Raw genomic sequence first — 56,695 nt, forward strand, 5'->3', positions numbered from 1 at the left:
TGGTCGTCCGTCGCATTCGTCATCATCCTCGTCGCCTTCTGGAAGGTCTTCCTTCCCAAGATGCAGGCGATGCTCGATGCGCGTGCGGAGGCCATCGAGGGCAACATCGCGAAGGCCGACGAGGCCCAGGCGAAGGCCGAGGCGGCGCTGCAGGAGTACACCGCGCAGCTCGCCAGCGCCCGTCAGGAGGCCGGAGAGATCCGTGAGGCGGCTCGCGCAGACGCCGCCAAGATCGTCGCCAAGGCCAAGGAGGACGCGGTGGTCGAGGCCGGCCGCGTCACCCACGCCGCCCAGCAGCAGATCGAGGCCGAGCGCCAGAGCGCCGTCGTCTCGCTCCGCAAGGACGTCGGATCGCTCGCCATCGACCTCGCCTCGAGCGTGGTCGGCGAGAGCCTCAGCGAGGACCAGAAGGCGTCGGCACTCGTCGACCGCTTCCTCGCCGAGCTCGAAGCATCTGAGAAGGCGGCCAAGTAATGGGAAGCGCGTCACGCGAAGCCCTCATCCAGGCGCGCTCCGCGCTGCGGGAGGGGCTCGACCGGGCCGTCGGCGGCGAACTGCTGCGGGCGGCGGGCCAGCTGGCGGCGAGCCCCGCGCTCGCCGCTGCCCTCGGCGACGCCTCCGCGCCGGCCGAGTCGAAGACCCAGGTGGTCGAGCGGCTGTTCGGCGGGTTCTCCGCTGACGCGCGCTCCGTGCTCGCCGTCGCCGTGCAGGCGCGGTGGTCGAACACGTCCGAGTTCGTCGCGGGCGTCGAGGAGCTCGGGCTGCGCGCCGAGGGCCTCGTCAATCCCGCGCTCGCGGACGAGCTGCTCGCCGTCGCCGATCTCGTCGATCGCAGCCACGAGCTGCAGCTCAGCCTCGGCAGCAAGCTCGCCGAGCCCGCCGGCAAGGTGGCGCTCGTGGAGCGACTGCTGAGCGGCAAGACCTCCGCGTCGGCGGTATCGGTGGTGAGCCACCTCGCGGCGAACCCCCGCGGCCGCCGCATCGACGCCGCGCTGCGCGCAGCGGCCCGCACCGTCGCCGACCAGGCGGGCAACGAGCTCGCGACCGTCACGGTCGCGGCGCCGCTCAGCGCTGCGCAGCAGGATCGTCTGGCCCGCGCGCTCGAGCAGTCCGCCGGTCGTCCCGTCAAGATCACGACCGTCGTCGATCCCGAGGTCATCGGGGGAGTGCACATCCAGCTCGCCGACGACGTGATCGACGGCAGCGTGCGCGCACGCCTCGAGGATCTCCGACAGCAGCTCGCCGCTTAAGGCTCAACTTTTCACCACCGGGGGCGGCGCTTCCGGACCAGACAGAGGAAACGAAATGGCAGAACTCTCAATCAGCCCGGACGAGATCCGCGACGCGCTGAAAGACTTCGCAGCGTCGTACGAGCCGACCCAGGCGGAGAAGACCGAGGTCGGATCGGTGATCGACGCCGCCGACGGCATCGCCCACGTCGCGGGCCTCCCCGGCGTGATGGCGAACGAGCTCGTGCGCTTCGAGGACGGCACGCTCGGCCTCGCGCAGAACCTCGAGGAAGACGAGATCGGCGTCGTCGTCCTCGGCGAGTTCACCCACATCGCAGAGGGCCAGCCGGTTACCCGCACCGGCGAGGTGCTGTCGGTGCCCGTGGGCGAGGGCTACCTCGGCCGCGTCATCGACCCGCTCGGCAACCCGATCGACGGCCTCGGCGAGATCACCGGCATCGAGGGCCGTCGCGCCCTCGAGCTCCAGGCGCCCGGCGTGATGCAGCGCAAGTCGGTGCACGAGCCGCTGCAGACCGGCATCAAGGCGATCGACGCGATGATCCCCGTCGGCCGCGGCCAGCGTCAGCTCATCATCGGCGACCGTCAGACCGGCAAGACCGCGATCGCGATCGACACGATCATCAACCAGAAGGCCAACTGGGAGTCGGGCGACAAGACCAAGCAGGTCCGCTGCATCTACGTGGCGATCGGCCAGAAGGGCTCGACCATCGCCTCGGTGAAGGGCGCGCTCGAGGACGCCGGCGCGATGGAGTACACCACCATCGTCGCCTCGCCGGCCTCCGACCCGGCGGGCTTCAAGTACCTGGCGCCCTACACGGGCTCGGCCATCGGCCAGCACTGGATGTACGACGGCAAGCACGTCCTCATCATCTTCGACGACCTGTCGAAGCAGGCCGAGGCCTACCGCGCCGTGTCGCTGCTCCTCCGCCGCCCGCCGGGGCGCGAGGCCTACCCCGGCGACGTGTTCTACCTGCACTCCCGCCTGCTGGAGCGCTGCGCGAAGCTCTCCGACGATCTCGGCGCGGGCTCGATGACGGGCCTCCCGATCATCGAGACCAAGGCGAACGACGTGTCGGCGTACATCCCGACCAACGTGATCTCGATCACCGACGGCCAGATCTTCCTGCAGTCCGACCTCTTCAACGCGAACCAGCGTCCCGCCGTGGACGTCGGCATCTCGGTGTCGCGAGTCGGCGGCGACGCGCAGGTGAAGTCCATCAAGAAGGTGTCGGGCACGCTGAAGCTCGAGCTCGCCCAGTACCGCGCGCTCGAGGCCTTCGCGATGTTCGCCTCGGACCTCGACGCGGCCAGCCGCAAGCAGCTGGAGCGCGGCGCGCGTCTCACCGAGCTCCTCAAGCAGCCGCAGTACACGCCGTACCCGGTCGAGGAGCAGACCGTCTCCATCTGGGCGGGCACCAACGGCTTCCTCGACGAGGTGCCCGTTGAGGACATCCTGCGCTTCGAGCGCGAGTTCCTCGACTACCTCGGCCGCAACTCGGAGGCGCTGAACACGCTCCGCTCGACCAACGTGCTCGACGACGACACCGTCGCCGAGATCACCGCGCAGATCGAGAAGTTCAAGAGCGAGTTCCGCACCTCCGCCGGCAAGGCGCTGAACGAGCAGTTCGAGGCGCTCGACGAGGCAGAGATCAAGCAGGAGCAGCTGGTCGTCAAGAAGTAGCGACGGATCCGGCGGGGGCGCGAGCCCCCGCCGATCCCGCACCTCAGACCAGCCAGCCCCGACCAGTACAGGAGAGACATGGGAGCGCAACTTCGGGTCTACCGGCAGAAGATTCGTTCTGCCCAGACGACCAAGAAGATCACCCGTGCGATGGAGCTGATCGCAGCCTCTCGCATTCAGAAGGCGAAGGCCCGCGTCGAGGCGTCGACGCCCTACGCCACCGCGATCACCCGCGCGGTCTCGGCCGTCGCGACGCACTCGAACACCGACCACCCGCTGCTCACCGAGGCCGAGAAGGTCGAGCGGGCGGCAGTGGTGATCTTCACCTCCGACCGCGGACTCGCGGGCGCCTTCAACTCGCAGGTGCTGCGGGAAGCCGAGGAGCTCACCGAGCTGCTGGAGGAGGAGGGCAAGGAGGTCGTCTACTACCTGATCGGCCGCAAGGCGCAGGGGTACTTCTCCTTCCGTCGTCGTGCCTCCGAGCGCGTCTGGACGGGTGACACGGAGAACCCCGGCTTCGAGACGGCGAAGGAGATCGCCGACGCGGTGCTGGAGATCTTCGCCCGCCCGGCCGCAGAGGGCGGCGCGCAGGAGATCCACCTCGTCTACAACCGCCTCATCAGCATGGTGAGCCAGGTCCCCGAGGTGCACCGGCTGCTCCCGCTGCAGGTGGTCGAGGGCGTCGCCGAGGCCGAGGACGGCCCGGAGGCGCTGTACGAGTTCGAGCCCGACGCCGACACCGTGCTCGACGAGCTGCTGCCGGCGTACATCGAGTCGCGCATCTTCAACGCGATGCTCGAGTCGGCGGCCGCGAAGCACGCGGCGACGCAGAAGGCGATGAAGTCGGCCAGCGACAACGCCGACGCGCTGATCCGCGACTACACGCGCCTCGCGAACAACGCTCGCCAGGCCGAGATTACCCAGCAGATTTCCGAGATCGTAGGCGGCGCCGACGCGCTGTCGAGCTAGAAAGCACGAAGAGAGAGAAACATGACCGAAACCGCCGCAGTGGCGACTGAGGCCGCAACGAAGGTTGTCGGGCGGATCGCTCGAGTGACCGGCCCCGTCGTCGACATCGAGTTCCCGCACGACGCGATCCCCGCCGTCTACAACGCTCTCGAGACCACCGTCGACTTCGGTGACGGCTCGGAGCCCGGCAAGCTCGTGCTCGAAGTCGCCCAGCACCTCGGCGACAACCTCGTGCGCGCCATCGCCCTGAAGCCCACCGACGGCCTCGTCCGCGGCCAGGAGGTCACCGACACCGGCGACTCCATCACGGTTCCCGTCGGCGACGTCACCAAGGGCAAGGTCTTCAACGTGACCGGCGATGTGCTCAACCTCCCCGAGGGCGAGACGATCGAGGTCAGCGAGCGCTGGAGCATCCACCGCGAGCCCCCGGCCTTCGACCAGCTCGAGTCGAAGACGCAGCTCTTCGAGACCGGCATCAAGGTCATCGACCTCCTCACCCCCTACGTGCAGGGCGGCAAGATCGGCCTCTTCGGCGGCGCGGGCGTGGGCAAGACGGTCCTCATCCAGGAGATGATCCAGCGCGTGGCCCAGGATCACGGCGGCGTGTCGGTGTTCGCCGGCGTCGGCGAGCGCACCCGTGAGGGCAACGACCTCATCCACGAGATGGACGAGGCCGGCGTGTTCGACAAGACCGCGCTCGTGTTCGGCCAGATGGACGAGCCCCCGGGGACGCGCCTCCGCGTCGCCCTCTCGGCGCTGACCATGGCGGAGTACTTCCGCGATGTGCAGAAGCAGGACGTGCTGCTCTTCATCGACAACATCTTCCGCTTCACGCAGGCCGGCTCCGAGGTGTCGACGCTGCTCGGCCGCATGCCGTCCGCGGTGGGCTACCAGCCGAACCTCGCCGACGAGATGGGCCTCCTGCAGGAGCGCATCACCTCGACGCGCGGCCACTCGATCACCTCGCTGCAGGCGATCTACGTGCCCGCCGACGACTACACCGACCCGGCTCCCGCGACGACCTTCGCGCACCTCGACGCGACCACCGAGCTCTCGCGTGAGATCGCCTCGAAGGGCCTCTACCCGGCCGTCGATCCGCTGACCTCCACCTCGCGCATCCTCGATCCCCGCTACCTGGGCGAGGATCACTACCGCGTGGCGACCACGGTCAAGCAGATCCTCCAGAAGAACAAGGAGCTGCAGGAGATCATCGCGATCCTCGGCGTGGACGAGCTCTCCGAAGAGGACAAGATCACCGTGGCGCGCGCGCGCCGCATCCAGCAGTTCCTCTCGCAGAACACCTACATGGCGAAGAAGTTCACCGGCGTGGAGGGCTCCACGGTCCCGCTGAAGGACACCATCGAGTCCTTCGACGCGATCTGCAAGGGCGAGTTCGACCACGTCGCCGAGCAGGCCTTCTTCAACGTCGGCGCCATCTCTGACGTCGAGGAGAACTGGGCGAAGATGCAGAAGGACCTGGCCTGAGCATGGCGCTCAACGTCAGCGTCGTCTCGGCCGACCGCGAGGTCTGGAGCGGCACCGCCGCCCAGGTCGTCGCGAGGACGGTCGAGGGTGAGATCGGCATCCTCAGCGGCCACCAGCCGCTGCTCGCCACGCTCGCCCACGGCGAGGTCCGCGTGACCACCGCCGGTGGCGAGAAGGTCGCGGTCGACGCCGAGGGGGGTTTCCTCTCGGTCGACCACGACACGGTGACCATCGTCGCGGGGCGCGCGTCGATCGCGTAGCCCCCGTGCTCGGCGAGGCCGGCCGGGTGCCCGTCACGGGTTCCCGGCCGGCCTCTGCCGTATCCGGGTCCGGGGCCTGCGGGCGGGCCCCCCGGTCCCAGCCCGCTTCCATCCCGGCACCTGGCCGGAGCCCCTGTTCCCGATCGTCGTCCGCCCGCGCCACCCGGAAGGAAGCCCGCCCATGCTCGTGCTGCTGCCGCCCTCGGAGACGAAACGCGCCGGAGGGGACGGCGCGCTCGACCCCACCGTGCTCCACGCCGACGCGGAGCTCGGCGAGACGCGTGCCCGGGTGCGCGAGGCGCTCGTGCAGCTGAGCAGCGATGCGGACACGGCGGCGAAGGCCCTCAAGCTGGGCACCAAGAACCGCGGGGAGCTCGAGCACAATCTGCGGCTCGGCACGAGCGGGGTGCTCCCCGCGATCGATCGCTACACGGGCGTGCTGTACGACGCGCTCGACGCGGAATCGCTGCGCGGGGCGGAGCGCGACTGGATCGAGGCGCGGGTTCTCGTGCAGTCTGCGCTCTTCGGCCTCGTTCGCGCGGGCGACAGGATCCCCGCGTACCGGCTGTCGGCCTCATCCCGGCTCCCCGCGCTCGGCTCCCCGCTGAAGCGCGTCTGGGGAGCGGCGCACGCCGGCCTCGAGTGGCCAGCGGGCGAGCTGATCCTCGATCTGCGCTCGCAGGACTACCGGGCGCTCGCCCCGGTGCCGGAGGCGCTGTTCCTCCACGTGGTGCAGCGCGGCGCGGATGGTCAGGTGCGCGCCCTGAACCACTTCAACAAGGCCGCCAAAGGCGAGCTGGTGCGGCGCCTCGCGCGATCCGGTGCGCTGCTCCGGAGTCCTGAGCAACTGGTGAGCTGGGCACGTGACGAGGGCCTGGAGCTGCACGCCGACGGTGCCGCGGGGGAGGCCACGCTCGTCACCGAGCTCGGCGCACCCGCCGCGTCTTCGCGGGCAGCGTGAGACCGATAGGATGATGAGGATGTCTCAGGAGCGAAAGCAGTGACGGTGCGCGGCGAGAACGCGTCACACCGCCGACTGCGCCTCCGCTCGCGCGGGGATCTCGAGATCGAGCTCTCCTGGTTCGCGATCAGCGAGACCGGGAATCGCCGCGAGACCAATCAGGACAGCTACGTCGTCATGCCGCCGATCTTCGCCGTCGCCGACGGCATGGGCGGGCACTCCGCCGGTGAGATCGCGTCCGCCGCGGTGGTGCGCCGTCTCGCCGAGCTCGGCGGCAACGCCGGGGTGGGGGAGGCGGACATCGACGAGGTGCTCGGTGACGCCGTCGACGACATCGAGCTCGACGCGGGCGAGACCGAGCTGGGGGCCGGCACCACCGTGACGGGCGTCTGCCTGAGCGACGAGGACCAGCCCACCTGGAAGGTCTTCAACATCGGCGACTCCCGGGTCTACCAGTACTTCAAGGGTGCACTGAGCCAGATCACCGTCGATCACTCCGTCGTCCAGCACCTCATCGACACCGGCGCCATCACCGAGGAGGAAGCGGAGATCCACCCCCACGCCAACGTCATCACCCGCGCGGTGGGCTTCAACGAGGCGCCGATCCCCGACTACACCGCGCTCGCCCTCATCCCGGGCCAGCGGCTGCTGATCTGCTCCGACGGGCTCACCAAGGAGCTCACCGACATCGGGATCCAGCACTTCCTCGCCACCCAGGCCACCGCGGAGGGCGCCGCACGCACCCTGGTGCAGCAGGCACTCGACAACGCGGGGCGCGACAACGTCACCGTGATCGTCATCGACGTCCACGCGGTCGGCGACGACCGCACCGAAGAGATCACCATGTGACGACGCCCTCCCCGTCGCTCCCGGCTGCGCGGGAGGGGGAGGGCGACGGCCGATCCGGCATCCGGCGGCGGACGCTAGGCCGCCGCCGGACCCGCTCAGGCGTGCGCGGTGAGCGCCTCGTCCAGCACCGAGAGCACGTCCGCGATCAGCTCGTCGGTCATCTTCAGCGAGGGCAGGAAGCGGATCGCCTGGTTCGAGACACCGCTGCTGAGCAGGATCACCCCGCGCTCGGCGGCATAGGCGATGACCTGAGACACCAGCTCCGCGTTCGGCTCGACGGTGCCGGGCTGCACCAGCTCGATCGCGAGCATCGCGCCCTTGCCGCGCACCTCGCCGATGGCCGGGTGCTTGCCCTGCAGCTCGCGCAGGCCACCGCCGAACACCGTCTCGATGCGCTTCGCCTCTGCCAGCAGGCCTTCGCTGTCGATCCGCTCGAACACCGCGACGGCGGCGGCGCAGGACACGGGGTTGCCGCCGAAGGTGCCGCCCAGGCCGCCGGGCTGCGACTTGTCCATGATCTCGGCGCGGCCGGTGATGCCCGCGAGGGGGAGGCCGCCCGCGATGCCCTTCGCCGAGAGCACGATGTCGGGCTCGACGCCGAACTGCTCGATGGAGAACACGGTCCCGGTGCGGGCCATGCCGGCCTGCACCTCGTCGGCGATGAACACGATGCCGTTCTCGCGGCACCAGTCCGCGAGCGCGGGCAGGTAGCCGTCGGCCGGCACGATGAAGCCGCCCTCGCCCTGGATCGGCTCGACCACCAGGCAGGCGAGATCCTCGGCGCCCGCGACCTTCTCAAGGTAGGCGATGGTGCGTGCGGCCGCCTCTGCGCCGCTGAGGCCGTCGTGCAGGGGGTAGGAGTTGGGAGCCTTGTAGATGTTGCCCGCCCGGGGGCCGTAGCCGAGCGCGTAGGGCGCCGCCTTGTGGTTCATGCTGCTGGTGAGCATGGTGCGGCCGTGGTAGGCGTGCTCGAGGACGGCCACGCCGGGCCGTCCGGTGTGCTTGCGGGCGATCTTGACGCCGTTCTCGACGGCCTCGGCACCCGAGTTCATGAGCAGGGTCTTGTAGGGCTGCTCCGGGGTGGAGCCGGGCACGTGCTGCGCGAGGTACTCGGCCACGCGCACATAGGGCTCGTAGGGGGTCATCGTGAAGAGCGTGTGGGTCACCTTGCCGAGCTGCTCGGCCGCGGCGGCGACCACCGCCTCGTCGGTGTGGCCGATGGTGGTCACGCCGATGCCGCCGCAGACGTCGATGAGGTGGTTGCCGTCGACGTCGACGACGATGGAGTCGTGGGCGCGCTCGACGTAGACGGGGAGCACGCTGTGCACCCCCGGCGGAACGACCGCGCGTCGCCGCTCGTGGATCTCGCGGGAGCGGGGACCGGGGATCTCGGTCACGACGAGGCGCTGCTGCGGGATGCTGGTTTCGGTGAGGGTCGCTTCACTCATGCACTCGATCCTACTCCCGCCTCGCCGGGCCCCGAGTGGGAGCGCCCCGGCGCGGCTCCGGCCGCGGCCGCCGTCGTCCGGCGGGGAAAGCGATGCGCGGGGGCGTACCGCACCACTAGGCTGACCGCATGAGCGGCGTGCACGAGTACCGGGTCGGGATCGAGTGGGCGGGGAACCGGGGCACCGGGACCAGCGGCTACCGCGAGTACGGGCGGCAGCTCGTGGTGCGCGCTCCCGGCAAGCTCCACGAGCTCGCGGCCTCCGCCGATCGCACCTTCCACGGCGACGCGGAGCGGTGGAACCCCGAGGAACTGCTCGTGGCCGCGCTCGCGCAGTGCCACATGCTGTCCTACCTGCACATGGCGGTGCGCGCCGGGGTGGTGGTGACCGCCTACACCGATGAGGCGAGCGGCACGATGCGGCAGGACGGGCTCGGCGGTGCCTTCACCGAGGTGGTGCTGCGGCCGAGGGTGACGGTCGCGGAGGCCTCGATGGCGGAGGCCGCGCGCGCCGCGCACGCGGAGGCCCGCGAGGCCTGCTTCATCGCCAACTCCGTCAACTTCCCCGTGCGCCACGAACCCGAGATCCTGCTCGCCTGATCCCGGCGCCTCGGGGGACCGCCCGCCTCCGCAGGCCGTGCCGCTTCCCCTGTGCCGTGGCCGGGGCCGGGCCCAGCCATGGCGGGCGCGGATTCCGGGGCGGCGGGAGCGAATAGAATGGCAGCCATGCCCGAACCCCAGTCGTTCTTCCTCACCACGCCCATCTTCTACGTGAACGATGCGCCCCACATCGGGCACGCCTACACCGAGGTCGCGGCGGACGTGCTGGCCCGCTGGCACCGGCAGGCGGGCGACGATACGTGGTTCCTGACGGGAACGGACGAGCACGGCCAGAAGATCCTGCGCACCGCGACCGCGAACGGCGTCGCGCCGAAGGAGTGGGCCGACCGCCTCGTCGAGAGCGCCTGGAAGCCGCTGCTCGACACGATCGACATCTCGAACGACGACTTCATCCGCACGACCGACGCGCGCCACGAGGAGGGCGTCGCGAAGTTCCTGCAGAAGCTCTACGACGACGGGCACGTCTACGCCGGTGAGTTCGAGGCGCTCTACTGCGTGGGCTGCGAGGAGTTCAAGCCGAAGAGCGAGATCGTCGACGGCGAGGGCGCCTTCGAGGGGCAGAAGGTCTGCGCGATCCACTCCAAGCCGCTGGAGCTGCTGCAGGAGAAGAACTACTTCTTCAAGATGAGCGCCTTCCAGGATCGCCTCCTCGCCCTCTACGAGGAGCGTCCCGACTTCGTGCAGCCCGCGAGCGCCCGCAACGAGGTGATCGCCTTCGTGCAGCAGGGGCTCGAAGACCTCTCGATCTCGCGCACCTCCTTCGACTGGGGCATCCCGATCCCGTGGGACGACACCCACGTCACCTATGTCTGGTTCGACGCGCTGCTCAACTACGTCACCGCGACCGGCTACGGCCGCGACGAGGCGGAGTTCTCGCGGCGCTGGCCCGCGAACCACCTCGTCGGCAAGGACATCCTGCGCTTCCACGCCGTCATCTGGCCGGCGATGCTCATGGCGGCCGGGATCGAGGTGCCGCGGCACGTCTTCGCCCACGGCTGGCTGCTGGTCGGCGGCGAGAAGATGTCGAAGTCGAAGCTCACGGGCATCGCCCCGAACGAGATCACCGACACCTTCGGCTCGGACGCGTTCCGCTACTACTTCATGCGCGCCATCAGCTTCGGGCACGACGGCTCCTTCAGCTGGGAGGACCTGCACGCGCGGTATCACGCCGAGCTGGCGAACGGCTTCGGCAACCTCGCCAGCCGGGTGCTCGCGATGAATGCGAAGTACTTCGACGGGACGGTGCCCGCTGCCGCGGAGGGCGAGCTGGCCGAGGCGGATCGCGCGATCCGCGAGCTCGCGGCCACCGCGACCGCTGCCGCCGACGCGCACATCGAGCGCTTCGCGATCCACGAGGCGATCGCGGCGATCTGGGAGCTGGTCGACGCGCTGAACGGCTACGTGCAGGAGCAGCAGCCGTGGGCGCTCGCGAAGGACGAGGCGCAGCGCGACCGCCTCGCCACCGTGCTCAACACCGCCACCGAGGGCCTGCGGGTCCTCGCCGAGCTGCTGCACCCCGTGATTCCGCGCGCCGCGCGCAAGCTGTGGGCGGCACTCGGCGCCGAGGAGACGCTGGGCGCGCTCGAAGCGCAGCCGATCCGCGCGGCCGGACAGTGGGGGCGGCTCCCCGCGGGCACGGCGCAGCACGCGCTCGACGTCCTCTTCCCCCGCATCGAGAGCGACGGGGGCAAGTGATGGCCACCCCCGAGGCGGGGCCGGAGGGAGCCGCTCCGCGGGGGCCGCTCGCCGCAGCGGGCCCGGGCACGCCCGCGCCGCCCGCGCCGCCCGCGGGCGGACTGCGCAAGCGGTCCAGCAGCGGACGCGAGCGCGACCTCGCCCGGCCCCCGCTGCCGGAGCCGCTGCCGGTCCCGCTCTACGACAATCACGCGCACCTCGAGTTCGAGGACGGCATCGAACAGCTCGATCCGCTCGACTCGCTCGACCGCGCGCAGGCCGCGGGCGTGCGCGGTATCGTGCAGGTCGGCACCGACCTGGAGACGAGCCGCTGGAGCGCGCAGCTCGCCGAGAGCGATCCGCGCGTGCTGGCCGCGGTCGCCCTCCACCCGAACGAAGCGCCCAAGCTCTTCGCGCAGGGCTGCCTCAGCGCGCAGCTCTCCGAGATCTCGCGGCTCGCCGCGCTGCCGCGCGTGCGGGCCGTCGGCGAGACCGGACTCGACTTCTTCCGCACGGGGGAGGACGGCCGGGAGGCGCAGATCGAGTCCTTCGAGACGCACATCGAGATCGCGAAGGCGAACGGGATCGCGCTGCAGATCCACGACCGCGACGCCCACGACGAGGTCGTCGCGACGCTGCTGCGCGTCGGCGCCCCCGAGCGGACCGTCTTCCACTGCTTCTCGGGCGATGTGCGCCTCGCCCGCATCTGCAACGAGCACGGCTGGTACATGTCGTTCGCGGGCACCACGACCTTCAAGAACGCCCCGCGCCTGCGCGAGGCCCTCGTGGTCGCGAAACCGGAGCTGGTCCTCGCGGAGACCGACGCCCCGTTCCTCACACCCGAGCCATACCGGGGCCGCCCCAACGCCCCCTACCTCCTCCCGCACACCGTGCGCCGCATGGCGGAGACGCTGGAGGAGCCGCTCGAAGAGGTCTGCGCCCGGATCGCCGCGAACACCGAGCGCGTCTACGGGACGTGGGAAGCCGATCCGGGTGCCGCCGGCGATGCCGCCGCTCACGCGTCCGCGGAGGCCGCGTGAGCGAGCGCCCGGAGGGACCGGGAGCGGAGGCGGTCCCCGGCGGGGCCGACGCCCGGCCGTCCGTTCCGGCGCCCGCCCGCGCCGCGCTCCTGGGCCCCGCCGAGGTGCGGGAGCTCGCGGAGCGGCTCGGCGTCTCGCCGACGAAGAAGCTCGGGCAGAACTTCGTCATCGATCCGAACACGGTCCGCAAGATCGTGCGGCTCGCGCGCGTGGAGAGCGGGGACCGCGTGATCGAGGTGGGCCCCGGCCTGGGCTCCCTCACCCTCGGCATCACGGAGGCCGGCGCCCAGGTGACGGCCGTGGAGATCGACCACCGACTCGCCGCCGAGCTGCCGCACACCGTCCGCGCCCTGCAGCCCGAGGTGTTCGCGGAGGAGGGGAGCCCCCGCCTGCGGGTGATCCGCTGCGACGCCCTCGAACTGGGCCGGGAGGAGCTGGACGGCCTGCCCGCACCGCCCGAGGTGCTCGTCGCGAACCTCCCCTACAACGTGTCGGTGCCGATCCTCATGCACCTCCTGGAACTCATCCCGCAGCTGCGACGCGGTCTCGTCATGGTCCAGGCCGAGGTGGGGCACCGCATCGCCGCCGCACCGGGCAGCCGAGAGTACGGCGCGCCCAGCGCGAAGGCGGCGTGGTACGGGGAGTGGGGGATCGCCGGCACCGTGAGCCGCCGGATCTTCTGGCCCGTGCCCGGCGTGGACTCCGTGCTCGTGGGCTATGAGCGTCGCGCCGAGCCCCGCGGCGACGAGGCCGAGCGACGACGCACCTTCGCGCTCGTGAGCGCCGCCTTCGCCCAGCGCCGCAAGATGCTGCGGCAGGCGCTGCAGCCGGTGCTGGGGCCACTGGGTGAGACGACGGCCGCGATCGAGGCCGCGGGCATCGATCCGACGGCCCGGGCCGAGCAGCTCGCCATCGACGACTACCTGGCGATCGCGCGCAGTTCGCCGGATGGCCGCACGTCCCTGTCCGAGAGCGACGCGCCGGTGCGCTACCGTTGAGACCATGAGCGTGCGGGGGATGCGATCGGTCACGGTGAGGGCGCCGGGAAAGATCAACGTGTTCTTCCGCGTGGGTGCGATCCAGGATGACGGATACCACGATGTCGCCTCCCTCTACCAGGCCGTCTCGCTCTTCGAGGAGGTGACCGCGGAGCCCGCGGACGACTTCTCGATCCGCTTCAGCGGCCCCATCGACGCGAGCGGCCTGCCCACCGACGACCGCAATCTGGCGCTCGCCGCCGCGCGCCTGCTCGCGCGGCGCACCGGCTACCGCGGCGGCGTCGCCCTCACCGTGTTCAAGCGCGTGCCCATCGCCGGGGGCATGGGCGGGGGCTCGGCCGACGCCGCCGCGACGCTCGTCGCCTGCGACGAACTGTGGGGAACCGGCGTGGGGCGCGCGGCCCTGCACCGGCTCGCCGCGGAGCTCGGCGCCGATGTGCCCTTCGCCCTGGAGGGCGGCACGGCCGTGGGGACGGGGCGCGGCGACGAGCTGAGCCCGGCGCTCGCGAAGGGCGGCTTCCACTGGGTGCTCGCGCTCTCGGAGGCCGGCCTCAGCACGCCGGTGGTGTATCGCACCCTCGACCAGCATCGCGACGAGCACATCGTGGACCTGGGCCCGCAGCCCGAGCTCGTGAAGGTCGACACCGCGGTGCTGCAGGCGGTGCGGGTGGGTGACCCGAGCTCCCTCGCGGAATCGATGCACAACGACCTGCAGGTGGCCGCCCTGCGGCTCGCCCCGGAGCTCTCCGAGCTGCTGGAGCTGGGGGAGTCGCGGGGCGCGCTCGCCGGCATCGTCTCCGGATCGGGCCCCACCGTGGCGTTCCTCGCCGACAGCGCCCAGTCGGCGGCCGAGCTGCGGGGCGTCCTCACCCGTGCTGGCGTGCGCGCCCTGACGGCGACCGGCCCGGTGCCCGGCGCGCGCGTGATCGACGGCTGAGGAATAGTCGCGGCCGCCGCGGCGCTGTACCCGGCATGAGCGAGAAGATCCGCGTCGACATCTGGTCCGACATCGCCTGCCCGTGGTGCTACATCGGCAAGCACCGTTTCGAGGCGGGCGTCGCGGCCCTCCGCGAACGGCACCCCGATGTGGAGGTGGAGGTGGAGAGCCACAGCTTCGAGCTCGCCCCCGACACCCCGCTCGACTTCACCGGCAGCGAGGTCGACTTCCTCGTCGCCCACAAGGGCATGCCCGCGGCGCAGGTCGAGCAGATGCTCGGCCAGATGACCGAGCTCGGGGCGGCGGAGGGGCTCGGCTTCGCCTTCGACCGGGTGCGGCACACGAACACGCACCGTGCGCACCGCATTCTCCATCTCGCGAAGGACGAGGGCGTGCAGGCGGCCGTGCAGGAGCGGCTGTTCCGTGCCTATTTCGCGGAGGGCGAGAATCTTGCGGACCCCACGGTGCTGGCGCGCGTCGGCGCGGAGGCTGGGCTCGACCCGGAGGCGGTGCTCGCCGCCCTCGACAGCGAGGAGTACGGCGCGGCGGTCGAGCGCGACATCACCCGTGCGCGGATGATGGGGGTCTCCGGCGTGCCGTTCTTCCTGATCGATCAGAAGTACGGCGTGTCCGGCGCCCAGTCGGCCGAGGCCTTCGCCGGGGCGTTCGAGCAGGTGCTCGGCCTGCGCGCCGAGGCCGGATCCGCGCCTTCCGGATCCGCGCCTGCGGAGAACGCGGATTCGAGCGAGGCCGGCGAGGCCACTGAAACCATCGAGACCGAGGAGGCGCGCGCATGAGCGAGCAGACGAAGACCACCACCGCGAGCGCGGAGGGCGCCGCGCCTGCCGCGCCGAGTGCGCCCGAGGCCGCCGGCTTCGACCTCGACGCGGGCATCGCCGCGGCCGCCTCGGCCGAGAGCGCCGAGATCCTGAACCTCCTCGGCGACGGCGGCGGCGCCGGGTCGTGCTGCGGCGGCTCCTGCTGCAGCGCCTGAGCGTCCGAGGCCGCTCGCAGTCCCGGGCACCGGGGCGAGCTGCGCTGCCGGGGCGCGCGCCGGAGCCCGCCCCGTAGACTGAGAGGGTTATGGCGCATCTTCTGGGGGCCGAGGCCCTGCACCTCGAGGTTCCGACCAAGACCGTCTTCGACTCGGTGACCCTCGGGGTCGCGGAGGGGGACCGGATCGGCATCGTCGGACGCAATGGCGACGGCAAGTCCTCGCTGCTGATGATGCTGGCGGGCCGACGCGAGCCCGACGGCGGTCAGGTGACGGTGCGCGGCGGCACCACCGTCGGGGTGCTCGACCAGGCCGACGTCTTCGCGGACGGCGAGACGGTGGGAAGCGCGATCGTGGGCGACCTCCCCGAGCACGAGTGGGCGGGGGACCCGCGCATCCGCGAGGTCATCGCCGGCCTCGTGGGCGACCTCGACTGGGATGCCCCGCTCGACGGCCTCTCGGGGGGTCAGCGGCGGCGGGTCGCGCTCGCGCGCCTGCTCGTCGGCGACTACGACGTGCTCTTCCTCGACGAGCCGACCAACCACCTCGATGTCGAGGGCATCTCCTGGCTGGCCGCTCACCTGAAGCGTCGCTGGCCGAAGGGACAGGGCGCGCTGCTCGTCGTCACCCACGACCGGTGGTTCCTCGACGAGGTCTGCGAGACCACGTGGGAGGTGCACGACCGGATCGTCGAGCCCTTCGAGGGCGGCTACGCCGCCTACATCCTGCAGCGCGTGGAGCGCGACCGGCAGGCCGCCGCGATCGAGCAGAAGCGCCAGAACCTCGCCCGCAAGGAGCTCGCCTGGCTGCGGCGCGGGGCGCCCGCGCGCACCTCGAAGCCGAAGTTCCGCATCGACGCCGCCAACGAGCTGATCGCCGATGTGCCCGAGATCCGCGACCGGGTGTCCTTGCAGTCGATGGCGGTGCAGCGCCTCGGCAAGGAGGTCGTCAATCTGCTCGACGCGGGCGTCGCCTACGACGGCCGCACGATCCTCGAAGACGTGGAGTGGCGGCTCGCCCCCGGGGAGCGCACCGGCATCCTCGGCGTCAACGGGGCGGGCAAGTCGACCCTGCTGGGGCTCATCTCGGGCGAGGTGCAGCCGACGAGCGGCAGCGTGAAGCGTGGCAAGACCGTGCAGGTGGCCACCCTGACGCAGCGCCTCGACGAGCTGGAAGAACATCTGAACGAGCCGGTGCGGGTGGTCATCGGGCGCCTGCGCACGAGCTTCACCGTCGGCTCGGGATCGAAGGCGCAGGAGCTGACCCCCGGGCAGATGCTGGAGCGCATGGGATTCACGAGCGCGCAGCTCTCCACCCCGGTGAAGGACCTCTCCGGCGGGCAGAAGCGCCGTCTGCAGCTGCTGCTGATCCTGCTGGAGCAGCCGAACGTGCTCATCCTCGACGAGCCGACGAACGACCTCGACACCGACATGCTCGCGGCCATGGAGGACCTGCTCGACTCGTGGCCGGGCACGCTCATCGTCGTGTCGCACGACCGGTACTTCCTGGAGCGCGTCACCGACCAGCAGTATGCGATCCTGGATCGCCGCCTGCGGCACCTGCCCGGCGGGGTCGACGAGTATCTGAGGCTGCGGGCGGCGGAGGATCGCGCCCGCGAGCAGGCCGGTGCGGCCGGGGGCGCGGCGGGGGCCGGCGGCTCCGCCGCGCGGGAAGCCGGGTCTGCCGGTGCCGCCGGGCCCGCCGCGGCGCCGGGCCTCTCGGGTGCGGAGCGCCGTGCCGCGGAGAAGGAGCTGTCGGCGGTGGAGCGCAAGATGGAGCGCCTGCAGTCGGACGCCGCGAAGGCCCGCGACGGTCTCGCCGCCCTCGACCAGAGCGACTACGCCCTGCTCAACGCCGAGATGGTGAAGATCACGGCCCTCGAAGACGAGGTCGCCGCCCTCGAAGACCGCTGGCTGGAGCTCTCCGAGCAGCTCGGCTGAGGGATCCGCGAGGCGGTCAGCGGACGATCAGCGACTCAGTGGCGTGCTGCCAGCCGTGACGCTGATAGTCGCGCGGGGACATGCCGTGGGCCCGGGTGAAGACCGTCGTGAACGCTGAGGGGTGCGCGTAGCCGAGCCTCCTGGCCGTCTGCGCGACGCCCATCCCCGATTCGAGGCAGTGGCGCGCCTCGGTCATGCGGACTCCCGATCTCCAGGCCGGAAAGCGCTGTCCGGTGACCGAGAGGAAGTCGCGGCTCAGGGCGTTCGTCTCCAGGTCGAGCTCCCGAGCCCAGTGCGCGAGCGTCCGCCCCTCGGCCGGGTTGCTGCGCACGGCGCGGATGAGCTGGTGCACCGGGGCGGCCTCCTCCGAGACGGTGCCCGTCTCGGCGTGGCGTTGCGAGATCCGGTCGAGGAACAGGCGGGTGATGCGGTTCGGGTCGTGGACCTCCGGGCGCAGGAGGCTGTAGTTCGCGAGCAGCGTGTGCAGCAGGTAGTCTTCGGCCTCCTCGGGAAAGGCATGGACGAGGTCGTCGGGGAGCCGGATCGGCGGGGTGCCGCGGCGCGATCCGAGCGGGAGCAGCAGCGAACCGGGCGAGAGCGCGATCCGGTTGCGGAGACCGGCGGGGAGCCAGATGACGTCGCCGCGCCGTAACCGCCGTGTGCGCCCGCCCGCGGTCACCCGCGCGGAACCGCGGTACACCCAGACCAGGACGTGAAAATCGTTGATCCGCGACCAGCTCTGCGTCGCCGGGATCGGCGGTGGCGGCGCGTGTCGTTCGCCGGCCTGCCGCAGCTGCGGTTCGATCCGCTCCCCGAAGTCCGCCGCGCGGGCGTCCCCCGGGTGGCTTTGGGCGGACCGCCTCCGCTGGTACTCGCTCGGCGTCATCCCGGTTCTCGCCCGGAACGCCCTGGTGAAGCCGGCCGGGGTCGAGAAACCGAGCTGCCGGCCCGCCCAGCCGATGTCGTGGCCCGCATCCATGAGCTCGGCCGCGGCGGCGACGCGGACGGCGGTGCGCCACCGGATGAGAGGAAGCCCCGTCTCGTCGACGAAGCGCTGCTGCACGGTGCGCGGGCTGAGACCGACGGACCGGGCGTGCTCCGCGGTGTCTGCCGGATTGCACGGGTTCTGGAGCAGTGCGCGTGCAATCGCGGCAGCCTCGGGCGAGCTCGGCATCGGGGGGAGTCCCACCGGGTGGCCCAGGGTGAGGGAGCGTGGGAGGGCGGGATGCGGGCCGGCGATGAGGTCGAGCAGGCTCGTGTCCGAGCTCGCCCCGCGCAGGTAGCCGACGCTGCGCGCGAACTGATAGATCAGCCAGTCCGACCACTCGGCGGGGAGGTCGAGGCGCTGGGGGCGGGTGAGACTCGGGGTGCGGCTCCCCAGCGCCGGGAAGATCGGGAAGACGAGTGATGCGGCGTCGCTGTGCACGGCGAAGGAAACGCCCGCAGGCATCCAGATGCTCTGCCCCGCACTGAGCGGGTAGTCCTGCGCCGCGACCCGGACGCGGGCGCTGCCCGTGCGTACCCAGAGGAGCGCGGGCTCTGTGGCGTTGCGTGCCGAGACCAGGCGCGATGGGGGGATCGGCGGGATCGCGTCCGCGCTGAACAGCTCTGACATCGTCGTCCCCTCGTGCGGGCACCGCGACAGTGTGTGAAGTCTGCGCGTGCGGATAAATCATCGGATGGTGATAAGGATAGCCTTACTTGGTGTCCCCGCGCCGTGTGCGCCGGGGGCCGTGTCCCGCCGCCGGCGGGTCGCTTGCCGATTTGTGAGGAGAGTGCCTGTTGAGTGCCCTGCGCGAGCTCCGCCTGATCCCGGTGGTCCTGCGGAAGCTCACCGTCGATCGCGTCGTGGACGTCACCCCGGGCATGAAGCGGATCACCCTGGCCGGAAGCCAGCTGGCCGCGTTCGTCTCTGAGGACGGCGCAGCGCACCCCGCCTTCGCCTCGCCCGGCTTCGACGACGACATCCGGCTGCTGTTCCCGTATCCGGGTGAGTCCGAAGCCGTGCTCCCGCTGATCGAGAACGGGCGCGTGTCCTTCGCGGCGGGCCGGCGTCCGCTCGCGCGCGCCTACTCCGTGCGTCGCTACGACCCCGAGGCCCGCGAGCTGGACATCGACTTCGTGCTGCACGGGCACGGCGTGGCGAGCGACTGGGCCAGGCGCGCCGCGCCGGGAGATCCGATGCACATCGCCGGCCCCGGCAAGACATCGAGCCGGCCTCCCGGCAAGCGCTGGCTCCTCGCCGCCGGGGACGACACCGCGATCCCGGCCATCGCCCGGCTCCTCGAGGAGCTGCCCTGGCACGCTCGCGGCCGGGTGCTCATCGCCGTCGCGCGGGACGAGCATCGCCAGGAGCTGCCGGCGCCGCCCGGAGTGCAGCTGAGCTGGCTTCCGCGCGAGCCCGAGGCGGAGCAGCCGCTCCTCGACGCCGTTCGCAGCCTGAGCTGGCCGGACGAGACACCCTTCGTCTGGCTCGCGGGGGAGCAGTCGGAGGTGCAGCGGATCCGCCGCCACCTGACAAGCGAACGCGGGGTTCCGGCGTCCGCGATCGACTTCACCGGGTACTGGAAACGGGGCTCGGAGGGGCTTTCAGGCGACTAGCCCCGGGCGCCCCGGCTCGCGCGCCCGGCCACGGGTCCTCCCGTCGCCGGGTCGCGTCCCCCTGCCCGGTTCGCATCATCACATCGACCCATCTCAGACGACAGAGAAGGACACACATGAACATCACCAGAGGCTCCCGTGCCGTCCCCGGTATCGGAGCGGTTCTCGCAGCGCTCCTGCTCCTCGCCGGGTGCTCCGGGCCGGGCGGCTCCGGCGCGGGATCCGGCGAAGGATCCGGCGATGCCGGCGCGAGCCGCCAGAGCCTGCTGCCCGCTGCCGAGGGCAAGACGCAGTACCCGCTCACGCTGGAATCCGAGTACGGCGAGACGGTGCTGGAGAAGCGACCCGAGCGCATCGCCGCCATCGTCCCGAACGGGATCGACACCGAGCTGCTCCTCTCCCTCGGCGTCACCCCTGTGCTGAGTTCGAGCATGATCGACGAGGGCGGCTACCTCGCAGCGCACGGCGCGGCCGAGCTCGACACCTACGAGTTCGTTCGCGGCGAGGACGTTCCGATGGAGGCGGTCGCCGCCGCCGATCCCGATCTCATCGTCACCGTCGGCTGGACCCCCGGTTTCGGTGAGGTGAAGGACATCTACGACCGGCTCGCCAGGATCGCGCCCGTGGTCACGAGCCCCGCCTCCGATCAGCGGATGATCCCGTGGCAGGACTCGATCCGCATCCTGGGCGAGACCCTCGACCTCGGCGACGCAGCCGAAGCCGTGATCGCCGAACACGATGAACTGTTTGCCGGCATCCGATCCGAGCATCCGGAGTTCGGCGGGCAGACCGCCACCTGGGCGATCTACTACGGGCCGTCGAACGGTCTCCAGTACTTCTCGCAGCACGATTCGGCACCGGAGCTCTTCCTCTCCGACCTGGGCTTCGCCCCCAATCCGAACGCCGCCGAGTTCGCGCGCGACACCACGGTCAGCGATGAGCTCCTCTCGAAGATCGACGCCGACGTCCTGCTCCTGGGCCGGAGCGAGGCGACGAGCGCGGAGGAGATGGAACGGCAGGTCACCGGCACCGAGCTCTTCCGGAACCTCGAAGCCGTGCGCGCGGGGAAGTACATCCAGCTCCCGCCGAAGACGGACGACGGCGGAGACCTGCTGTGGGCGATCACGAGCGGCGGTCCCATCGGGAATGCGTGGGCGGCAGAGCGGCTCGTCCCGGTCATCGCCGAAGCGCTCTGACGCACACCCTCCAAGGGGGCGCGGCCGGCACCTGCGGCGCCCCCTCCTCACCGCGAGATCAGGAGCGAGATGGCCTCTCTCACCGCACCGCTGCAGCGCAGCGACTCCGCCGTGGCGGGGGCGCTCACAGCTCGTCGCAGACTGTTCGGGCTGCTCGTGCTCGTCTCCGCGCTCGCCGTCGTCCTCGTCCTCAGCATCGTCTCCGGTGCGAACCCGCTGCCGCTCGGCGAGGTGTGGCGAGTGCTCGCGGCGCCCGACGGCAGCGAGGCGTCCTCCATCGTGTGGTCCCTGCGCCTGCCGCGGACCCTGGCCGGCGTCGTCTCCGGGGCCGCGTTCGGGGTGGCCGGGGCGCTCATCCAGGCGATCACCCGCAACCCGCTGGCCGATCCCGGCATCCTCGGCGTCAACGCCGGCGCGGGCTTCGCGATCACGGTGGGCGTTGCGCTCTTCGGCGTCACGGGGATCGCGGGGTACGTCTGGTTCTCGTTCACCGGGGCGGTCGCCGCTACGGTGCTCGTCTACCTCATCGGCGCCGCCGGACGAGGTGCGGTCTCTCCGGTCACGCTCGTGCTCGCTGGCATCGCGCTCGCCGCGGTGCTCACCGCGTGCTCGACGTTCCTGCAGCTCATCGACGAGGAGACCTTCCGCTCCTTCAGGAACTGGAGCCTCGGATCGCTGGCCCGGGTGTCCGTGCCTGACACGCTGACCGTGCTGCCGCTGATCGCCGCGGGCCTCCTGCTGGCGCTGCTCAGCGCAGGCGCCCTCAACGCGGTCTCCCTGGGTGACGAGCAGGCGGCGTCGCTCGGCGCGAACGTGATCCGCACGCGGACGATCGGCTTGATCGCGGTCACGCTGCTCGCCGGAGGAGCCACCGCACTGACCGGCGGAATCGCCTTCGTCGGGCTGGCGGTGCCGCATCTGGTGCGCTGGTTCACCGGCCCCGAGCAGCGATGGATCATCGCGTGCACCGCGCTCGCATCGCCCGTGCTCGTGATCGGGGCGGACGTCCTGGGGCGGGTGATCGCGCGGCCCGGCGAGATCGAAGCCGGAGTCGTGGCCGCCGTGATCGGCGCACCCGTGCTCATCGCGCTCGTTCGGCGCAGGAAGGCGTCCGGTCTATGAATACCCGGCTGACACAGGAAACAGGGATCGACTTCGGCTACCGCTCGCACCGGCTCCGGATCGCTGCGCTCGCGGCGCTGCGCTGGAGCGCGCGGAGCGCGACCGTCAATGCGCTGCTCGTCCTCATCGCCGTGGTCCTCGCCGTGCTCGCGCTCGGGATCGGCGACTTCCCCCTCAGCCCGGCTCAGGTGGTCGCGGCGCTGTTCGGACAGGGCGAGGAGTTCGAGCGCATGATCGTCACCGAGTGGCGGCTTCCGGTCGCCATCGCCGCGGTGATGCTCGGGGCGCTGCTCGGCATCGGCGGCGCGATCTTCCAGTCGCTGACCCGCAACCCCATCGGATCGCCCGACGTCATCGGATTCGACGCCGGGGCCTATACGGCCGTCGTGGTCACGGTGCTCGTCCTCGGCACGAAGCACTACTGGGGGGTCGCGACCGCCGCGCTCATCGGCGGCCTCGCCACCGCGCTTGTCGTCTATCTCCTGGCGTACCGCAGAGGGGTCCAGGGGTTCCGGCTCATCATCGTCGGCATTGCGGTCTCGGCGATGCTCGGATCCGTCAATGTGTACCTCGTCACCCGGGCCGAGATCACCGATGCGATGAGCGTCGGCTTCTGGGCGGCCGGCTCGCTGAGCCGGGTCAGCTGGGAGGGCCTCGTGCCCGTCTCCGTCGGCGGGGCCGTCATCGTCGCCGCGGTGGTCCTGCTCGCGCCCGCCCTGCGCCAGCTGGAGCTGGGCGACGACGCGGCCCTCGCGCAGGGGGTCGGCGCGCAGCGAAGCCGCCCGCTGCTGCTCGTCGCCGGTGTCGCGGCCACCGCCCTGGTGACGGCGGCCGCGGGGCCGATCGGATTCGTGGCGCTTTCCGCCCCTCAGCTCGCGCGGCGCCTGAGCCGCGCGCCGGGTGTCTCCGTGGTCTCGGCAGCCTGCATGGGTGCGGCGCTGCTCAGCTGCGCCCACGCGCTCTCGCTGCTCATCTCCGAAGCGTTCCGCCCGGTGCCCGTCGGAGTGATCACCGTCTGCCTCGGTGGTCTCTACCTGATCTGGCTCCTCATCAGAGAAACGAGACGAAGCATATGACGCTGACCGAAACGCTCTCCGCCCGGGGCAGTGGCGCCGAGGAGGGCAGGCCGCCGCGGTTCCGTGCCGAAGCGCTGAGCCTGAGCTACGACAAGCGGACGATCGTCGGGGAGTTCTCCGCGGCGATTCCGGATGAGTCCTTCACCGCCATCATCGGCCCGAACGCCTGCGGAAAATCGACCCTGCTCCGCGGCTTGTCGCGGCTGCTGAAACCCGAGTCGGGGCGCGTCGTCCTCGACGGGCGGAGCATCCAGGAGTATCCGGTCAAGGAGCTCGCGAGGCAGCTGGGGCTGCTCCCGCAGTCGTCGATCGCCCCCGACGGCATCCGCGTCGCCGACCTCGTCGCGCGAGGCCGGTATCCCCACCAGAGCCTGATCCGGCAGTGGACGGACGCGGATGAGGTCGCCGTCGCCGAAGCCATGCGCGCGACGGGCGTGCGGGAGCTCTCCGGAAGGCTGGTCGACGAGCTCTCGGGCGGGCAGCGCCAGCGGGTGTGGGTGGCGATGGCGCTCGCGCAGCAGACCCGGATCCTGCTGCTCGACGAGCCCACCACCTTTCTCGACCTCACCCACCAGATCGAGCTGCTCGAGCTGTTCACCGATCTCCACCGCGCCGGGCGCACGCTCGTCGCGGTGCTGCACGACCTCAACCAGGCGGCGCGCTACGCGACGCACCTCATCGCGATGCGGGACGGCGTCGTCGTCGCAGCGGGACCCCCGGCGGAGATCGTGAGCGAAGGGCTGATCGAGCAGGTGTTCGACCTGCCCTGCCGCGTCGTTCCCGACCCTGTCGCCGGCACACCCCAGGTCGTGCCCCTCGGGCGCGCCCGCTCGGCCACCCGGAAAGGAAACCCCTCGCGAAGCTCGACCATGCAAGCTCGCGCATTCCCGCCTCGGCTTCGCCGCTCGCGGCCGCCCTCGCACCCGCCCTCCCCGCCCTCGCGGCATCGGTGTTCACCGCCGCGCTCGGCGGGCTGGCAGGGCTCGGGGCCCTGTGGGCCACCGTTCGGATCGTCGCCGGGGCGACGCCGGCGCACGCCGCCTGGGCGTGCGCCGGCTGGATCTCCGGCGCGCTGCTGCTCGCGCTCTCGTCGTGGCTCGCCCACTCCGGTGAGGCGAGGTTCTCCGCGCGACTGCGACGGGACACCGCCCGCAGGCTCGCTCGCATGCCGGTGGGAACGGTCGCCAGCTACGGCGGAGACGCGCTGCGGCGGCTCGTGTCCGACGACATCGCCGCCCTGCACCACACCGTCGCGCATCTGCCCGCGGAGATCGCCACCCTCGTCGTCGTCCCGCTCGCCACGACGGTGCTGTTGGTGACGACAGCCGGACCGACCGCACTGCTCGCGCTCATTCCGGGTGCGCTCGCCGCCGCCTACTTCCTGCTCCTCGTGCCGCGGAGCACGGCGAAGCACGGCACCGAGACCGTTCGTGTCATGAGCGAGATCGCGACCGCCGTGGACGACTACGCCCACGGCATTCGGGTATGCCGCATCTTCGGCGCGGAGGCCGGGGCGGCGGCCGACTACGCTGCCGCGACCCGGCGCTTCACCGAGAACATGGTCGCCTGGGTGCGCAGGGTGGCCACTCCCGCCGCCTGCGCAACGGCGCTGCTGCAAGCGGCCGCCAGCTACGCGATCGCGTACGCCGTCGGCTACGGCCAGCGTCCCGAGGTGCTCGCCGCCATGCTGCTGTTCGGGCTCGCCGTGGTCACGCCCGCGCTGCGTCTCGGGCACGGTCTCGACTATGTCCGGGCGGGCCGTGCGGCTGCCGAGCGCCTCACGGCCGTCCTGCGCGAGCCGGTCATCGCCGATCCGGCGGGCGACGCGGACACCGCGGCGCTCGAACTCGCGAGCTTGACCATCGAGCGGGACGGCCGCCCGCTGATCCGCGACTTCTCGCACGTCTTCTCCGCGTCCTCCATCACCGCGATCACCGGTCCGAGCGGCAGCGGCAAGACGAGCCTCCTGCGCGCCATCGCCGGACTGGAGATCCCTGCAGGCGGCGTCGTCCGCTATCCGGGCGGGATGAGCGCCGGCCGCGGCCGGCCGCCGAGGCCCGTGCTGCTCGTCCCGCAGGGGGGTGATGTGCTCGCCGGCACGGTTCGCGAGAACCTCGTCCTCTCGGCTCCGGACGCCACCGACGAGGAGCTGATCGCCGCCCTCCGGCGCGCGCAGCTCGTCCTGCCCCTCGGCACACTGGCGAGCAGGCTCTCCGGCGGAGAGCGGCAGCGTCTCGGGCTCGCGCGGGTCTTCCTCACCGACGCCCCCGTGGTGCTCCTCGACGAGCCCACCAGTGCGCTCGACCAGCAGACCGGCGCGCGGGTCTTCACGGAGCTGTGCGCGCTCGCCGCAGACCGCTCGAAGACGCTCGTGGTCGTCACCCATGACGAAGAACTCGCCGAGCGGGCGAGGACGCGGCTGGTGCTCGCCGGCGCGGCGCTGGCGGTCGCGGGGGAGGGACGATGATGGCCGAGCGGACACGGACCTTCCCGACGGCGGCCCGCCGCCGACTCGTGCTCATCTCGCTGGGGTGGGCGCTCGTCGCCGTGACGGAGGCGGGCGCCTACACGGTGCTCGCGCTCGCCATCGCCGATCGCCGGCCACCCGGCGCGGTGCTGGCGAGCGCCGTCGTCGCCGTCATCGTCACCGTGCTCGTCTCGCGGAGCGGGTACCTCGCCGGAGCGCGCCTGACCGGCGATCTCTTCCGGGGCGTCGGCGCGGCGTTCTCGCGTGCGAAGCTCGCCTGGTTCACCGAGCAGCATCGCGCACTGGTGGGAACCGTCGCAGGGAGGGCCATCCCCGCCCTGATGAGTCTTCCGGCGCACCAGTTGCAGACGTTCATCCTCTCACCGCTCCTCCCGCTGCTCCTCCTCGGCGGGGCCGGCGTCGTCGCGGGGCCGGCCGCGATGCTGCTGCTCGCCGGGCTCCTCGGAGTCGCGTTCCTCGCGCAGTTCGCCGCGCAGCGCGCCCTCCGCGCTGCGGACTCGGGGCGGGGCGCCGCCGAGCAGGACGCCGCGGAAGCCTCCCTGGAGTTCGTCGATCACCTCGAACTCCTGCGCACCGCCGCCGGCCCGGAGCGCGCCGTCGAGCGCCTCACCGCCCGGTGGGAAGCCCAGGAGGCGGCCCTCGCCCGCACCAACCGGGCCTCGGCGCTCGCCACGCTCGTCTCCGGCCTGGCCGGCGTCCTGCCACTCGCCGGCGTGCTGATCCTGATCGTGGCCACCGGCGACGGCGACCCCGCCGGGGCGCTGGCGCTCATCGTCCTCACCGTACGGGCCTCTGCGCCGCTGGACACGCTGGCGCTCGCGGGCGTCACGGTGAACGAGCTCCGCACCACGGTCGAGCGCTACCGCGCCGTCGTCACAGCCCCTACCTTGCCGGAGCCCCGGGTCTCGGCACCGCGGAGCGGGCACCGGATCGTCGTGAGCGATGTGTCGTACGGCTCGGTGCTCGAAGGCGTCTCCGCGGAGCTCCCCGAGAACTCCACCGTTCTCGTCACCGGACCCACGGGGAGCGGCAAGAGCACCCTGCTGTCGCTGCTCATGCGCTTCGACGACCCCGACGCCGGAGGGATCCGGATCGGCGGAGCCGGGCTCACCGAGCTGCGCTCCGAGGATCTCGCCGCGATGATCGGCTACGTCCCCCAGGACCCCGTCGTGTTCGAGGGGACCCTTGCCGAGAACATCCGCCTCGGGAACCCGGCCGCCACCGATGAGGAGGTGGCCGCCGCAGCGCGGGGGGCCGCCCTCGGCGCCGTCATCGACCGATCGCCGCTCGGGATCGGCCAGCCCGTCGGCCACCGGGGGAGCACGCTCTCCGGAGGGGAGCGCCAGCGGGTCGCCATCGCCCGGGCGATCCTGAAGCGCGCGCCGATCCTGATCCTCGACGAGGCGAGCTCCGCCCTCGATGCGCGGACGGAGGAGCGGGTCGCGGCGACGATCCGCGATCTGCCGTGCACCACGATCCTCGTCACGCACCGGGACGCCGAGCGCAGCTGGCGCCCCTCGGTGCGGATCGAGCTCGGCGCCGCGCATTCCGCGCCCGCGCCCGCGGAGTTCCGCTGAGTCCGCGCTTCCCCGCTGAGTCCGCACGGTTCTGCGCGGCGGACATGCGCGGACTCAGCGGAAGCGTGCGGACTCGGCGGATGCGGGCCGGGTGGGGAGGGCTGGGTCGGGCGGGGAGGTGGGGTCTATTGGGCGTTTGGTTATGTTACGCATAATGTTTCGTTTTGTTTCGGGGGTGGTGGAGCGAGCCCGCGCTCTCTGCATAACCTGCTGGCATGGCAGACATAAGCAGAACTTCGGATGCGGTGTTCCCGGTCGGGATCGCGCTCGACGGCGCGGGGTGGCACCCCTCGGCGTGGCGGGATGGGGGCGCGCACCCCGAGCGGGTGTTCACCGCGGCCTACTGGGGCGCGATCGCCGAGCTCGCCGAGCGCGCCGGGCTCGACTACCTCACGATCACCGACGCACTCGCTCTGCAGGAGGACCCGCGGGCGGGCTTCGGCGCCGAGCGGGCCGTGCCGCCGCACCCCGTGCCCGGCATTCCCAGCGGCCGCCTCGACGCCGAACTCATCGCGAGCTGGATCGCGCCGCGCACCGAGCGGATCGGGCTCATTCCGGCCGTCACCACCACGCACACCGAGCCCTTCCACGTCGCCACCGCGCTGCAGACCCTTGACCACGTCTCGCTCGGCCGGGCGGGCTGGCAGCTCCGCATCTCCCCGGGGGCCGCCGAGGCCGCCGCGCTCGGCCGTCGCCCGGCGCCCGGCATCGATCCCGCCCGCGTCGCGGCCGGAGAGCCCGATCCCGCCCTCGACGCGCTGCTCGACGAGGCGGCCGATGCTGCGGAGGTCGCCCGCCGCCTCTGGGACAGCTGGGAGGACGACGCGATCATCCGCGACGCGGAGACCGGCCGCTTCCTCGACGCGGAGCGGCTGCACCACATCCGCTTCACGGGCGAACACTTCTCCGTGATCGGCCCCTCGATCGTGCCGCGCTCGCCCCAGGGGCAGCTCCCGGTCACCCTGCTCGCCCACTCGGCCCCCGTGTACCGGCTCGCGGCGCGCGCCGCCGACGTCGTCTTCGTCACCCCGCATCCCGATCCCGCGACGAACGCCAGCCCCGGCGCGCGCACCGCGGCGCAGATCGTCGCCGAGATCCGCGAGATCGAGGGCGGCGCCGCCCGCGCGGGTCGGGGACTCGCCCCGCTGCGGATCTTCGCCGATCTGCTCGTGGCGCTCGACGGCGAAGCCGGGCCGGCGGGGGAGCGTCCCGCGGCTGCCGCCCCGGAGACGGGCCCCGAGCGCATCGCCCGGCTCGACGCGCTCGGGATCCCGCTCGCGAGCGACGCGCATCTCGCCGCGGGATCCGCGAGCGACATCACCGAGCTCATCGAACACTGGCGCGAGCAGGGCATCGAGGGCGTGCGCCTGCGCCCCGCCTCGAACCATCTCGACCTGCCCGCCATCGCCCAGAGGCTGCTGCCCGAGCTGCGCCGCCGCGGCCTCGGCGGGGCGACACCCGGTGGCGGGCGGGGGGCCGGGACCACGCTGCGCGAGCGCTTCGGCCTCCCCGCCGCCCAGAACCGTTACGCAAGCGAGCGCCGAGACACCATCCCGAGCACGAAGGAGCGAGCCGCATGAGCACCACCCCCGAGCCGAAGCGCCAGGCGCGCCTCGTCGCGCACTTCCCCGGCGTCAACAGCACCACCGTGTGGCGCGACCCCGAAGCGGGAAGCCAGATCGACTTCGCGTCGTTCCGGCACTTCGCGCGGACCGCGGAGCGCGGGCTCTTCGACTACATCTTCTTCGCGGAGGGGCTGCGGGTGCGTGAGCACGGCGGCCGGTTTCACGAGCTCGACGTCGCCGGCCGACCCGCCACCCTCACCATCCTCGCCGCCCTCGCCTCCGTCACCGAGCGCATCGGGCTCGTAGGCACCCTGTCGAGCACCTTCAACGAACCCGTGGAGCTTGCCCGCCGGCTCGCCACGATCGACCACCTCTCCGGCGGCCGCGTCGGCTGGAACGTCGTCACCTCGCCCGACGCCTTCCACGGCGCGAACTTCCGCCGCGGCGGCTTCCTCGACTACGGCGATCGCTACCTGCGCGCCGAGGAGTTCGTGCGGATCGCCAAGGAGCTGTGGGACTCGTGGGAGCCCGGCGCGGTCGTGGCCGACGCGGAGCACGGCGTGTTCGCCGATCCGGATCGCGTACACCCGGTCGTCCATCACGGCCCGCAGTTCGACATCGCCGCCACCAGCACGGTGCCGCGCAGCCCCCAGGGGTACCCGGTGATCGTGCAGGCCGGCGACTCGCCCGCGGGCCGCGACTTCGCGGCGGCGAACGCGGAGGTCATCTTCTCACGGCACACCGGCTTCGAGGACGGGCGCCGCTTCTACGCCGATGTGAAGGGGCGACTGGGAGCGGCGGGCCGCAGCGAGGAGTCGCTGCTGATCCTGCCGGGGGCGACCTTCGTGCTCGGCGATACGGCGGCCGAGGCGGCCGAACGATCCCGCGAGATCGCCCGGCAGCAGATCAGTCCGCAGACGGCGATCGCCTGGGTCGAGGCGATCTGGGGCCGCGCGATCCCGGGTCTGGACCCCGACGGGCCGCTCCCCGCGGAGGATCCCGGCGACGGCGAGCAGCGTCAGGGCCAGGTGAGCACGCAGGTGGCGGATCGCATCGCCCGCGCCCGCGAGCTGCGGCAGCGCGCTGAGGCCGAGGGGCTCACGCTGCGCGAACTGGTCATCGCCGAGACCGCCCAGCACACCTTCGTCGGCACCCCTGCGCACGTGGCCGCCGAGATCGACCGCCACGTGCAGCAGCGCGCCTCCGACGGCTTCGTGCTCGTGCCGCACCTCACGCCGAGCGGACTCGACGAATTCGTGGACCGCGTCGTGCCGCTGCTCCAGGAGCGCGGCGTCTACCGCAGCGAGTACCCCGTCGACCCCGCCACGGGCACGACGACGCTGCGCACCACGCTCGGGCTGCCGGAGCCGTCGCGGCCCGCGGCGCCCCGGTCCCGCGGGGAGGAGACGCCCCGGAACGGGGGGCGAGCCGGGCGGCAGGATCCCGAACAGCAGTCCCGGCACGCTCAGTACCCCCAGCACGCCCAGCTCCCCCAGCACCAGCGACAGGAAGGAGCGGCCGCGTGACCATCACCGCCGAGCCCCGAGCCGGGCTCCCGCCCGCCCCCGTCTACGCCTTCGCCTATGTGCGCTACGACGATCCCCTCGGCGCGCCCCTGCTGCGCGATCTGGAGCGCGAGTACGACAGCCGCTACGGCGTCGAGGTCTTCGGCGAGCCCGCCGCGGCGGAGATCAACCGCTATCCCGCGGCGGCCTTCGCCGAACCGGACGGCGCGTTCCTGCTGCTGCTGGAGGACGGCGAGCCCGTGTCGGGAGGCGCGTTCTTCCGCCTCGACGAGCGCACCGCGGAGGTGAAGCGGGTGTGGACTCGCGCGGACCGCCGCGGCCGGGGTCTCGCGCGCCTCGTGCTCACCGAACTGGAGCACGAGGCGAAGCGCCTCGGCTACGAGCGGATCTATCTCACCACCGGCCCGCGCCAGCCGGAGGCGGTCGCGCTCTACCGCGGGCACGGCTACACGCCGCTCTTCGACGTGGCCCTGCCCGCCGCTGAGATCGGCGTGCACCCCTTCGAGAAGTCGCTCGCGGAGATCCCCGTGCAGTCGCGCCGCCGCACCGTCGAAGTGGCGGCGAAGGCGGCGACCGTTCCCGCGACGGCTGAGACCGCGGCGCCTGAGACCGCGGCGCCTGAGACCGCTGAGACGGCTCCCGCGGCCACCGCGCCCGCGACGAGGCGAGTGGGTGACGCGCCTGCGGGGACTGGCTCCTATACACATCTGACGCCCGCCGACCATATGCAGGGGGGTAGGGTCCGGGGGTGGCGGGGCCACTAAAAAAAAAAAAACAGTCACAGCGACCGCCGGGTGGTGCCACTCAAGCACCGCCTCCGCTGGGTGCTCAGCGCGCTCGCGGCCTTCCTGCTCGCGCAGCTCGTGTGGACCTTCTTCACGAATCCGCAGTGGCGGTGGAACGTCTTCGCCGAGTACTTCTTCAATGACGCGGTGCTCCGCGGGGTGTGGCTCACCCTGTGGCTCACGGCGGTGTCGGCAGTGATCGGCTTCGCGCTCGGCGCGGTGCTCGCCCTGGCACGGCTCTCGGGCTCCGCGCTGCTGAACTCCTTCGCCTGGGGGTACATCTGGTTCTTCCGCTCGGTGCCGCTCGTCGTGCAACTGGTGCTCTGGTACAACCTCGGGTACCTCTTCCCGACGCTCGGGATCGGCTGGCCCTTCACTTACGACTTCTGGGTGGTCGAGTTCAACACCGTGCAGCTCATCTCGGCCTCGGCCGCGGCGATCCTGGGCCTGTCGCTGCACCAGGCCGCCTACTCGGCGGAGATCATCCGCGGCGGCCTGCTGTCGGTGGATCAGGGCCAGATCGAGGCGGCGAAGGCGCTCGGGATCCCGCGCCGCAGGCGGTTCTTCCGCATCGTGCTGCCGCAGGCGGCCCGCGCGATCCTGCCCAGCGCCTTCAACGAGGTGATCGGACTGCTCAAGGGAACCTCGGTGGTGTTCATCGTCGCCCTGCCCGAGCTGTTCTACACGGTGCAGGTGATCTACAACCGCAACCAGCAGGTGGTGCCGCTGCTGCTGGTCGCGACGGTCTGGTACACGATCTTCACCTCGGTGCTGAGCGTGATCCAGTTCACCATCGAACGCCACTTCGCCCGCGGTTCCGCGCGGGAGCTGCCTCCCACGCCCCTGCAGCGCGCCCGACGTGCGCTGCGGCGCCTGGCCGGAGGCGGGGGGCGAGCCCGCCGCGACCTCGCATCCGCGCCGCTTCCCGCATCGTCCGTCGCCGCCATCACCGCAAGCCAGCGCTAGGAGACGCCTCATGAGCACTCGAACCGTCACCCGGCCCGCCGCGGATTCCGCCGCGAGTCCCGCTGCCGCGGATTCCGCTGCCGGAACGCCCGCCGCCCGCCCGCCCGCCGGGCTCGTGCAGATCACCGGGGTGCACAAGTCCTACGGCGAGCACGAGGTGCTGCACGGCATCACCCTCACCGTGCAGCCGGGGCAGGTGGTCGCCCTGCTCGGCCCCTCCGGCTCGGGCAAATCGACGCTGCTGCGCGCGATCAACCACCTGGAGACCATCGACCGCGGCGAGATCACCATCGACGGCGAGTTCATCGGCTACGAGCAGCGGGGCGATCGCCTCATCGAGCTGCCTGAGAAGCGGGTGCTGGAGCGCCGCACCCGCGTGGGCATGGTGTTCCAGAACTTCAACCTCTTCCCGCACCTGACGGCGCTGGAGAATATCGCCGAGGCCCCCATCGCTCTGAAGCGGGCGGGCAAGGCGCAGGCGACGGCCCGGGCGCGCGAGCTGCTCGCCCGCGTCGGGCTCGCGGATCGCGGCGGCCACTACCCCCGGCAGCTCTCCGGCGGTCAGCAGCAGCGGGTCGCCATCGCCCGGGCACTCGCCCTCGACCCCGATGTGCTGCTCTTCGACGAGCCGACGAGCGCGCTCGACCCCGAACTGGTCGGCGAGGTGCTGCAGGTGATCCGCGATCTCGCGCGGGGCGGCACGACGCTGATCATCGTCACCCACGAGATCGGCTTCGCCGCCGAGGTCGCCGATCACGTCGTCTTCCTGGACGGGGGGCGGATCGTGGAGCAGGGCCCGCCCGAGCGGGTGCTGCGCGATCCCGAGCACGCCAGAACCCAGGAGTTCCTCGACTGGGTCATCTGAGCCCGCCCGCCCGATCCGATCCGCACGCACCCGATCCGATCCGCGCACCGGCCAGGCGGCGCCGGGCGGACGCGCGCCGCGCGCGCCCGGATCCCGCCGCCATCCCCGATCCACCTCGCTCTTGCACACCCCCGCCATCCACCGACCGAACAGGACCACGCCCCGATGACTCACTTCACCCCACTCCGGCACCGCGGCCGTGCGGGCCGCCTGGGACGGCTCGCCCTCACCGGCGCCGCCGCCCTCGCGCTGACGGGCCTCGTGGCCTGCAGCAGCCCCGCGGGCGCCGACACCGCGGGCACCGGCTCCAGCGGCTCGGGATCGGCCGCCACCGGCTCGCCCTTCGACCTCACCTCCGCCAACGTCGACGGCCGCCCTCATATCGACCCCGTGCCCGAGGCGGTCGCCGCGCTCAAGGCGAGCGGCTTCACCCCCGTCGAGGCGGGCAAGCTGACGGTCGCGCAGGGCGCCTTCACCCCGCCCATCAGCTTCCTCGCGGAGGACGACAACCAGACCCTGCTCGGTGCCGACCCCGACATCGGGCAGCTCGTCGCCGAGGGCCTGGGGCTCGAATTCACGCCGCAGAACGTGGCCTGGGCCGACTGGCCGCTCGGCGTGCAGTCGGGCAAGTACGACGCCGTGATCGCGAACGTCACCGTCACCGAGGAGCGCAAGGACCTCTTCGACTTCGCCACCTACCGCGACGATGTCCTCTCCTTCGCGGTGCAGGCGGACAGCGACATCGACTCGATCACCGAGGCGAACGACGTGTCCGGGCTGAAGGTCGTGGTCGGCAGCGGCACCAACCAGGAGAAGATCCTGCTGAGCTGGTTCGACGAGAACGAGAAGAACGGGCTGCCGCCCGGAGAAGCGGTCTACTACGACGACACCGCAGCCGCCGCACTCGCCCTCGCCTCAGGCCGGGTCGACGCGATCTTCCAGCCCAACTCCACGAACGCCTACAACGCGGCCGTGAACGGCGAGACCAAGATCGTCGGCACCCTCAACGGCGGCTACCCCGAGAACGCCCAGATCGGCGTCGCCACGGCGAAGGGCAACGGCCTCGCCGAAGCCGTGTCGATCGTCCTCGACTCCATCATCGAGAACGGCCAGTACCAGGACGTGCTCGACCGCTGGGCGCTGCAGGACGAGGCCGTCACCGAATCCCTCGTCAACCCGCCCGGCCTGCCGCGGCCGTAGGGCGACGGCCCGGGTCCGCCGCCGCCGCGGACCCGGGCTGCGCCACCGCAGCGTCAGCGCTCCCGCAGCGCCGCGCACCCGGCCCTCGCGCCGATCCCGACATCCGACACCACCGAGCAGGAATCCGCACCCATGACCCACCGCTTCGCAGCCCGCCGCACCACCGCCCGCCGCACCGCCCTCACCGCCGCACTCGCACTCGCCTCGGTAACGCTCCTCGCCTGCTCGGCCGTGGTCACCGAGCGCACAGGCGCTTCCGGCCCCGGCGCCGCAGGCTCCGGCCCGGCCGGAGGCGAGTCGCCCTACGACCTCACCACCGGCAGCCTGGACGGACGGCCCCACATCGACCCGATCCCGGAGGCCGTCGCCGCGCTGGAGGCGAGCGGTTTCGAGCCGGTCGAGTCCGGCACGCTCACGGTGGCCCTCGGCGGTGCGGGCACACCGCCCACCTCGTTCTTCGCGGAGGACGACTCGCAGACGATCATCGGCAGCGACCCCGACTTCGCCTCGCTCATCGCCGAGGGCCTGGGCCTCGAGTACGCACCCGAGAACGTCGCCTGGGCCGACTGGCCGCTCGGCATCGAGTCGGGCAAGTACGATCTCGCCCTCACGAACATCGGGGTCACGGAGGAGCGCAAGGATCTCTTCGACTTCGCCACCTACCGCGACGCCGTCATGGGCTTCATCGTGGCCGCCGACAGCGAGGTGGAGCGCATCGAGGAACCCGCCGATGTGTCGGGCCTCAAGGTCGTGGTCGGCAGCGGAACGAACCAGGAGCGCTTCCTGCTCGACTGGTTCGCGCAGAACGAGGCGGCGGGGTTGCCGCCGGGCGAGGCCGTCTACTACGACGACACCGCGGCCGGCCTGCTCGCACTGACCTCGGGCCGCGCCGACGCGAGCATCATCCCCTACTCGCTGGCGAAGTTCCAGGAGACGACGCTGGGCGAGACCCGCGTGGTCGGCTCCTTCAACAGCGCATACCCGGTCACCGGCCAGGTCGGCGCGGCGACGGCGCGCGGCAACGGGCTCGTGGAACCGGTCGCCATCGTCTTCCGCGAGCTCATCGACAGCGGCGTCTACGCGGAGGTGCTGGCCCGCTGGGGGCAGGAGGACGAGGCGGTGAGCGAATCCCTCATCAACCCGCCCGGGCTGCCGCGGCCGTGAGCGGCGCAGCGGGCACGGGACCGGGCGACCCTCCCGTGCGGATCGTCTTCGTCGGGGCGGGACCGGCCGCGGTGATGGTGCTGGAGCGGCTGCTCGCCTCGCACCGCCGCGACCACCCGCAGCTGCGGCTCGACATCCGGCTGGTCGATCCCTACCCGCCGGGCGGCGGGCGCATCTGGCGCCGCGAGCAGTCGCCGCTGCTCAAACTCAACACCACGCTGGCCGATGCCGCGGTCTTCACCGATGCCTCCTGCACGATCGAGGGGCCCATCGAGCCGGGTCCGACCTTCGCCGAGTGGGTGCGGCTGGTGCGCGCGGGCGAGATCCCGCGCCCGGAATGGGGCGACGCGCGACTGGATCGCGAGCTCGCGACGATCCGGGATCGCGACTTTCCCACCCGCCGCCTCAACAACGCCTACCTGAGCTGGGCGTACGAGGAGGTCCTGCGCCGCGCCTCCGTCCGCGTGACGGTGAGCTGGCACGAGGACGTCGTCGTCGCGGTGAGCGGCGCGGACGCGGAGCCGCGCACGGTGCGGCTGCGCTCGGGGGCGGAACTGCCGGCCGATCTGGTGCTGCACGCGCTGGGACACAGCGGATCGGAACCCGCCCCCGAGGCGGAGCGGATCGCGCGATTCGCAGCTCGCCACGGCCTCGGGTACGTGGCACCCGCATTCACCGCGGACGTCGACCTCGACTGGGTGCCTGCCGGTGCGGACGTGATCGTGCGCGGCATGGGGCTCGCCGCCGTGGACCTGGCGGTGCTGCTCGGCGAGGGGCGCGGCGGACGGTTCGAGCGCGACGCCACGGGGGCGCTGCGGTATCTGCCGAGCGGCCGGGAGCCCGTGCTGCACTTCGGATCGCGCCGCGGCGTACCCTACCGCTCGAAGGTCACGAGCGAGACCGCGGGAGACCCGGTGCGGCTCGAATACCTCGGCGCCGAGTTCCGCGAGCGCGTCGCGGCCCGCGCCGAACCGCTCGACTTCGAACGCGACGTCTGGCCGCTCGTGTGTGCCGAACTGCTCACGGGCTACTACCGGGAGCTGTTCACGGGCCACCCCGAGCGGGTCGCCGGCGACTGGGCGGCGTTCGCCCCCCGGCTGCGCGCGGTGCTCGCCGAGCCGGGCGGGCACGCCTCCGAGGCGCTGAGCGCTCTGATCCGGGAGCGGGTGCCCGATCCCTTGGATCGCTTCGAGATCGCCGCCTTCGACCGCCCGCTCGATTTCGCGGACCCCGGCGCGGAGCCGGGCCCGGAGCTCGCCGCGCGCGGGGTGCCCGGAGCGGAGGCCGTGCAGCGGCGGGTGAGGACGCACCTCGCGACCGATCTGCGCCAGCGCACCCGCCAGGAGGGCAGCGCCGCGCAGGCGCTCTTCCTCACCATGCTCTTCGCCTACATCTCGGTCGCCGAGATCCCGGCCGAGCGGTGGAACGCGCGCAGCCGGGTCAGGGAGTTGCCGAAGCGCTGGCACACCTTCTTCAGTTACCTCGCGAGCGGGCCGCCCGGCGAGCGGCTGGAGGAACTGCTCGCACTGGCCGATGCCGGCGTGGTGCGTTTTCTCGGCGGTGACGTCGAGTTGCGGCTCGACGGGGCACGCGGCCGCTTCGTCGCCGCCGGATCGGCGCGCACCCCGGAGGGCGTCGCGCGTGCCCGGGTCGCCGCGCGCACCCTGATCGACGCCTGGCTGCCCGAGGCGCAGGCGGCCGCGAGCGACAACCCGCTGCTGCGGCAGCTCGTCGCAGACGGCCTGGCCGAGGAACTGCGGGTCGCGGACGAGGAGTATTCCGGCAGCACCGGCCGGCTCGTGGTCGGCCCCGACGGTTCGCTGCCGCGGGATCCCCGGCAGTTCGCGCTCGGCCCGTTCACCTCGCTGCCGACCGCCGGAGCCTTCACCCGTCCCGGCATCGACGCACTGCCCTTCCGGACCCACGACCGCTGCGCTCGCGCGATGCTCGCTGCTGCGGCGCGGATCGCCGCCGAGCGGGACGCCGCAATGCGACGTAACACGCCGGACGCGAGCCGCGTGCCGGTGGTAGCTTGACGGATCGGGTGAGGTGGGGACCCGGCGGCGCGGATGATCGCGGATCGGGGGGCCGAGCCGGATCCGGCCGCCTGGCCGAGCCGATCCCGAACACCACATCCCGACAGTCCCGGAGGAACCATGCCCGTCACCCAGTCCGTGACCGCCGACGCGGTGGTGGTCGACCTGGAGGGGACCACCAGCGCCGCGGGCTTCATCCTCGGCGACCTCTACGACTACGCCCGCCCGCGGCTCGAAGCGGTGCTGGGGCGTGACGACGCCACCGTGCGGGAGGCCCGGGCGCAGGCCATCGCGGAGACCGGCCTCGACGCCGGGGCGAGCGACGCCGAGGTGGCCGAGGCGCTGCGCCGGCTCATGGACGCCGACGTGAAATCGACCCCGCTGAAGACCCTGCAGGGCATCATCTGGGCCGAGGGCTTCGCCGCCGGGGAGATCACCTCGCACTTCTTCGACGAGGTCCCGCCCAGGCTGCGCGAGTGGCACGAGCGGGGCGTGCGCCTCGCCGTCTACTCCTCCGGCTCCGTCGCCTCCCAGCGGCCCTGGTTCGCCCACGCACCGCAGGGCGACCTCTCGCCGCTGATCGAGGCCTGGTTCGACACGGTCAACGCGGGGCCGAAGAAGCATCCCGCATCGTACGAGCGGATCGCAGCGGCCCTCGGCACCGATCCCGCCCGCACGCTCTTCCTCACCGACCACCCCGAGGAGGTCTCGGCCGCGCACGCCGCCGGCTGGCGGGTCCTCGCGCTCGACCGGGCCGGGGAGCCGTGGGCGGGAGCCGACTTCGCGGCGGCCGGTGCGCCCGCCGTCGCGAGCTTCGCGGAGATCGAGGTGAGCCGATGACCGCGCTGCTGACCGCGCCCGTCTCGCCGGAGACGATGACCGAGGCCGGCCGCGCGCTCGCCGCCGAGTCTGCCCGCTTCGCCGGCTTCGGCTGGATGCGCGGCACCGGAGGCAATCTGTCGGTCGTGGTGCAGCGCGATCCGCTGCTGCTCGCCGTGACCGCCTCGGGACTCGACAAGTCGGAGCTGAGCGAGCGCGACGTGGTGCTCGTCGACGCCGCAGGACGCCCGGCCGACCCCTCGGATCCGCGCCCGCCCTCCGCGGAGGCCGGACTGCACGCCCACATCGCCGCCCGCACCGGGGCCCGGGCCGTCTTCCACGTGCACGCCATCGACTCGGTCATCGCCGGGCACCGCTGGCCGCAGGGCGTCGACATCCGCGACCTCGAGATGCTCAAGGGCATCGGGCACCCGGCGCACGACGTCACAGTGCGCGTACCCGTGATCCCGAACCACCAGGACATGGCCGTCGAGGCCGCCCGCTTCGACGAGGTGTACCGCGATCCGGTCCCCGGCGTGCCCGAGGTGCCCGCGCTGATCGTCGCCGGGCACGGCATGTACGCCTGGGGCGACAGCGTCATGGCCGCCCGCCGCCACCTGGAGATCACCGAGTGGCTGCTGCGCTACCTCGTCGCCGTCGAGCGCTGACGCTCCCTCCCATCCCGCACCTTCGACACCCCTCAAGGAGACACCCGTGACGCTGCTCACCGTCTGGAACGAAACCGAGCCCGAGATCCCCGTCATCGAGACCACGGATCAGGCCGAGATCCTCGCCGAGCTGACGAAGCTCGGCGCCCGCTTCTCGCGCTGGGAGGTGAAGGAGTTCGGCGACGACGCCACGCTCGAGGAGATCTTCGCGCTCTACACCGAGGAGATCGAGGCGGTGAAGCAGCAGGAGGGCTACACCCTCGTCGACATCATGGGACTCACCCCCGGCCAGGACGGCTACGCGGAGGCGAAGGGCCCGGCGCGCGAGAAGTTCCTCTCGGAGCACCGGCACGACGACGACGAGGACCGCTTCTTCGCGAAGGGCGCCGGGGTCTTCTACCTGCACGTCGACGGGCGGGTGTACGCGCTCTACTGCGAGCCCGGCGACCTCGTGTCGGTGCCCGCCAACACCACGCACTGGTTCGACATGGGCACCGAACCCGAGTTCACCTCCATCCGCTTCTTCCACGAGGAGGACGGCTGGGTGGGGCACTTCACCGGGAACCCGATCGCCGAGCGCTTCGCCACCTTCGACCAGCTGCACGCGCGTCGCCGCGAGCTCGCCGGGGCCTGAGAGCGCACGCTCGGAGCCGCTCGGCGCGGGGGCGAGCACCTCTGCGTGACCCGCGCGGCCGATCCCCGATAGCCTGAAGAGGTGCGGGCGGGGCATCCGTTCGGACTCGAAGACGAGACGCTGTCGAAAGGACTCCCACATGGTCTACCGAGTGCAGGGCGTGGTGGTGCGCGAGAAGAACGCGCCGGCCGAGATCGCAACGATCCTCGTGCCGGAGCCGGGACCGGGCGAGGTGGTGGTCGACGTGCTGACGTGCGGCGTGTGCCACACGGACTACCACTACCAGCAGGGCGGCATCGGCGACGAGTTCCCCTACCTGCTCGGCCACGAGTCCACCGCGCGCGTCGCGGTGGTGGGGGAGGGCGTCACCGAGGTCGCGGTGGGCGACCGGGTGATCCTCAACTGGCGCGCGGTCTGCGGACAGTGCCGCGCCTGCCGCAAGGGGCAGCCGCAGTACTGCTTCGCGACCCACAACGCGACGCAGAAGATGACCCTCGAGGACGGCACGCCGCTGTCGGCCGCGCTCGGCATCGGATCCTTCGCCGAGAAGACGCTCGTGGCGGCCGGGCAGTGCACCAAGATCGATGAGGAGTCGGACGCGGCGGCCGTCGGCCTGCTCGGCTGCGGGATCATGGCCGGGATCGGCGCCGCGATCAACACGGGCGAGGTGCGGCGCGGCGAGTCCGTCGCCGTGATCGGCTGCGGCGGCGTCGGCACCGCCGCGATCGCGGGCGCGCAGCTCGCGGGCGCCACCACGATCGTCGCCGTCGACATCGACGACGCGAAGCTGGAGCAGGCGAAGCGCTTCGGCGCCACCCACACGGTGAATTCGCGCAGCGAGGACGCGGTGGAGGCGATCCGGGCGCTCACCGGCGGCTTCGGAGCCGATGTCGTCATCGATGCCGTGGGCCGTCCCGAGACCTACCGCCAGGCGTTCTACGCCCGGGACCTCGCCGGCCGCGTCGTGCTCGTGGGCGTGCCCACGCCCGAGATGCAGCTCGAACTGCCGCTGCTCGACGTCTTCGGCCGGGGCGGCTCCCTGAAGTCGTCGTGGTACGGCGACTGCCTGCCCAGCCGCGACTTCCAGATGCTCATCGACCAGTACCGGCTCGGCCGCCTCGACCTCGAGGGCTTCGTGACGGAGCGCATCGGGCTCGGGGACGTCGAGGAGGCCTTCGGCAAGATGGCGGGCGGCAACATCCTGCGCTCGGTGGTGGTGCTCTGATGGCCGCCCGCATCGAACGCCTCGTCACGAGCGGCACCTTCTCGCTCGACGGCGGCACCTGGGACGTCGACAACAACGTCTGGATCGTCGGCAACGACGAAGAGGTGATCGTCATCGACCCCGCGCACGATGCCGCGGCGGTCGCCGAAGCCGTCGGCGGGCGGCGGGTCACGGCGATCCTGCTCACCCACGGTCACGACGACCACATCCGGGCCGCGCGCGAGACGGCCGAGCGGCTGCGCGCGCCGCTGCGGCTCCACCCGGCCGACCGGATGCTGTGGGACGCCGTCTACGACACCGCGCCCGACGGAGAGATCTCGGAGGGCGACGTCTTCGAGGTCGCCGGCGTCGCGCTCACCGCCCGGCACACGCCCGGCCACTCGCCCGGGTCGACGAGCTTCGTCGCCCCGGCCCTCGGGGCCGTGTTCACCGGGGACACGCTCTTCCAGGGCGGGCCGGGCGCGACCGGCCGCTCCTACAGCGACTTCCCGACCATCATCGACTCGATCCGGGAGCGGCTCCTCACGCTCCCCGAGGAGACCGTCGTGCACACCGGGCACGGTGACACCACCACCATCGGCGCGGAGAAGCCGCACCTGGAGGAGTGGATCGCCCGCGGGCACTGATGCGGCGGGGCCGGCTGCTTCCGGCCCCGGCCCGCTCGGCTCCCCGTCCGGCTCGGCTCCGAGTCCCGTCCGGAACCGCGTCCCGCTCGGGCCCGCGGCTTCCTGCGCTGTTACCCAGTGTGACACCCCGCTTCACCGCGGGGTTCCGACTGTGATGGACTCGCCCCATGAGCATTCCTGCGCTTCTCGATCACGTCGTCATCGCCGGCCCGGACCTGGCGGAGCTCGTCGACTGGTTCGCCGAACGCACCGGCGTGGTCGCCGCCCCTGGCGGAGCGCACCCCACGGGCACCGCGAATGCGCTCGTCGCGCTCACCGTGAACGATCGGCGCGGGCCGCAGTACCTCGAGCTGATCGGGCCGGACCCCGGCCGCGTGCAGGCGGAGCTGCCCTCGACCTTCGGCATCGACCGCCTCGACGCGCCCCGGGTGCAGGCATACGCCGTCCATCCGGCTGATATCGACGAGACGGTCGCCGGCGCTCGCGCCCGCGGTTTCGATCCCGGCGAGGTGTGGGAGCTCTCGCGGCGCACCCCCTCCGGTGAGCTGCTGGAGTGGCGTCTCACGGGCACGAGCGCCGAGCGCCTCGACGTGCCCTTCCTGATCGACTGGGGCGCGACCCCGCAGCCCGGCCTCGGCTCACTGCCCGCGATCGAGCTCCTGGCCTTCGTACGAGAGGAGGCCGATCCGGGGCGGGTCGCCGCGGCGCTGGCGGCCCTGGACCTGGGCGACGGCGCAGCCGAGACCGTGCCGGCCTCCCGTTCGGGGTACCGCCTCGAACTGCTCCGGGCCGATGGCAAGCGGGTTGTGCTCTAGGACACGCGACCCGTCCTAGCTCTCCAGCTGGGCGGCGACGGCGCCGAGGACCGCCTCGGGCGATCCCTCGGCGTCGTACACGGCCACGAGCACGCGTCGCCGACCCTCCGCCGCGGAAGGCGAGAGCCACCGCTCGTAGAGCGCGACGAGCTGCCGCAGCCGGCGCGTGACGGCGCGCGGCGCGTCGGCTTCGCGCCCGCGCAGCCAGTCGCGGAGCGTCGCGTTGTGCACCGAGACGAGGGAGGCCGCGAGCGCGGGGGCCACCCACTCCGGCGTACCCGGCAGCTGTGCCTCGCGCAGGTACCGATCGAACACGCGCTCGTAGCGGTGCGTGATGACCAGCTCGCGATCCCGCAGCGCGGGCGTGTGCCGCATGAGCTCGAAGCGCTGGCGTGCGGCGGCGGGGTCGCGCACCAGGAGCCGGAGCACGTCGGCGGTGCCCTCGACGAGCGCCTCCGGAGCGGCGAGGCTCGTCGAGCCGAGGAAGCCGTCGAGCTGGGCGAGCGCGTGGTCGTGATCCGCGAAGACGACGTCGTCCTTGCTCCCGAAGCGCCGGAAGAAGGTGCTGCGGCTCAGTCCGAGGGCCTCGGCGAGGTCCTCGGCGGTCGTCGCATCGTAACCGCGCTCCGCGAGGTGGCGGATGGCGGCGGATGAGCTGTCGGGGGCGCTCGGGCGACGGGCGGCAGCGGAAACCATACGGAGACGCTAGCACAGGGCCCAGCACTGACACGAGGTGTCAACCGCCCCAGGGTATGCGCTGTCAGGGTCCGTTGCTGCGCACGCCGAGGCACGAGCCTTGACCTGAGACCCCGTCTCAGGCATGCTCGAAGCGGGGGACGTCGCCGCATGCGGTCCCCGCACCGAGGCGTCGCCGGCGGCGGCGCGGAGAGGAATGCCATGACGAACCGCAGGCCAGCACCCGTCTCCGTGGGCACCGAGGAGCCCGGCTACGAGCTCTGGGAGCCGCTCGACCCCGATGTCGCCGGGGTGTTCCGGGGCGTCCCGGCCGAAGACCTCGCCTACCGCGACCGCGCGCGGGCCTTCGTGCAGGAGGAGGTACGCCCGGTCATCGCGGGCGTCTGGGACCGCGCGGAGTATCCGCTGGAACTCGCCCGCCGCCTCGGCGAACTCGACCTGCTCCGCGACGGCGTGGATGTGCCCGGCTTCCCCCGGCAGAGCCTGCTCGCCGCGAGTCTCACGGCGATGGAGCTCGCCCGCGGCGACGGCTCGGTCGCGACCATCGTTGGCGTGCAGGGCGGGCTCGCACTGCGCTCCGTCGCGCTCTGCGGCTCCGAGGAGCAGCGCGAACGCTGGCTCGCCCCGCTGGCCCGTGGCTCCGAGCTCGGCGCCTTCGCGCTCACCGAGCCGACGCACGGCTCCGACTCCGTGAGCCTTGAGACGCGCGCGCGGGCCGAGGGGGACGGCTTCGTGATCTCCGGCCACAAGAAGTGGATCGGCTCCGGCAGCGTCGGCCAGCTGGCGGTGGTGTGGGCCCGCGGCGACGACGGTCAGGTGCAGGGCTTCCTCGTGCCGCAGGACGCGCCGGGCTACCGCGCCACCACGATCACCGGGAAGGTCTCGCTGCGCGGCATCTGGCAGGCCGAGATCGAGCTCGACGAGGTCCGGGTGCCCGCCTCGGCGCGGATGCCGGGCGCGCGCAGCTTCGCGGACACCTCGCGCGTGCTGCAGGCGACCCGCCTCGGCGTCGGCTGGTCCGCGCTCGGTCACGCGCTCGCCGTCTACGAGACGGCGGTGCACTACGCGAAGCAGCGCGTGCAGTTCGGCCGCCCGCTCGCCGCCTCGCAGATCGTGCAGGCGCGCCTCGCCGAGATGCTGAGCCAGCTGACCGGCCTGCAGACGCTGCTCATGCAGCTCACCCGTGCGGAGGAGGCCGGCGAGCTGACGGGCCCGGGCGCCTCACTCGGCAAGTACACCGCGACGCGCACCGCGCGGGCGATGGCGGCGAACGCGCGCGACCTGCTCGGCGGCAACGGCATCCTGCTCGACAACCGCGTCGCTCGGCACTTCGCGGACATCGAGGCGCTGCACACCTACGAGGGCACCGAGACCGTGCAGGCCCTCATCATCGGCCGCGAGATCACGGGCGTCTCGGCCTTCGCCTGACCCGGCCCGGCGCGGGCGCCGGGCCGGCGGCGGGTGCGGACGCTGCCCTACTCGCCGAGCCGGGCGCCCTCGCCGCGATCCGGCAGCTCGACCGCAGCGGTGAGCGGCCTGCCCTCGCGTGCGAGGCGCCGCTTCGTGAGCTGCCACATGCCCGCGAGGATGACGAACCAGACGGGCGTGCACAGCAGCGGCAGCCGGGTGTCGTCGGCGAGGAGCAGCGTCACGAGGATGAAGGCGAAGAAGGCGAGCACGAGCCACGGCACGATCCGGGGGAACGGCGTCTTGAACGACGAATCTCGGTGCCGCTCCGGGTGCTTGCGCAGATAGGCGATGAAGCTGATCGCGATCATGCTCCACACGAAGACGATGAACGTCGACGCGACCGAGGTGACGAAGGTGAAGGCCTCGATGACGCTGTCGCCGAGCAGCAGGATGGGCACCGCGGAGAAGACGAACACCGCCGAGAAGAAGACGGCGCGGCGCGGCACGCCGCGCGCGTCGACGAGGGCGAAGCGGGCGGGGGCGTGGCCGTCGTGCGCGAGCGCGTGCATCATGCGGGTGCCCGAGTAGAAGCCGGAGTTCGCGCTCGAGGCCGCCGAGGTGAGGACCACCAGATTGATCGCGAAGGCCGCTGCCGAGAACCCGGCGTAGGCGAAGGTCGTGACGAAGGGGCTCTCGTCCGGGTCCAGCTTGTCCCAGGGGGTGATCGACATGATGACGGTGAGCGCGCCGATGTAGAAGATCAGCACACGGAGCACGATCGAGTTGATCGCCCGGGGCAGATTGTGCCGCGGGTCCTTCGTCTCGGCCGCGGCGGTGCCCACGAGCTCCACGCCGATGAAGGAGAAGATGCCGAGCTGGAAGCCGAGCAGGAAGCCGCTCGCGCCGTAGGGGAACATGCCGCCGTGGTCCCACAGGTGCGCGATCGAGGAGCGCGTGCCCGTGTCGGGGTTCTCGAAGCCGGAGAGCAGCAGCACCAGCCCGGTGGCGATGAGGGCGAGGATCGCGACGATCTTGATGATCGAGAACCAGAACTCGAACTCGCCGAAGAAGCGCACGGGCTGGAGGTTGAGGATCGCGAGCACGGCCGCGGTGATCGCCGCGGGCACCCAGTTCGGGATCGAGGCGTTGATATAGGAGACGTAGCTGGTGATAGCGATGATGTCGGCGACGCAGATCACGATCCAGGTGATCCAGTACGTCCAGGACACGAAGTAGCCCGCCCAGGGGCCGATGAGATCCTTCGCGATGTCCCCGAAGGTCTTGTAGTTGAGGTTCGACAGCAGCAGCTCGCCGAGTGAGCGCATGAGCAGGAACATCATGCAGCCGATGACGGCGTAGATGAACAGCACCGAGGGCCCGGTGAGGCTGATGACCTTCCCGGAGCCCAGGAACAGCCCCGTTCCGATCGCGCCCCCGATCGCGATCAGCTGCAGGTGGCGATTGGACAGCCCGCGCTGGAGATCCTCCCGCGCAGGCGACAGTGATGCGTCACTCATGGTGTGTGTATGTTCCTCTCAGGATTCCCCCGCCCGAGTCTAGTGCGCCGCGTCAGCGCCCCGGCTCAGGCCGGTCCGAGCAGCTCGTCGACCAGGCGCGCGAGCAGTGCCTGCGCCTCGGCGGCGGTGAGCTGCCCGGTCAGCCAGCGTCCCGAGAGTCCCTCGACGAGCGCGGTGAGTGCGAGGGCGATCGGCGCGGCGTCGGCGCCGGGTGAGGCCGCCTGCACGAGGGCGCGGACCTCGCCCTGCCAGGCGCTCGTGGAGCGGGCGAGCGCGGTGGCCTGCGCGCGGTCGAAGACGGCGGCCGCGCGCAGTTCGTTCCAGGTGATGGAGCCCGCCCGCAGCTGCGCCTCGTCGCCGAACTCCGAGCAGAGCAGCGCGGTGAGGCGTGCCCGGGCGTCCGCGACGGGCCGATCCTGCACGGCGCGGCGGGCCGCGCTCTCGTTGACGTGGTCGAGCGCGGCCTGGAGCAGCCCGTCGCGGTCGCCGAAGTGGTAGGGCAGCAGCCCGATCGAGACGCCGGCCTCGCGTGCGACCTCGCTCAGGCGGAAGCCGCGCAGTCCCGAGCGGGCGATGACCCGTTCGCAGGCCTCGAGGATCCGCTCCTTCGTTTCCGCGGCCATCGGCCCTCCTTCCGCGGCGGGGTGATCCCGCCGCCCGCTGCGCAGCCGCCGGGAGCGGGACGGGCGGGATCCTGCCGGATCCGGATCCCCGTCCGCGCGTCCCGCTTGACACGGGACCCCGGGAGAACTGAAACTATTTTCAGGATACGTCGCTCCCGGCACACCGGCAACCCGCCTGCCGAGCATCGCCGCTCGGGCCCGCGACGCACGCAGAGACGAGGAGCACATGGGCGAGCCCCGCGGAACATTCGAGCTGATCGACGCAAGCATCGAGGAGGTGCTCGACGCGTTCCGCAGAGGCGAGATCACGAGCAGCTGGCTCACCGGCCGCTACCTCGCGCGCATCGAGGCCTACGACCGCGGGCCGGACGGGCTCAACGCCGTGGTGGTGCCGAACCCCGCCGCGCTCGAGGAGGCGGCCGAGTCCGATCGCCGATGGCGGGCGGGCACGCCGCGTCCCCTGGAGGGCGTGCCCTTCACCGTCAAGGACTCCTACATGGTCGAGGGACTCACCGTCGCCTCGGGATCCCCCGCCTTCGAGCACCTCGTCGCGCAGTGGGACGCCTTCTCCGTGGCGAAGCTGCGCGAGGCCGGCGCGGTGCTCCTCGGCAAGACCAATATGCCGCCGATGGCGGACGGGGGCATGCAACGCGGCATCTACGGCCGCGCCGAGAGCCCCTACAACCGCGACTACCTGGCAGCCGCCTACGCGTCCGGTTCGTCGAACGGCTCAGGCGTCTCCACCGCGGCGAACCTCGCCGTGTTCGGCATGGGGGAGGAGACCGTCTCCTCGGGTCGCAGCCCCGCCTCCAACAACGCGCTCTGCGCCTACACGCCCAGCTGGGGGATCCTCTCGATCCGCGGCAACTGGCCGCTGTTCCCCGCCCGCGACGTGGTCGTGCCGCACACGCGCTCCATTCCCGACATGCTGCGCCTGCTCGATGTGCTCGTCCAGGACGACCCGATCACCCGCGGAGACTTCTGGCGGAACCAGCAGGCGGTCGAGCTGCCGAAGCCCAGCGAGCACCGTCCCGCCTCCTACCTCGAGCTGGCGGACCCCGACGCGCTGCGCGGCACCCGCCTCGCGGTTCCGCGCATGTACCTCGGCGAGGATCCCGCCTTCCCGATCGCCGTGCGCCCCTCCGTCCGCGCGCTCTGGGAGCGTGCGCGATCGCGGCTCGAAGCGCTGGGCGCCGAGCTCGTGGTCACCGACTTCCCGCTCATCGAGCGCTACGAAGGGGACCGTCCCGGGCAGGAGAACGTCGCCGCGCTCGGCGTGCTGCCCGCGGGGTGGATGGACACGGAGTTCACCGACTTCCTCGCCTTCGGCTGGGACGACTTCCTGAGAGCGAACGGCGACCCCGCGATCCCCGAGCTCGCCGCCGTCGACCCCGACCGCATCTTCCCGCAACCGCCCGGTACCCTGCCCGACCGCTACGAGGAGATCGAGGACTACGCCAACCGCTACCGCGCGACGGTGGCCTACGCGAAGCGCGGGATCCCGGATCCGCGCGAGCGCCCCGACTTCGCCGCGGGCCTGCGGGCGCTCGTGCAGCTGCGCGAGGAGCTGTTCGAGCGCTGGCTCGCCGCGGAGGGTTTCGACGGCGTCGTGTTCCCCGCGAACGCCGATGTGGGGCGCGAGGACGCGGAGCGGGATCCCGCGGCCGCCGACCACGCCTGGTCGAACGGGGTGTTCTTCTCGAACGGCAACTACGCGCTGCGGCATCTCGGGATCCCGACCACGACCGTGGCGATGGGGATCATGGAGGACATCGGCATGCCGGTGGGCCTGACCTTCGCCGGCCCGGCCTACTCGGACCCGCGGCTGCTCGGCTACGCCGCCGCCTTCGAGGCGGGCGAGGAGGGCAGCCTGCGCCGCCCCCCGGCCTCCGCGCCCGCGCTCCCCGGGGACGTGCCGCCGTCGCAGCCCGCGCGCTGAGCCGGGTCGCCCCGGCTACTCGGCGGGCGGGAGATCGATCGGCTCGGTGACCGGCTCGAAGCGGTCCACGCTGATGGCGAGGCGGCGCAGCAGCACGGCGAGGCGCTCCCGCTCCGAGCGGGGCAGGCCGCCGAGCAGGCGCTCCTCGGCGTCGCTGAGTCGCGTCATCGCGGCGTCCACGAGCGTGAGGCCGAGGGGGGTCATCTCGACGAGCACCCCGCGGCCGTCGTTCGGATCGGTGAGCCGGCGCACCAGGCCCCGCGCCACCATCCGGTCGATGCGGTTCGTCATCGTGCCGCTGGACACCATCGTCTGCTGCACGAGCACCTTCGGGCTCTGCGTGAACGGCTCGCCGGCCCGGCGCAGCACGGCGAGCACGTCGAACTCCCAGGAGGCGAGCCCGGAGCGCTCGAAGGCGTGCGAGCGGGCGCGGTCGAGGTGCTTCGTGATGCGCCACAGGCGGGAGAAGATCGACAGCGGTGCCAGGTCGAGGTCCGGGCGGGCGCGACCCCAGTCGGCGATGATCCGGTCCACCTCGTCCTCGTGCTTCATCCCTCCATTATCGAGTGTTGTGCGGTGCGGGGGCGACCCGGTCCAGCGTGGCGTGCGCGCGGGCGCGCATCTGGCAGACTTGTACGGTGCCGGAACGGCACGGTCCGCCTTGGTGTAATGGCAGCACGACAGCCTTTGGAGCTGTGAGGTCTAGGTTCGAGTCCTAGGGGCGGAGCGGCTTTTCGAAGCAACGCTGTGAAAAGCCGCTCCGCACACGTCGCTCAGGAGGAAACGCATCGCGTTTCCTCGCGGCGGGTGGCGAGGCCACCGCCTCGCGCGCCTCCAGGCGCCGGACACGGGGGAGGCGTAGCCTCTCCTGGTGTCGGGAACGTCCGCCCAGCCGAGCGCTGCGGTGCGTCGCCCCGAGAACGGCGCCCGCGGACCGGGCGGCGAGCCGAACGGAAGGATCCACATGTCACATCGCTCACTCGCGGTCGTCATCCTCGCGGCGGGTCAGGGGACCCGCATGCGCTCGGCGCTGCCGAAGGTGCTGCACCGCATCGGGGGGCGCACGCTCATCGCGCACGTGCTCGACGCGGCGGCGGCGCTGGGGCCGGAGCAGGTGCTCGCGGTCGTGCGGCACGAACGCGATCGCGTCTCGGCGGCGATCCTGGAGCACGCCCCCGACACGGTGATCGTGGATCAGGACGCGGTGCCCGGGACGGGACGCGCCGTCGAGCAGGCGCTCGCCGCGCTGCCGGACGGCTTCGAGGGCTCGGTGGTGGTGCTGTCGGGCGACGTGCCGCTCATCGACTCCGCCACGCTCGAGCGGCTGGTGCGCGGCCACCTCGAGGGCGGGCGGGCGATGACGATGCTCTCCGCGATCTCCGACAACCCGACCGGCCTCGGCCGCATCCTGCGCGACCCCTCCGGTGCCGTGGTGGGGATCGTCGAGGAGAAGGACGCGGACGAGGCCCAGCGGCGCATCACCGAGATCAACGGGGGCGTGTACGTCTTCGCGCGCCGGGCCGTCGAGGCGGCGCTCGCCGGGATCGACACGGACAACGCGCAGGGTGAGAAGTACCTGACGGACGCGGCGGCCCGGATCCTCGCGGAGGGCGGCGCGGTGGAGGCCGTCGCGACCGACGACCCGTGGATCATCGCGGGCGTCAACGACCGGGTGCAGCTTGCCGAAGCCGGACGTGAGATGAATGCGCGCATCGTGCGCGCGCACCAGCGGGCGGGCGTCACCGTCCAGGACCCGGCGACGACGTGGATCGACGCCGATGTCTCGATCGAGCCCGACGCCGAGATCCTCCCCGGCACGTACCTGCAGGGGGCGACGTCGATCGCGGCCGGCGCCGTGATCGGCCCGGACACGACGCTCGTGGACTGCGAGGTGGGCGAGGGCGCGCGGATCCGCCGCAGCGAGGCGACCCTGGCGGTGTTCGCCGCGGGCGCCGAGGTGGGGCCCTTCGCGTATGTGCGCCCGGGCACGGAGCTGGGCGAGGCGGGCAAGATCGGCGCCTTCGTCGAGGTGAAGAACTCGCGCATCGGCGAGGGCAGCAAGATCCCGCACCTCAGCTACGTCGGGGACACGGAGATCGGGCGCGGCACCAATGTGGGCGCCGGCACGATCGTCGCCAACTACGACGGCGTGCAGAAGCACCGGACCGTGGTCGGAGACGCGGTGCGCATCGGCTCGAAGAATGTGCTCATCGCGCCGGTTACCATTGAAGACGGCACCTACACGGCCGCCGGAACGGTGGTGCGGAAGGATGTCCCCTCGGGTTCGCTGGCGCTCAACGTAGCGCCGCAGCGCACCATCGAGGGGTGGGTGGCGGAGCATCGGCCCGGCACCAGCACCGCGGAAGCGGCGGAACGATCGAAGAGCGCGAAGGACGGCGGGAAGCAGTAGATGAGCAAGATCGAGATGGCCGGGCAGAAGAAGCTCGTCCTCATCACCGGCCGGGCCTACCCCGAGCTGGCCGAGCAGGTGGCCGCGGAACTCGGTGCCGAACTCGTCCCCACCGATGCGCGCACCTTCGCCAACGGGGAGCTGTATGCCCGCTTCGATGAGAGCGTGCGCGGCTCGGACGCCTTCGTGATCCAGTCGCACACGAACCCCATCAACGAGTGGCTCATGGAGCAGCTCATCATGGTGGACGCCCTGAAGCGCGCCTCCGCGAAGCGGATCACCGTGGTCGCCCCCTTCTACCCCTACTCGCGCCAGGACAAGAAGGGCCGCGGGCGCGAGCCGATCTCGGCCCGCCTCGTCGCGGACCTCTTCAAGGCCGCCGGCGCAGACCGGATCATGTCGGTCGACCTGCACGCCCCGCAGATCCAGGGCTTCTTCGACGGCCCGGTTGATCACCTCTTCGCGATGCCGGTGCTGCTCGACCACTTCAAGAAGACCATCGACCGCGACGACCTCACGGTGGTGTCGCCCGACATGGGCCGCGTGCGCGTGGCGGATGTGTGGAGCGACCGCCTCGACGCACCGCTCGCGATCATCCACAAGCGCCGCGACCCGCTCGTGCCGAACCAGGTCTCGGTGCACGAGATCGTGGGCGAGGTGAAGGACCGCTGGTGCGTGGTCGTCGACGACATGATCGACACGGGCGGCACGATCGCGAAGGCGGCCGCCGCGCTGAAGGCGAACGGAGCGAAGGGCGTGACGATCGCGTGCACGCACGCGATCTTCTCGGGGCAGGCCACGGAGCACCTGTCGCAGGACTTCATCGATCAGGTCGTGGTCACCGACACCCTCCCGGTGGGGCCGGAGAAGCGCTTCGACAAGCTGACCGTGCTGCCGATCGCGCCGCTGCTCGCCAAGGCCATCCACGAGGTCTTCGAGGACGGCTCCGTCACGAGCATGTTCGAGGGCGCCGCGTAGCGGCTCCGCACGTACTGCGCTCGGCGGGGCTTCGGAGAGCGGTGAGTCCGCCGCATCGCGCTCGGGAGGGCGCCACCTCCGCCTTCGGGTTCGACGCCCATGTGGCGGACGCCTGTGTGAGAATCGCTCCGCCCGAGCGGGTCTGGCTGGCGCGGCATCTCCCAAAGGTGATGGAGCTATAGCTCATATCTATCGACTTAATAGAAGACTGCCTTATTGTGCTTTGCAATTGGCCCGCCGAGACTTGTTCGAGATGAGTGTGACGCCCCCGTCCCATCTTGAGAACCAAGGAAGATTCACGAGCCCATGTTGACGAAGAAGACTACAGCCCTCCTCACCGCGATTGCCGCAGGTGCGCTCGCCCTTACCGCTTGCTCTTCCGGAGGAGGCGCCCCCGCAGACGCGAACGAGGGCTCGCGCACGGTCACCGTCGTGACCTCGAACGATGCCCCGTTCTCCTACATCGACGAAGACACCGGCGAGCTGACCGGGATTGATGGCGACATGTTGAACGTCATGGCCGATCAGCTGGGCTGGAACATCGAGGTCGTGGTGACCGATTTCGCCACGATGCCCCAGACCGTCCTCTCGAAGAAGGCAGACCTGATTGCCGACGGGCTCTACGTGACGGACGAGCGGAAGAAGACCCTCGCCTTCTCGGACACGTGGTACTACCAAGGCGAGGGCATGCTGGTGCCTTCTGATTCGACGCTGACCTCTCGCGAGGACGCCAAGGGCAAGGTCATCGGTGTGATGACCGGGACAACCCACCTCGAGATCGCGCAGGAGCTCACCTCGGAATCGAACATCAAGCAGTTCGACTCGCAAGCCAATCTGATCCAGGCCGTCGCGAACGGCCAGGTCGATGCCGCGTTCACCGATCAGGCTGTCGTCGCGTGGAGCCTCGTGCAGAACCCGAACGACAAGGTGAAGCTCGTCTCCCCGTACGATCCGTACTTTCCCGGTACCATCGCGGCCGCGTTCCGCCAGGACGAGGAGAGCGATGAACTGCGTGAGGCGCTCAACGGCGCCCTCGCTGACCTTAAGGCCTCCCCGCAATACCTGGAGATCCTGAAGAAGTACGGCCTCGGCGAGGACAACGTCGCCGAGTAAGCCGCAGACGAGGGTCGGGGCACCCGGCGGTGCCCCGACCCTCATCTCCCCGGGAGGAAAAGGAGAGCCGTGGAGTTCATCGAAAACGTGTTCGGCGTGATGCCGAGCCTGATCAGGGCGGTGCCGGTCGTCGCTCAGCTGGCGGTCGGAGCGATGGTCATCGCGCTCACGCTCGGCCTGCTCTTGGCCCTTGCCCGCCTCTCCCGTAGCCGAATCGTGCGTGGCATCGCGATCACCTACGTCGAGATCTTCCGCGGAACGCCGCTGCTCGTGCAACTGGTCTATGTCTACTTCGTGCTCCCGGTCGTGGGAATCCAGCTCGAGCCGGTGAGCGCGGGCATCCTCGCGCTCGGTCTCAACTACGCCGCGTACCTCTCGGAGGTATACCGGACGTCCATCCTCGCTATCGACTCCGGTCAGACCGAGGCGGCGCTCTCGCTCGGATACACCCCTGCCAAGGCGCTCTGGCTCGTGGTGATCCCGCAGTCCTTCAAAGTGGCGCTCGGCCCCATCGGCAATTACTTCATCGCCATGGTCAAAGACACGGCGCTGACCTCGGTGATCGCCGTATCCGAGATCCTCAAGACCGCCAATACGCTCAACTCGCAGACCTTCCAGACCGTGGAGATCTACACCGCCGCGGCGTTGCTCTACCTGGCGCTTTCCCTGCCGCTGTCTCGTCTGGTCATCGTCCTCGAAAGGAAGGTGCGTGCTCGTGCCTAGTCCCATCATCAGCATCCAGGACGTGTACAAGAGCTTCCGCGTCGGCGAGAAGCGCACTGTGTGGCAGCGGCTGGCGGGCAAGCCGGATCAGCGCCGCACCCTCGAGGTGCTCAAGGGCGTGGACCTGGATGTTGCGCCCGGGGAGGTGGTCGTCCTCATCGGTTCCAGCGGCTCGGGTAAGTCGACGCTGCTCCGCTGCATCAACAAGCTCGAGGTCATCGATTCCGGGCGCATACTGGTTGACGGTCACCTCGTCGGCTACCGCGAGCGGGGGGATACCCTCGTCGCGGAGTCCCCGAGGGAGACCGCGCGCAAGCGCACCGAGATCGGCATGGTGTTCCAGCACTTCAACCTGTTCATGAACAAGACCGCCCTCGGCAATGTGATGGCACCGCTCAGGGATGTCCGGAGGCTTTCGAAGGTCGCGGCTCGCGCGAAGGCGGAGCCGGCGCTGAGACTCGTAGGTCTCGCGGATCGCATGGACAATTACCCGTCACGCCTGTCCGGCGGTCAGAAGCAGCGGGTCGCGATTGCACGGGCGCTTGCAATGGAGCCCGGGGTGATGCTGTTCGATGAGCCAACCTCCGCCCTGGACCCGGAACTCGTCGGCGAGGTGCTCGCGGTGATCAAGCAGATCGCGGCGAGCGGGACGACGATGATGATCGTGACGCACGAGATGCAGTTCGCCCGCGAGATCGCTGATCGAGTCGTGGTGATGGACGGCGGCAGGATCGTGGAGCAGGGTGCCCCCGCAGAAGTATTCGGGGCGCCCAAGCACAGCAAGACCCGTGCCTTGCTGCGCAGATCCGGAGTTCTCGACACTCCGCAGACCGAGGCGATCCAGGTCAAGCCGGGGGAGATCGGGGACTGAGCTACGCCGGCTGCGCGGCCCGCTTGAGGATCGTGCTCACGAGGTCGATCAGCTCGATGATCGCCGGCGAGTAGACGCTATTGCGTCGCCGGATCACCGCGATCGTGTCGTAGAGCGGCGTCTCGAACGGTGCGCAGTGCAGGTTCTTCGGGAAACCGGCGCTTCGCGTCGCCGCCTGAGAAATCATGGTGTCGGCGATCCCACGCGAGGCCAGCTCTAGCGCAGCCTCCATGTACTCCACCTCGACGAGAGGCTCGATCTGGAGACCGCGTCTCTGGGCCCGCTCGTTCAGCTGCCGGCGCGTGGGGTCGTTCCAGCTGTAGCTCGCGTCGTAGAGCACGATGGGATTCTGGACGATCTGCTCCATCGTTACCGGCTGCGCGACCCGTTCGGGATGACTCGATGTCCACAGCACCTCGTCCTGCAGCAGGGGGAAGACCTCGAGCTGTTCGTCCGGCACTGGGAGCACGACGATCCCCGCCTCCAGCACGCCATCCCTCACCCCCTCGACGACCTCGAAAGAGTTCTGCCCGTAGAGTTTGAGCCGTACATTGGGCCGGGCGCGATGGAACTGTTCAACCAGTTCGGCCAGGAAGTAGAAGCTCGCATTGCGGAGTACCCCGAGCGAGACGGAACCGCGCTGGATACCGCGCAGTTCGAAGAGCGCCTCGTCTGCGCGATCCGAGGTCTCGACGATCTGCCGGGCCCACCCGAGCAGCTCCTGCCCGGCAGCGGTGAGGCTCAGGCGTCGACCGGTGCGAATGAACAGGACGAGATTGTGGTGTTCCTCGAGTTTGCGGATCAGTGCCGAGATTGTCGGCTGTGACACCCCGAGCCGGTTCGCAGCTGAGGTGAAGGAGCCGCTGTCCGCCGCGTAGACGAAGGCTCGAAGCTGCGTGATGGTCATAGCTCAACACTATGGCATATAGAGGTGACCGCCCAGTTGTGGGCAGTATCGCTCATTTCTAGCATCGACAACATGAAGTTCACCACCCCAGTCCTCAACAAGTACGCAGGCCGTTACACGCGCCTGAAGAGTCCTCTCGATGCCCCCGCGGCGCAGCGAGACCCGCAGGTCATCGAAACGGTTTCCGCGATGTTGCTCGACATCGAGAAGCGAGGTCTCGACGCGGTCCGCGATTACGCCAAACAACTGGACCACTGGGACGGCGATGACTTCGAGATCCCCGCTGCCACGATCGCCTCCAGCGGAGATCGAATCGATCCTGAGCTGCGGTCCGCCATCGACCTCGGCGCGGAGCGCACCCAGGCGTTCGCGCACCGGCAGCGCGAGGGGCACGTCGACTTCGAGGTCGAGCTCGCACCGGGGCTGCACACCGGTGTCCGCTACATCCCGCTCGGACGCGTCGGAGCATATCTGCCGGCGGGGCGCTTCCCGCTCACGGCGAGCGCGTTTATGACGGTCGGCGTGGCGAAGGCCGCGGGCGTGCCGCACGTGGTCGCATGTACCCCTCCGCAGCCCAACGGTGGCCCAAACGACGCCGTGCTGTATACCGCACATGTCTCCGGCGTCGATCGCGTCTTCTTGCTCGGCGGGGTCCAGGCGCTCGCGGCCATGACATTCGGTCTCGTGGACGAGCTGCCGGCCGATATGCTCGTCGGTGCGGGCAACGCCTTCGTCGCCGAAGCGAAGCGTCAGCTCTTCGGACGCGTCGCGATCGATCTTCCGGCCGGTCCCTCGGAAGTCGCGGTGATCTCCGACGACTCGGCGGACCCGGAGCTCGTCGCCGCAGATTTGCTTGGCCAGGCAGAGCACGGCCCCAACTCTCCCGCCGCCCTGGTGACCACCAGCGAGGAGCACGGGCGTGCGGTGATCGCGGCTGTCGAGCGCCAGCTCGAAACGCTCGCAACATCGGCGATCTGCGGCCCCGCATGGCGGGACCACGGCTCGGTGACGGTTGCCGAGGATCGCGAGGTCGCGGTCGCGCTGATGGACGACCTTGCGCCCGAGCATCTCGAGGTGATCACCGGCGATGATACGTGGTATCACGAGCGTCTGAGCAACTACGGCTCGATCTTCCTCGGCGAGTGGAGCACGGTGGCCTACTCCGACAAGGGCATGGCGGGCACCAACCACACCCTCCCGACCGCGGGCGGAGCCAAGCATAGTGCCGGGCTGTCGGTATCGCGTTTTCTGAAGCCGCTCACCTTCCAGCGCATCGAGCGGGAGGCCACTCCGCTTCTCGCACCTGCCACGGCGACGATCTCGGAGTCGGAGGGCATGGCCGCGCACCAGGCGACCGCCCAGCTGCGCTTGGATCGGTACAGGGGCTGAGAACGGGCTGCCCAGAGGCGGGGCTCACGCGACGCGCTCGCCGGCGCGCCAGACGGACG

The 56,695-nt window shown here is 71.3% G+C and carries 51 protein-coding genes, 1 tRNA gene and 2 pseudogenes (2 of these 54 running past the window's edge); 46 read left to right on the forward strand and 8 right to left on the reverse strand.

Going from position 1 to position 56,695, the window contains the following annotated elements; genetic code table 11:
- The 8 genes from B4915_RS13420 to B4915_RS13455 all read left to right on the forward strand — a co-directional run.
- Positions 1-474: the 3' portion of a F0F1 ATP synthase subunit B gene (locus B4915_RS13420; protein ID WP_105806328.1), read on the forward strand. 81 nt of this gene lie to the left of the window's left edge; 474 of the gene's 555 nt are visible here — the last part of the coding sequence; its start codon lies off the left edge, out of view; the stop codon is at positions 472-474.
- Positions 474-1,250 carry a F0F1 ATP synthase subunit delta gene (locus tag B4915_RS13425; protein ID WP_105806329.1) on the forward strand — a complete coding sequence of 259 codons (777 nt, stop codon included), beginning with the start codon at positions 474-476 and terminating at the stop codon, positions 1,248-1,250. Before B4915_RS13420 ends, B4915_RS13425 begins: the two co-directional genes overlap by 1 nt.
- A 55-nt stretch (positions 1,251-1,305) precedes the next feature.
- Positions 1,306-2,931, forward strand: coding sequence for a F0F1 ATP synthase subunit alpha (gene atpA / locus B4915_RS13430; protein ID WP_105806330.1), 1,626 nt, complete (start codon positions 1,306-1,308; stop codon positions 2,929-2,931).
- 78 nt (positions 2,932-3,009) lie between these two features.
- Positions 3,010-3,900, forward strand: coding sequence for a F0F1 ATP synthase subunit gamma (locus B4915_RS13435; protein ID WP_105806331.1), 891 nt, complete (start codon positions 3,010-3,012; stop codon positions 3,898-3,900).
- Between the two features lie 21 nt (positions 3,901-3,921).
- Positions 3,922-5,385 carry a F0F1 ATP synthase subunit beta gene (gene atpD, locus B4915_RS13440; protein ID WP_105806332.1) on the forward strand — a complete coding sequence of 488 codons (1,464 nt, stop codon included), beginning with the start codon at positions 3,922-3,924 and terminating at the stop codon, positions 5,383-5,385.
- A 2-nt stretch (positions 5,386-5,387) separates the two neighbouring features.
- Positions 5,388-5,645, forward strand: coding sequence for a F0F1 ATP synthase subunit epsilon (locus tag B4915_RS13445; protein ID WP_105806333.1), 258 nt, complete (start codon positions 5,388-5,390; stop codon positions 5,643-5,645).
- A 181-nt stretch (positions 5,646-5,826) separates the two neighbouring features.
- On the forward strand, positions 5,827-6,606 hold the full coding sequence (locus B4915_RS13450; protein WP_105806334.1) for a YaaA family protein: 780 nt from the start codon (positions 5,827-5,829) through the stop codon (positions 6,604-6,606).
- Between the two features lie 39 nt (positions 6,607-6,645).
- Positions 6,646-7,455: a PP2C family protein-serine/threonine phosphatase gene (locus B4915_RS13455; RefSeq protein WP_105806335.1), complete on the forward strand. Its 810-nt coding sequence runs from the start codon at positions 6,646-6,648 to the stop codon at positions 7,453-7,455.
- Between the two features lie 95 nt (positions 7,456-7,550).
- Here the strand turns inward: B4915_RS13455 and B4915_RS13460 are convergent, their stop codons facing one another.
- Complete coding sequence (locus B4915_RS13460; RefSeq protein ID WP_105806336.1) at positions 7,551-8,903, reverse strand: aminotransferase class III-fold pyridoxal phosphate-dependent enzyme; 1,353 nt, start codon at positions 8,901-8,903, stop codon at positions 7,551-7,553.
- Between the two features lie 128 nt (positions 8,904-9,031).
- Here B4915_RS13460 and B4915_RS13465 point away from each other — a divergent pair, with 128 nt between their 5' ends.
- The 8 genes from B4915_RS13465 to B4915_RS13500 all read left to right on the forward strand — a co-directional run bounded on the left by B4915_RS13465 (position 9,032) and on the right by B4915_RS13500 (position 17,106).
- A complete protein-coding gene (locus tag B4915_RS13465) occupies positions 9,032-9,502 on the forward strand; it encodes an OsmC family protein (protein ID WP_105806337.1) in 471 nt (156 codons plus the stop codon).
- Between the two features lie 126 nt (positions 9,503-9,628).
- Entirely contained in the window at positions 9,629-11,218 is a 1,590-nt protein-coding gene (metG, locus tag B4915_RS13470; RefSeq protein ID WP_105806338.1) for a methionine--tRNA ligase, read from the forward strand.
- On the forward strand, positions 11,218-12,237 hold the full coding sequence (locus B4915_RS13475; RefSeq protein WP_105806339.1) for a TatD family hydrolase: 1,020 nt from the start codon (positions 11,218-11,220) through the stop codon (positions 12,235-12,237). Before metG ends, B4915_RS13475 begins: the two co-directional genes overlap by 1 nt.
- Positions 12,238-12,326: 89 nt before the next feature.
- Positions 12,327-13,235 (forward strand): 16S rRNA (adenine(1518)-N(6)/adenine(1519)-N(6))-dimethyltransferase RsmA, encoded by a 909-nt coding sequence (gene rsmA / locus B4915_RS13480; protein ID WP_105806385.1) that lies wholly within the window; start codon positions 12,327-12,329, stop codon positions 13,233-13,235.
- Between the two features lie 4 nt (positions 13,236-13,239).
- On the forward strand, positions 13,240-14,172 hold the full coding sequence (locus tag B4915_RS13485) for a 4-(cytidine 5'-diphospho)-2-C-methyl-D-erythritol kinase (RefSeq protein WP_105806340.1): 933 nt from the start codon (positions 13,240-13,242) through the stop codon (positions 14,170-14,172).
- Between the two features lie 35 nt (positions 14,173-14,207).
- Positions 14,208-14,969, forward strand: coding sequence for a DsbA family oxidoreductase (locus tag B4915_RS13490; RefSeq protein WP_105806341.1), 762 nt, complete (start codon positions 14,208-14,210; stop codon positions 14,967-14,969).
- A complete protein-coding gene (locus B4915_RS13495) occupies positions 14,966-15,166 on the forward strand; it encodes a hypothetical protein (RefSeq protein ID WP_105806342.1) in 201 nt (66 codons plus the stop codon). Before B4915_RS13490 ends, B4915_RS13495 begins: the two co-directional genes overlap by 4 nt.
- A gap of 89 nt (positions 15,167-15,255) precedes the next feature.
- Positions 15,256-17,106: an ABC-F family ATP-binding cassette domain-containing protein gene (locus B4915_RS13500; RefSeq protein ID WP_105806343.1), complete on the forward strand. Its 1,851-nt coding sequence runs from the start codon at positions 15,256-15,258 to the stop codon at positions 17,104-17,106.
- Positions 17,107-17,122: 16 nt separating this feature from the next.
- Here B4915_RS13500 and B4915_RS13505 read toward each other — a convergent pair whose 3' ends face one another.
- Positions 17,123-18,721, reverse strand: a complete 1,599-nt coding sequence (locus B4915_RS13505) for an AraC family transcriptional regulator (RefSeq protein WP_105806344.1) — start codon at positions 18,719-18,721, stop codon at positions 17,123-17,125.
- Positions 18,722-18,888: 167 nt separating this feature from the next.
- On the opposite strand from B4915_RS13505, the gene B4915_RS13510 reads away from it, so the two are divergent.
- The 21 genes and pseudogenes from B4915_RS13510 (at position 18,889) to B4915_RS13610 (ending at position 42,060) form a co-directional block, all read left to right on the forward strand.
- Positions 18,889-19,707, forward strand: coding sequence for a siderophore-interacting protein (locus B4915_RS13510; RefSeq protein ID WP_245907518.1), 819 nt, complete (start codon positions 18,889-18,891; stop codon positions 19,705-19,707).
- Positions 19,708-19,823: 116 nt separating this feature from the next.
- On the forward strand, positions 19,824-20,903 hold the full coding sequence (locus tag B4915_RS13515) for an ABC transporter substrate-binding protein (protein WP_105806346.1): 1,080 nt from the start codon (positions 19,824-19,826) through the stop codon (positions 20,901-20,903).
- A gap of 69 nt (positions 20,904-20,972) precedes the next feature.
- Positions 20,973-22,025, forward strand: a complete 1,053-nt coding sequence (locus B4915_RS13520) for a FecCD family ABC transporter permease (RefSeq protein WP_105806347.1) — start codon at positions 20,973-20,975, stop codon at positions 22,023-22,025.
- Positions 22,022-23,101, forward strand: coding sequence for a FecCD family ABC transporter permease (locus B4915_RS13525; protein WP_105806348.1), 1,080 nt, complete (start codon positions 22,022-22,024; stop codon positions 23,099-23,101). Before B4915_RS13520 ends, B4915_RS13525 begins: the two co-directional genes overlap by 4 nt.
- A pseudogene (locus B4915_RS13530) lies at positions 23,098-23,925 on the forward strand (ABC transporter ATP-binding protein); the annotation flags it as partial. The gene B4915_RS13525 and the pseudogene B4915_RS13530, both read left to right, overlap by 4 nt.
- 125 nt (positions 23,926-24,050) lie before the next feature.
- The gene (locus tag B4915_RS13535) at positions 24,051-25,568 is read left to right on the forward strand and encodes an ATP-binding cassette domain-containing protein (protein WP_245907519.1); all 1,518 of its coding nucleotides are present in this window, start codon (positions 24,051-24,053) and stop codon (positions 25,566-25,568) included.
- A complete protein-coding gene (locus B4915_RS13540) occupies positions 25,568-27,166 on the forward strand; it encodes an ATP-binding cassette domain-containing protein (protein WP_245907520.1) in 1,599 nt (532 codons plus the stop codon). The genes B4915_RS13535 and B4915_RS13540 overlap by 1 nt, the downstream gene beginning before the upstream one ends.
- Before the next feature lie 215 nt (positions 27,167-27,381).
- Positions 27,382-28,746 carry an LLM class flavin-dependent oxidoreductase gene (locus B4915_RS13545; protein ID WP_105806350.1) on the forward strand — a complete coding sequence of 455 codons (1,365 nt, stop codon included), beginning with the start codon at positions 27,382-27,384 and terminating at the stop codon, positions 28,744-28,746.
- Positions 28,743-30,257, forward strand: coding sequence for an NtaA/DmoA family FMN-dependent monooxygenase (locus B4915_RS13550; protein ID WP_105806351.1), 1,515 nt, complete (start codon positions 28,743-28,745; stop codon positions 30,255-30,257). Before B4915_RS13545 ends, B4915_RS13550 begins: the two co-directional genes overlap by 4 nt.
- Positions 30,254-31,021 carry a GNAT family N-acetyltransferase gene (locus tag B4915_RS14990; RefSeq protein WP_245907521.1) on the forward strand — a complete coding sequence of 256 codons (768 nt, stop codon included), beginning with the start codon at positions 30,254-30,256 and terminating at the stop codon, positions 31,019-31,021. Before B4915_RS13550 ends, B4915_RS14990 begins: the two co-directional genes overlap by 4 nt.
- Positions 31,022-31,036: 15 nt before the next feature.
- Positions 31,037-32,008 (forward strand): annotated as a pseudogene (locus B4915_RS13560) (amino acid ABC transporter permease); the annotation flags it as partial.
- 10 nt (positions 32,009-32,018) lie between these two features.
- Positions 32,019-32,873, forward strand: coding sequence for an amino acid ABC transporter ATP-binding protein (locus tag B4915_RS13565; RefSeq protein ID WP_105806353.1), 855 nt, complete (start codon positions 32,019-32,021; stop codon positions 32,871-32,873).
- A 165-nt stretch (positions 32,874-33,038) separates the two neighbouring features.
- Positions 33,039-34,073 carry an ABC transporter substrate-binding protein gene (locus tag B4915_RS13570; protein ID WP_105806354.1) on the forward strand — a complete coding sequence of 345 codons (1,035 nt, stop codon included), beginning with the start codon at positions 33,039-33,041 and terminating at the stop codon, positions 34,071-34,073.
- 132 nt (positions 34,074-34,205) lie between these two features.
- Positions 34,206-35,237: a transporter substrate-binding domain-containing protein gene (locus B4915_RS13575; protein ID WP_105806355.1), complete on the forward strand. Its 1,032-nt coding sequence runs from the start codon at positions 34,206-34,208 to the stop codon at positions 35,235-35,237.
- A complete protein-coding gene (locus B4915_RS13580) occupies positions 35,234-37,273 on the forward strand; it encodes an FAD/NAD(P)-binding protein (protein WP_105806356.1) in 2,040 nt (679 codons plus the stop codon). The genes B4915_RS13575 and B4915_RS13580 overlap by 4 nt, the downstream gene beginning before the upstream one ends.
- A 120-nt stretch (positions 37,274-37,393) precedes the next feature.
- Positions 37,394-38,113 (forward strand): acireductone synthase, encoded by a 720-nt coding sequence (gene mtnC, locus B4915_RS13585; protein WP_105806357.1) that lies wholly within the window; start codon positions 37,394-37,396, stop codon positions 38,111-38,113.
- Positions 38,110-38,760, forward strand: a complete 651-nt coding sequence (gene mtnB, locus B4915_RS13590; protein WP_245907522.1) for a methylthioribulose 1-phosphate dehydratase — start codon at positions 38,110-38,112, stop codon at positions 38,758-38,760. Before mtnC ends, mtnB begins: the two co-directional genes overlap by 4 nt.
- Positions 38,761-38,806: 46 nt before the next feature.
- Positions 38,807-39,394 carry a 1,2-dihydroxy-3-keto-5-methylthiopentene dioxygenase gene (locus B4915_RS13595; RefSeq protein ID WP_105806358.1) on the forward strand — a complete coding sequence of 196 codons (588 nt, stop codon included), beginning with the start codon at positions 38,807-38,809 and terminating at the stop codon, positions 39,392-39,394.
- Between the two features lie 139 nt (positions 39,395-39,533).
- Positions 39,534-40,619 carry an S-(hydroxymethyl)mycothiol dehydrogenase gene (locus B4915_RS13600; RefSeq protein WP_105806359.1) on the forward strand — a complete coding sequence of 362 codons (1,086 nt, stop codon included), beginning with the start codon at positions 39,534-39,536 and terminating at the stop codon, positions 40,617-40,619.
- Positions 40,619-41,245 (forward strand): MBL fold metallo-hydrolase, encoded by a 627-nt coding sequence (locus tag B4915_RS13605; protein ID WP_105806360.1) that lies wholly within the window; start codon positions 40,619-40,621, stop codon positions 41,243-41,245. The genes B4915_RS13600 and B4915_RS13605 overlap by 1 nt, the downstream gene beginning before the upstream one ends.
- Positions 41,246-41,412: 167 nt before the next feature.
- Positions 41,413-42,060 carry a VOC family protein gene (locus B4915_RS13610; protein ID WP_105806361.1) on the forward strand — a complete coding sequence of 216 codons (648 nt, stop codon included), beginning with the start codon at positions 41,413-41,415 and terminating at the stop codon, positions 42,058-42,060.
- A 15-nt stretch (positions 42,061-42,075) separates the two neighbouring features.
- On the opposite strand, the gene B4915_RS13615 is transcribed toward B4915_RS13610, so the two are convergent.
- Positions 42,076-42,756 (reverse strand): TetR/AcrR family transcriptional regulator, encoded by a 681-nt coding sequence (locus B4915_RS13615; RefSeq protein WP_105806362.1) that lies wholly within the window; start codon positions 42,754-42,756, stop codon positions 42,076-42,078.
- Between the two features lie 201 nt (positions 42,757-42,957).
- Here B4915_RS13615 and B4915_RS13620 point away from each other — a divergent pair, with 201 nt between their 5' ends.
- Positions 42,958-44,184 (forward strand): acyl-CoA dehydrogenase family protein, encoded by a 1,227-nt coding sequence (locus B4915_RS13620; protein ID WP_105806363.1) that lies wholly within the window; start codon positions 42,958-42,960, stop codon positions 44,182-44,184.
- Positions 44,185-44,231: 47 nt separating this feature from the next.
- Here B4915_RS13620 and B4915_RS13625 read toward each other — a convergent pair whose 3' ends face one another.
- Together B4915_RS13625 and B4915_RS13630 are read right to left on the reverse strand one after the other, a co-directional pair.
- Positions 44,232-45,683: an amino acid permease gene (locus B4915_RS13625; protein ID WP_105806364.1), complete on the reverse strand. Its 1,452-nt coding sequence runs from the start codon at positions 45,681-45,683 to the stop codon at positions 44,232-44,234.
- A 65-nt stretch (positions 45,684-45,748) separates the two neighbouring features.
- The gene (locus tag B4915_RS13630) at positions 45,749-46,306 is read right to left on the reverse strand and encodes a TetR/AcrR family transcriptional regulator (protein ID WP_105806365.1); all 558 of its coding nucleotides are present in this window, start codon (positions 46,304-46,306) and stop codon (positions 45,749-45,751) included.
- A gap of 226 nt (positions 46,307-46,532) precedes the next feature.
- Between B4915_RS13630 and B4915_RS13635 the strand changes: the two genes are divergently transcribed.
- A complete protein-coding gene (locus B4915_RS13635; protein WP_105806366.1) occupies positions 46,533-48,245 on the forward strand; it encodes an amidase in 1,713 nt (570 codons plus the stop codon).
- A gap of 15 nt (positions 48,246-48,260) precedes the next feature.
- Here B4915_RS13635 and B4915_RS13640 read toward each other — a convergent pair whose 3' ends face one another.
- Positions 48,261-48,797, reverse strand: coding sequence for a MarR family winged helix-turn-helix transcriptional regulator (locus tag B4915_RS13640; protein WP_105806367.1), 537 nt, complete (start codon positions 48,795-48,797; stop codon positions 48,261-48,263).
- Positions 48,798-48,900: 103 nt separating this feature from the next.
- On the opposite strand from B4915_RS13640, the gene B4915_RS13645 reads away from it, so the two are divergent.
- The 6 genes from B4915_RS13645 to B4915_RS13670 all read left to right on the forward strand — a co-directional run bounded on the left by B4915_RS13645 (position 48,901) and on the right by B4915_RS13670 (position 54,340).
- Positions 48,901-48,972, forward strand: a tRNA-Gln gene (locus B4915_RS13645).
- A 237-nt stretch (positions 48,973-49,209) separates the two neighbouring features.
- Complete coding sequence (glmU, locus tag B4915_RS13650) at positions 49,210-50,655, forward strand: bifunctional UDP-N-acetylglucosamine diphosphorylase/glucosamine-1-phosphate N-acetyltransferase GlmU (protein ID WP_105806368.1); 1,446 nt, start codon at positions 49,210-49,212, stop codon at positions 50,653-50,655.
- Complete coding sequence (locus B4915_RS13655) at positions 50,656-51,633, forward strand: ribose-phosphate diphosphokinase (protein ID WP_105806369.1); 978 nt, start codon at positions 50,656-50,658, stop codon at positions 51,631-51,633. It begins immediately after the preceding gene.
- 306 nt (positions 51,634-51,939) lie between these two features.
- On the forward strand, positions 51,940-52,746 hold the full coding sequence (locus B4915_RS13660; protein WP_105806370.1) for a substrate-binding periplasmic protein: 807 nt from the start codon (positions 51,940-51,942) through the stop codon (positions 52,744-52,746).
- A 69-nt stretch (positions 52,747-52,815) separates the two neighbouring features.
- On the forward strand, positions 52,816-53,469 hold the full coding sequence (locus B4915_RS13665; RefSeq protein ID WP_105806371.1) for an amino acid ABC transporter permease: 654 nt from the start codon (positions 52,816-52,818) through the stop codon (positions 53,467-53,469).
- Between the two features lie 58 nt (positions 53,470-53,527).
- Positions 53,528-54,340 carry an amino acid ABC transporter ATP-binding protein gene (locus B4915_RS13670; RefSeq protein ID WP_245907525.1) on the forward strand — a complete coding sequence of 271 codons (813 nt, stop codon included), beginning with the start codon at positions 53,528-53,530 and terminating at the stop codon, positions 54,338-54,340.
- Between the two features lies 1 nt (position 54,341).
- Here B4915_RS13670 and B4915_RS13675 read toward each other — a convergent pair whose 3' ends face one another.
- Positions 54,342-55,247 carry a LysR family transcriptional regulator gene (locus B4915_RS13675; RefSeq protein ID WP_105806372.1) on the reverse strand — a complete coding sequence of 302 codons (906 nt, stop codon included), beginning with the start codon at positions 55,245-55,247 and terminating at the stop codon, positions 54,342-54,344.
- Positions 55,248-55,319: 72 nt separating this feature from the next.
- Here B4915_RS13675 and hisD point away from each other — a divergent pair, with 72 nt between their 5' ends.
- Positions 55,320-56,636, forward strand: coding sequence for a histidinol dehydrogenase (hisD, locus tag B4915_RS13680; RefSeq protein WP_105806373.1), 1,317 nt, complete (start codon positions 55,320-55,322; stop codon positions 56,634-56,636).
- Between the two features lie 24 nt (positions 56,637-56,660).
- Here the strand turns inward: hisD and hutI are convergent, their stop codons facing one another.
- A protein-coding gene (hutI, locus tag B4915_RS13685) for an imidazolonepropionase (protein ID WP_105806374.1) crosses the window boundary here: on the reverse strand, positions 56,661-56,695 show its final stretch. Its footprint extends 1,201 nt past the window's final position; the window shows 35 of its 1,236 coding nt (coding positions 1,202-1,236); the start codon falls outside the window, past its right edge; the stop codon is at positions 56,661-56,663.

The organism is Leucobacter massiliensis, from assembly GCF_002982315.1.
In the GTDB taxonomy this organism is placed as follows: domain Bacteria; phylum Actinomycetota; class Actinomycetes; order Actinomycetales; family Microbacteriaceae; genus Leucobacter; species Leucobacter massiliensis.

Bases quoted from the DNA above. Each gene is read 5' to 3' on its own strand.
- B4915_RS13425 (WP_105806329.1), top strand. From the start codon at position 474: ATGGGAAGCGCGTCACGCGAAGCCCTCATCCAGGCGCGCTCCGCGCTG.
- atpA (WP_105806330.1), top strand. From the start codon at position 1,306: ATGGCAGAACTCTCAATCAGCCCGGACGAGATCCGCGACGCGCTGAAA.
- B4915_RS13435 (WP_105806331.1), top strand. From the start codon at position 3,010: ATGGGAGCGCAACTTCGGGTCTACCGGCAGAAGATTCGTTCTGCCCAG.
- atpD (WP_105806332.1), top strand. From the start codon at position 3,922: ATGACCGAAACCGCCGCAGTGGCGACTGAGGCCGCAACGAAGGTTGTC.
- B4915_RS13445 (WP_105806333.1), top strand. From the start codon at position 5,388: ATGGCGCTCAACGTCAGCGTCGTCTCGGCCGACCGCGAGGTCTGGAGC.
- B4915_RS13450 (WP_105806334.1), top strand. From the start codon at position 5,827: ATGCTCGTGCTGCTGCCGCCCTCGGAGACGAAACGCGCCGGAGGGGAC.
- B4915_RS13460 (WP_105806336.1), bottom strand. From the start codon at position 8,903: ATGAGTGAAGCGACCCTCACCGAAACCAGCATCCCGCAGCAGCGCCTC.
- B4915_RS13465 (WP_105806337.1), top strand. From the start codon at position 9,032: ATGAGCGGCGTGCACGAGTACCGGGTCGGGATCGAGTGGGCGGGGAAC.
- metG (WP_105806338.1), top strand. From the start codon at position 9,629: ATGCCCGAACCCCAGTCGTTCTTCCTCACCACGCCCATCTTCTACGTG.
- B4915_RS13475 (WP_105806339.1), top strand. From the start codon at position 11,218: ATGGCCACCCCCGAGGCGGGGCCGGAGGGAGCCGCTCCGCGGGGGCCG.
- B4915_RS13485 (WP_105806340.1), top strand. From the start codon at position 13,240: ATGAGCGTGCGGGGGATGCGATCGGTCACGGTGAGGGCGCCGGGAAAG.
- B4915_RS13490 (WP_105806341.1), top strand. From the start codon at position 14,208: ATGAGCGAGAAGATCCGCGTCGACATCTGGTCCGACATCGCCTGCCCG.
- B4915_RS13495 (WP_105806342.1), top strand. From the start codon at position 14,966: ATGAGCGAGCAGACGAAGACCACCACCGCGAGCGCGGAGGGCGCCGCG.
- B4915_RS13500 (WP_105806343.1), top strand. From the start codon at position 15,256: ATGGCGCATCTTCTGGGGGCCGAGGCCCTGCACCTCGAGGTTCCGACC.
- B4915_RS13505 (WP_105806344.1), bottom strand. From the start codon at position 18,721: ATGTCAGAGCTGTTCAGCGCGGACGCGATCCCGCCGATCCCCCCATCG.
- B4915_RS13515 (WP_105806346.1), top strand. From the start codon at position 19,824: ATGAACATCACCAGAGGCTCCCGTGCCGTCCCCGGTATCGGAGCGGTT.
- B4915_RS13520 (WP_105806347.1), top strand. From the start codon at position 20,973: ATGGCCTCTCTCACCGCACCGCTGCAGCGCAGCGACTCCGCCGTGGCG.
- B4915_RS13525 (WP_105806348.1), top strand. From the start codon at position 22,022: ATGAATACCCGGCTGACACAGGAAACAGGGATCGACTTCGGCTACCGC.
- B4915_RS13540 (WP_245907520.1), top strand. From the start codon at position 25,568: ATGGCCGAGCGGACACGGACCTTCCCGACGGCGGCCCGCCGCCGACTC.
- B4915_RS13545 (WP_105806350.1), top strand. From the start codon at position 27,382: ATGGCAGACATAAGCAGAACTTCGGATGCGGTGTTCCCGGTCGGGATC.
- B4915_RS13550 (WP_105806351.1), top strand. From the start codon at position 28,743: ATGAGCACCACCCCCGAGCCGAAGCGCCAGGCGCGCCTCGTCGCGCAC.
- B4915_RS13565 (WP_105806353.1), top strand. From the start codon at position 32,019: ATGAGCACTCGAACCGTCACCCGGCCCGCCGCGGATTCCGCCGCGAGT.
- B4915_RS13570 (WP_105806354.1), top strand. From the start codon at position 33,039: ATGACTCACTTCACCCCACTCCGGCACCGCGGCCGTGCGGGCCGCCTG.
- B4915_RS13575 (WP_105806355.1), top strand. From the start codon at position 34,206: ATGACCCACCGCTTCGCAGCCCGCCGCACCACCGCCCGCCGCACCGCC.
- mtnC (WP_105806357.1), top strand. From the start codon at position 37,394: ATGCCCGTCACCCAGTCCGTGACCGCCGACGCGGTGGTGGTCGACCTG.
- mtnB (WP_245907522.1), top strand. From the start codon at position 38,110: ATGACCGCGCTGCTGACCGCGCCCGTCTCGCCGGAGACGATGACCGAG.
- B4915_RS13600 (WP_105806359.1), top strand. From the start codon at position 39,534: ATGGTCTACCGAGTGCAGGGCGTGGTGGTGCGCGAGAAGAACGCGCCG.
- B4915_RS13605 (WP_105806360.1), top strand. From the start codon at position 40,619: ATGGCCGCCCGCATCGAACGCCTCGTCACGAGCGGCACCTTCTCGCTC.
- B4915_RS13610 (WP_105806361.1), top strand. From the start codon at position 41,413: ATGAGCATTCCTGCGCTTCTCGATCACGTCGTCATCGCCGGCCCGGAC.
- B4915_RS13615 (WP_105806362.1), bottom strand. From the start codon at position 42,756: ATGGTTTCCGCTGCCGCCCGTCGCCCGAGCGCCCCCGACAGCTCATCC.
- B4915_RS13620 (WP_105806363.1), top strand. From the start codon at position 42,958: ATGACGAACCGCAGGCCAGCACCCGTCTCCGTGGGCACCGAGGAGCCC.
- B4915_RS13625 (WP_105806364.1), bottom strand. From the start codon at position 45,683: ATGAGTGACGCATCACTGTCGCCTGCGCGGGAGGATCTCCAGCGCGGG.
- B4915_RS13630 (WP_105806365.1), bottom strand. From the start codon at position 46,306: ATGGCCGCGGAAACGAAGGAGCGGATCCTCGAGGCCTGCGAACGGGTC.
- B4915_RS13635 (WP_105806366.1), top strand. From the start codon at position 46,533: ATGGGCGAGCCCCGCGGAACATTCGAGCTGATCGACGCAAGCATCGAG.
- B4915_RS13640 (WP_105806367.1), bottom strand. From the start codon at position 48,797: ATGAAGCACGAGGACGAGGTGGACCGGATCATCGCCGACTGGGGTCGC.
- glmU (WP_105806368.1), top strand. From the start codon at position 49,210: ATGTCACATCGCTCACTCGCGGTCGTCATCCTCGCGGCGGGTCAGGGG.
- B4915_RS13655 (WP_105806369.1), top strand. From the start codon at position 50,656: ATGAGCAAGATCGAGATGGCCGGGCAGAAGAAGCTCGTCCTCATCACC.
- B4915_RS13660 (WP_105806370.1), top strand. From the start codon at position 51,940: ATGTTGACGAAGAAGACTACAGCCCTCCTCACCGCGATTGCCGCAGGT.
- B4915_RS13675 (WP_105806372.1), bottom strand. From the start codon at position 55,247: ATGACCATCACGCAGCTTCGAGCCTTCGTCTACGCGGCGGACAGCGGC.
- hisD (WP_105806373.1), top strand. From the start codon at position 55,320: ATGAAGTTCACCACCCCAGTCCTCAACAAGTACGCAGGCCGTTACACG.